The 56,030-nt window shown below is 64.0% G+C and carries 59 protein-coding genes and 1 pseudogene (2 of these 60 cut by a window edge); 27 read left to right on the forward strand and 33 right to left on the reverse strand.

Annotation, left to right across the window (positions count from 1 at the left end; translation table 11 throughout):
- Positions 1-678, forward strand: partial view of a replicative DNA helicase gene (locus tag IVB12_RS29335; RefSeq protein ID WP_247281630.1) — the 3' end only. The gene continues 828 nt to the left of window position 1, outside the view; the window shows 678 of its 1,506 coding nt (coding positions 829-1,506); the start codon falls outside the window, past its left edge; its stop codon occupies positions 676-678.
- Between the two features lie 56 nt (positions 679-734).
- Positions 735-2,012, forward strand: coding sequence for an alanine racemase (gene alr / locus IVB12_RS29340; protein ID WP_247304610.1), 1,278 nt, complete (start codon positions 735-737; stop codon positions 2,010-2,012).
- Between the two features lie 12 nt (positions 2,013-2,024).
- Here the strand turns inward: alr and IVB12_RS29345 are convergent, their stop codons facing one another.
- Positions 2,025-2,243, reverse strand: coding sequence for a cysteine rich repeat-containing protein (locus IVB12_RS29345; protein ID WP_212304524.1), 219 nt, complete (start codon positions 2,241-2,243; stop codon positions 2,025-2,027).
- A gap of 39 nt (positions 2,244-2,282) precedes the next feature.
- On the opposite strand from IVB12_RS29345, the gene IVB12_RS29350 reads away from it, so the two are divergent.
- The gene (locus IVB12_RS29350) at positions 2,283-3,053 is read left to right on the forward strand and encodes an exodeoxyribonuclease III (RefSeq protein WP_247304308.1); all 771 of its coding nucleotides are present in this window, start codon (positions 2,283-2,285) and stop codon (positions 3,051-3,053) included.
- A gap of 4 nt (positions 3,054-3,057) precedes the next feature.
- Here IVB12_RS29350 and IVB12_RS29355 read toward each other — a convergent pair.
- Positions 3,058-3,427: pseudogene (locus IVB12_RS29355) on the reverse strand (GFA family protein).
- Positions 3,428-3,699: 272 nt separating this feature from the next.
- Between IVB12_RS29355 and IVB12_RS29360 the strand changes: the two are divergent.
- The 14 genes from IVB12_RS29360 to IVB12_RS29425 all read left to right on the forward strand — a co-directional run bounded on the left by IVB12_RS29360 (position 3,700) and on the right by IVB12_RS29425 (position 17,186).
- Positions 3,700-4,440, forward strand: coding sequence for a FadR/GntR family transcriptional regulator (locus IVB12_RS29360; RefSeq protein WP_247304310.1), 741 nt, complete (start codon positions 3,700-3,702; stop codon positions 4,438-4,440).
- A 9-nt stretch (positions 4,441-4,449) separates the two neighbouring features.
- A complete protein-coding gene (locus IVB12_RS29365; protein WP_346657728.1) occupies positions 4,450-5,406 on the forward strand; it encodes an NAD(P)-dependent oxidoreductase in 957 nt (318 codons plus the stop codon).
- A gap of 10 nt (positions 5,407-5,416) precedes the next feature.
- Positions 5,417-6,100: an amino acid ABC transporter permease gene (locus tag IVB12_RS29370; RefSeq protein WP_247281635.1), complete on the forward strand. Its 684-nt coding sequence runs from the start codon at positions 5,417-5,419 to the stop codon at positions 6,098-6,100.
- Between the two features lie 7 nt (positions 6,101-6,107).
- On the forward strand, positions 6,108-6,776 hold the full coding sequence (locus IVB12_RS29375; RefSeq protein ID WP_247304314.1) for an amino acid ABC transporter permease: 669 nt from the start codon (positions 6,108-6,110) through the stop codon (positions 6,774-6,776).
- 1 nt (position 6,777) lies between these two features.
- Positions 6,778-7,536, forward strand: a complete 759-nt coding sequence (locus IVB12_RS29380; protein ID WP_247304316.1) for an amino acid ABC transporter ATP-binding protein — start codon at positions 6,778-6,780, stop codon at positions 7,534-7,536.
- A gap of 20 nt (positions 7,537-7,556) precedes the next feature.
- Entirely contained in the window at positions 7,557-8,348 is a 792-nt protein-coding gene (locus tag IVB12_RS29385) for a transporter substrate-binding domain-containing protein (protein ID WP_247304318.1), read from the forward strand.
- A gap of 68 nt (positions 8,349-8,416) precedes the next feature.
- Complete coding sequence (rpiB, locus tag IVB12_RS29390; protein WP_247304320.1) at positions 8,417-8,863, forward strand: ribose 5-phosphate isomerase B; 447 nt, start codon at positions 8,417-8,419, stop codon at positions 8,861-8,863.
- 262 nt (positions 8,864-9,125) lie between these two features.
- Positions 9,126-9,854, forward strand: coding sequence for a sulfite exporter TauE/SafE family protein (locus IVB12_RS29395; RefSeq protein ID WP_247304322.1), 729 nt, complete (start codon positions 9,126-9,128; stop codon positions 9,852-9,854).
- Between the two features lie 18 nt (positions 9,855-9,872).
- The gene (gene radA / locus IVB12_RS29400; RefSeq protein WP_247304324.1) at positions 9,873-11,318 is read left to right on the forward strand and encodes a DNA repair protein RadA; all 1,446 of its coding nucleotides are present in this window, start codon (positions 9,873-9,875) and stop codon (positions 11,316-11,318) included.
- A 168-nt stretch (positions 11,319-11,486) separates the two neighbouring features.
- Positions 11,487-12,116 (forward strand): CvpA family protein, encoded by a 630-nt coding sequence (locus IVB12_RS29405; RefSeq protein ID WP_018317599.1) that lies wholly within the window; start codon positions 11,487-11,489, stop codon positions 12,114-12,116.
- A 27-nt stretch (positions 12,117-12,143) separates the two neighbouring features.
- Positions 12,144-13,667, forward strand: a complete 1,524-nt coding sequence (gene purF / locus IVB12_RS29410) for an amidophosphoribosyltransferase (protein ID WP_247281643.1) — start codon at positions 12,144-12,146, stop codon at positions 13,665-13,667.
- Between the two features lie 155 nt (positions 13,668-13,822).
- Positions 13,823-14,563 carry an SDR family NAD(P)-dependent oxidoreductase gene (locus tag IVB12_RS29415; protein WP_247304327.1) on the forward strand — a complete coding sequence of 247 codons (741 nt, stop codon included), beginning with the start codon at positions 13,823-13,825 and terminating at the stop codon, positions 14,561-14,563.
- A gap of 79 nt (positions 14,564-14,642) precedes the next feature.
- Entirely contained in the window at positions 14,643-15,791 is a 1,149-nt protein-coding gene (locus IVB12_RS29420) for a hypothetical protein (RefSeq protein ID WP_247304329.1), read from the forward strand.
- Between the two features lie 168 nt (positions 15,792-15,959).
- Entirely contained in the window at positions 15,960-17,186 is a 1,227-nt protein-coding gene (locus IVB12_RS29425; protein ID WP_247304330.1) for an ABC transporter substrate-binding protein, read from the forward strand.
- Between the two features lie 200 nt (positions 17,187-17,386).
- On the opposite strand, the gene IVB12_RS29430 is transcribed toward IVB12_RS29425, so the two are convergent.
- From IVB12_RS29430 to IVB12_RS29465, 8 genes are all read right to left on the reverse strand, one after another.
- A complete protein-coding gene (locus IVB12_RS29430) occupies positions 17,387-18,643 on the reverse strand; it encodes a TCR/Tet family MFS transporter (protein WP_247304331.1) in 1,257 nt (418 codons plus the stop codon).
- On the reverse strand, positions 18,640-20,022 hold the full coding sequence (gene der, locus IVB12_RS29435) for a ribosome biogenesis GTPase Der (protein ID WP_247304332.1): 1,383 nt from the start codon (positions 20,020-20,022) through the stop codon (positions 18,640-18,642). The genes IVB12_RS29430 and der overlap by 4 nt, the downstream gene beginning before the upstream one ends.
- Positions 20,023-20,126: 104 nt before the next feature.
- Positions 20,127-20,669 carry a hypothetical protein gene (locus IVB12_RS29440; RefSeq protein ID WP_247304333.1) on the reverse strand — a complete coding sequence of 181 codons (543 nt, stop codon included), beginning with the start codon at positions 20,667-20,669 and terminating at the stop codon, positions 20,127-20,129.
- 31 nt (positions 20,670-20,700) lie between these two features.
- Positions 20,701-21,354, reverse strand: coding sequence for a tetratricopeptide repeat protein (locus tag IVB12_RS29445; protein WP_247304334.1), 654 nt, complete (start codon positions 21,352-21,354; stop codon positions 20,701-20,703).
- Positions 21,355-21,519: 165 nt separating this feature from the next.
- Entirely contained in the window at positions 21,520-23,112 is a 1,593-nt protein-coding gene (locus IVB12_RS29450) for a class I adenylate-forming enzyme family protein (RefSeq protein ID WP_247304335.1), read from the reverse strand.
- A 73-nt stretch (positions 23,113-23,185) separates the two neighbouring features.
- The gene (locus IVB12_RS29455) at positions 23,186-23,770 is read right to left on the reverse strand and encodes an NnrU family protein (protein WP_247304336.1); all 585 of its coding nucleotides are present in this window, start codon (positions 23,768-23,770) and stop codon (positions 23,186-23,188) included.
- Positions 23,771-23,965: 195 nt separating this feature from the next.
- Positions 23,966-24,544, reverse strand: a complete 579-nt coding sequence (locus tag IVB12_RS29460; protein WP_247304337.1) for a hypothetical protein — start codon at positions 24,542-24,544, stop codon at positions 23,966-23,968.
- 227 nt (positions 24,545-24,771) lie between these two features.
- A complete protein-coding gene (locus IVB12_RS29465) occupies positions 24,772-26,394 on the reverse strand; it encodes a peptide chain release factor 3 (protein WP_247304338.1) in 1,623 nt (540 codons plus the stop codon).
- Between the two features lie 158 nt (positions 26,395-26,552).
- On the opposite strand from IVB12_RS29465, the gene sugE reads away from it, so the two are divergent.
- The gene (gene sugE, locus IVB12_RS29470) at positions 26,553-26,867 is read left to right on the forward strand and encodes a quaternary ammonium compound efflux SMR transporter SugE (protein WP_247304340.1); all 315 of its coding nucleotides are present in this window, start codon (positions 26,553-26,555) and stop codon (positions 26,865-26,867) included.
- Here the strand turns inward: sugE and IVB12_RS29475 are convergent.
- The 7 genes from IVB12_RS29475 to IVB12_RS29505 all read right to left on the reverse strand — a co-directional run bounded on the left by IVB12_RS29475 (position 26,860) and on the right by IVB12_RS29505 (position 33,427).
- Complete coding sequence (locus tag IVB12_RS29475) at positions 26,860-27,867, reverse strand: inorganic phosphate transporter (RefSeq protein WP_247281655.1); 1,008 nt, start codon at positions 27,865-27,867, stop codon at positions 26,860-26,862. The genes sugE and IVB12_RS29475 overlap by 8 nt on opposite strands.
- Positions 27,868-27,963: 96 nt before the next feature.
- A complete protein-coding gene (locus IVB12_RS29480; protein ID WP_247281656.1) occupies positions 27,964-28,608 on the reverse strand; it encodes a DUF47 domain-containing protein in 645 nt (214 codons plus the stop codon).
- A 158-nt stretch (positions 28,609-28,766) separates the two neighbouring features.
- Complete coding sequence (locus tag IVB12_RS29485; RefSeq protein WP_247304342.1) at positions 28,767-29,735, reverse strand: branched-chain amino acid ABC transporter permease; 969 nt, start codon at positions 29,733-29,735, stop codon at positions 28,767-28,769.
- A 1-nt stretch (position 29,736) separates the two neighbouring features.
- Positions 29,737-30,600, reverse strand: coding sequence for a branched-chain amino acid ABC transporter permease (locus IVB12_RS29490; RefSeq protein ID WP_247281658.1), 864 nt, complete (start codon positions 30,598-30,600; stop codon positions 29,737-29,739).
- 73 nt (positions 30,601-30,673) lie between these two features.
- Entirely contained in the window at positions 30,674-31,897 is a 1,224-nt protein-coding gene (locus tag IVB12_RS29495) for an ABC transporter substrate-binding protein (RefSeq protein ID WP_247304344.1), read from the reverse strand.
- A gap of 35 nt (positions 31,898-31,932) precedes the next feature.
- Positions 31,933-32,679, reverse strand: a complete 747-nt coding sequence (locus IVB12_RS29500; protein WP_247281660.1) for an ABC transporter ATP-binding protein — start codon at positions 32,677-32,679, stop codon at positions 31,933-31,935.
- Entirely contained in the window at positions 32,672-33,427 is a 756-nt protein-coding gene (locus IVB12_RS29505; RefSeq protein ID WP_008551999.1) for an ABC transporter ATP-binding protein, read from the reverse strand. Before IVB12_RS29505 ends, IVB12_RS29500 begins: the two co-directional genes overlap by 8 nt.
- 350 nt (positions 33,428-33,777) lie before the next feature.
- Here IVB12_RS29505 and IVB12_RS29510 point away from each other — a divergent pair, with 350 nt between their 5' ends.
- Positions 33,778-34,425: a hypothetical protein gene (locus IVB12_RS29510; protein ID WP_247304347.1), complete on the forward strand. Its 648-nt coding sequence runs from the start codon at positions 33,778-33,780 to the stop codon at positions 34,423-34,425.
- Here the strand turns inward: IVB12_RS29510 and IVB12_RS29515 are convergent.
- The gene (locus tag IVB12_RS29515; protein ID WP_247304612.1) at positions 34,422-34,796 is read right to left on the reverse strand and encodes an ArsC family reductase; all 375 of its coding nucleotides are present in this window, start codon (positions 34,794-34,796) and stop codon (positions 34,422-34,424) included. The genes IVB12_RS29510 and IVB12_RS29515 overlap by 4 nt on opposite strands.
- Before the next feature lie 101 nt (positions 34,797-34,897).
- Between IVB12_RS29515 and IVB12_RS29520 the strand changes: the two genes are divergently transcribed.
- From IVB12_RS29520 to IVB12_RS29530, 3 genes are all read left to right on the forward strand, one after another.
- Positions 34,898-35,269 carry a tRNA-binding protein gene (locus IVB12_RS29520; RefSeq protein ID WP_247304349.1) on the forward strand — a complete coding sequence of 124 codons (372 nt, stop codon included), beginning with the start codon at positions 34,898-34,900 and terminating at the stop codon, positions 35,267-35,269.
- Positions 35,270-35,474: 205 nt separating this feature from the next.
- Positions 35,475-36,107, forward strand: a complete 633-nt coding sequence (locus tag IVB12_RS29525; RefSeq protein ID WP_247304351.1) for a TetR/AcrR family transcriptional regulator — start codon at positions 35,475-35,477, stop codon at positions 36,105-36,107.
- A gap of 3 nt (positions 36,108-36,110) precedes the next feature.
- Positions 36,111-36,893: a sulfite exporter TauE/SafE family protein gene (locus tag IVB12_RS29530; protein WP_247304353.1), complete on the forward strand. Its 783-nt coding sequence runs from the start codon at positions 36,111-36,113 to the stop codon at positions 36,891-36,893.
- A gap of 2 nt (positions 36,894-36,895) precedes the next feature.
- Here IVB12_RS29530 and IVB12_RS29535 read toward each other — a convergent pair whose 3' ends face one another.
- The 4 genes from IVB12_RS29535 to IVB12_RS29550 all read right to left on the reverse strand — a co-directional run bounded on the left by IVB12_RS29535 (position 36,896) and on the right by IVB12_RS29550 (position 38,886).
- The gene (locus IVB12_RS29535) at positions 36,896-37,600 is read right to left on the reverse strand and encodes a glutathione S-transferase N-terminal domain-containing protein (RefSeq protein WP_247304355.1); all 705 of its coding nucleotides are present in this window, start codon (positions 37,598-37,600) and stop codon (positions 36,896-36,898) included.
- Positions 37,601-37,689: 89 nt separating this feature from the next.
- The gene (locus IVB12_RS29540) at positions 37,690-37,836 is read right to left on the reverse strand and encodes a hypothetical protein (protein WP_247304357.1); all 147 of its coding nucleotides are present in this window, start codon (positions 37,834-37,836) and stop codon (positions 37,690-37,692) included.
- A gap of 77 nt (positions 37,837-37,913) precedes the next feature.
- A complete protein-coding gene (locus IVB12_RS29545) occupies positions 37,914-38,153 on the reverse strand; it encodes a hypothetical protein (RefSeq protein WP_247304359.1) in 240 nt (79 codons plus the stop codon).
- Positions 38,154-38,220: 67 nt separating this feature from the next.
- Complete coding sequence (locus IVB12_RS29550; protein ID WP_247304361.1) at positions 38,221-38,886, reverse strand: DUF429 domain-containing protein; 666 nt, start codon at positions 38,884-38,886, stop codon at positions 38,221-38,223.
- A 300-nt stretch (positions 38,887-39,186) separates the two neighbouring features.
- Between IVB12_RS29550 and IVB12_RS29555 the strand changes: the two genes are divergently transcribed.
- Entirely contained in the window at positions 39,187-40,527 is a 1,341-nt protein-coding gene (locus tag IVB12_RS29555; protein WP_247304363.1) for an RtcB family protein, read from the forward strand.
- 85 nt (positions 40,528-40,612) lie between these two features.
- Here the strand turns inward: IVB12_RS29555 and IVB12_RS29560 are convergent, their stop codons facing one another.
- The 6 genes from IVB12_RS29560 to IVB12_RS29585 all read right to left on the reverse strand — a co-directional run bounded on the left by IVB12_RS29560 (position 40,613) and on the right by IVB12_RS29585 (position 45,613).
- The gene (locus IVB12_RS29560) at positions 40,613-41,134 is read right to left on the reverse strand and encodes a sigma-70 family RNA polymerase sigma factor (RefSeq protein ID WP_247304365.1); all 522 of its coding nucleotides are present in this window, start codon (positions 41,132-41,134) and stop codon (positions 40,613-40,615) included.
- Positions 41,131-41,340: a DUF2892 domain-containing protein gene (locus IVB12_RS29565; RefSeq protein WP_247304366.1), complete on the reverse strand. Its 210-nt coding sequence runs from the start codon at positions 41,338-41,340 to the stop codon at positions 41,131-41,133. The genes IVB12_RS29560 and IVB12_RS29565 overlap by 4 nt, the downstream gene beginning before the upstream one ends.
- A gap of 95 nt (positions 41,341-41,435) precedes the next feature.
- Positions 41,436-42,620: a serine hydrolase domain-containing protein gene (locus IVB12_RS29570; RefSeq protein WP_247304368.1), complete on the reverse strand. Its 1,185-nt coding sequence runs from the start codon at positions 42,618-42,620 to the stop codon at positions 41,436-41,438.
- Between the two features lie 69 nt (positions 42,621-42,689).
- Entirely contained in the window at positions 42,690-43,382 is a 693-nt protein-coding gene (locus IVB12_RS29575) for a GNAT family N-acetyltransferase (protein ID WP_247304370.1), read from the reverse strand.
- A 4-nt stretch (positions 43,383-43,386) separates the two neighbouring features.
- Positions 43,387-43,734, reverse strand: a complete 348-nt coding sequence (locus tag IVB12_RS29580) for a Lin0512 family protein (protein WP_247304372.1) — start codon at positions 43,732-43,734, stop codon at positions 43,387-43,389.
- Between the two features lie 214 nt (positions 43,735-43,948).
- Positions 43,949-45,613, reverse strand: a complete 1,665-nt coding sequence (locus IVB12_RS29585) for an acetolactate synthase large subunit (protein ID WP_247304374.1) — start codon at positions 45,611-45,613, stop codon at positions 43,949-43,951.
- 380 nt (positions 45,614-45,993) lie between these two features.
- Here IVB12_RS29585 and IVB12_RS29590 point away from each other — a divergent pair, with 380 nt between their 5' ends.
- Positions 45,994-46,866 carry a bifunctional helix-turn-helix transcriptional regulator/GNAT family N-acetyltransferase gene (locus tag IVB12_RS29590; RefSeq protein ID WP_247304376.1) on the forward strand — a complete coding sequence of 291 codons (873 nt, stop codon included), beginning with the start codon at positions 45,994-45,996 and terminating at the stop codon, positions 46,864-46,866.
- 57 nt (positions 46,867-46,923) lie between these two features.
- Positions 46,924-47,310: an ester cyclase gene (locus tag IVB12_RS29595; RefSeq protein ID WP_247304378.1), complete on the forward strand. Its 387-nt coding sequence runs from the start codon at positions 46,924-46,926 to the stop codon at positions 47,308-47,310.
- A 21-nt stretch (positions 47,311-47,331) separates the two neighbouring features.
- On the opposite strand, the gene IVB12_RS29600 is transcribed toward IVB12_RS29595, so the two are convergent.
- On the reverse strand, positions 47,332-48,549 hold the full coding sequence (locus IVB12_RS29600) for an MFS transporter (protein ID WP_247304380.1): 1,218 nt from the start codon (positions 48,547-48,549) through the stop codon (positions 47,332-47,334).
- Positions 48,550-48,839: 290 nt separating this feature from the next.
- Complete coding sequence (locus tag IVB12_RS29605; protein ID WP_247304614.1) at positions 48,840-50,417, reverse strand: DEAD/DEAH box helicase; 1,578 nt, start codon at positions 50,415-50,417, stop codon at positions 48,840-48,842.
- On the opposite strand from IVB12_RS29605, the gene IVB12_RS29610 reads away from it, so the two are divergent.
- The gene (locus IVB12_RS29610; protein WP_247304382.1) at positions 50,394-50,975 is read left to right on the forward strand and encodes a hypothetical protein; all 582 of its coding nucleotides are present in this window, start codon (positions 50,394-50,396) and stop codon (positions 50,973-50,975) included. The genes IVB12_RS29605 and IVB12_RS29610 overlap by 24 nt on opposite strands.
- Here the strand turns inward: IVB12_RS29610 and IVB12_RS29615 are convergent.
- Positions 50,866-52,059: an SWIM zinc finger family protein gene (locus IVB12_RS29615; RefSeq protein ID WP_247304384.1), complete on the reverse strand. Its 1,194-nt coding sequence runs from the start codon at positions 52,057-52,059 to the stop codon at positions 50,866-50,868. The genes IVB12_RS29610 and IVB12_RS29615 overlap by 110 nt on opposite strands.
- 224 nt (positions 52,060-52,283) lie before the next feature.
- Here IVB12_RS29615 and IVB12_RS29620 point away from each other — a divergent pair, with 224 nt between their 5' ends.
- On the forward strand, positions 52,284-52,784 hold the full coding sequence (locus IVB12_RS29620) for a peptide deformylase (RefSeq protein WP_247304386.1): 501 nt from the start codon (positions 52,284-52,286) through the stop codon (positions 52,782-52,784).
- Positions 52,785-52,869: 85 nt separating this feature from the next.
- On the opposite strand, the gene IVB12_RS29625 is transcribed toward IVB12_RS29620, so the two are convergent.
- On the reverse strand, positions 52,870-54,123 hold the full coding sequence (locus tag IVB12_RS29625; RefSeq protein WP_247304388.1) for a serine hydrolase: 1,254 nt from the start codon (positions 54,121-54,123) through the stop codon (positions 52,870-52,872).
- A gap of 261 nt (positions 54,124-54,384) precedes the next feature.
- A protein-coding gene (locus IVB12_RS29630; RefSeq protein ID WP_247304390.1) for an ATP-dependent helicase crosses the window boundary here: on the reverse strand, positions 54,385-56,030 show its 3' portion. Its footprint extends 178 nt past the window's final position; 1,646 of the gene's 1,824 nt are visible here — the last part of the coding sequence; its start codon lies off the right edge, out of view; its stop codon occupies positions 54,385-54,387.

The following is a 56,030-nucleotide window of genomic DNA, read 5'->3' on the forward strand; positions in this document are numbered from 1 at the left end:
CTCGCCACGCGTATCGTGGCCGAGCGCACCGGCATCCCCTCCTCGCACATCCGCCGCGGCGGCATCACGGAAGCCGATTTCGAGAAGATCCGCCAGGTCTCGATCGAGCTGCAATCGCTGCCGTTCTATGTCGACGCCACCGGCGGCCTGTCGATCGCGCAGCTGATGGCGCGCGCCCGGCGGCTCAAGCGCCAGAAGGGCCTCGATCTCCTGGTGATCGACTACATCCAGCTGTTGTCCGGCTCGGGCAAGCGCGCCAGCGACAGCCGCGTGCAGGAAATCACGGAGATTACGACCAGCCTGAAGGCGCTGGCGAAGGAGCTCAACGTCCCCGTGATCGCGCTGTCTCAGCTCTCGCGTCAGGTGGAATCGCGTGACGACAAGCGGCCGCAGCTCTCGGACCTGCGCGAATCCGGCTCGATCGAGCAGGACGCCGACGTCGTGCTGTTCGTGTTCCGCGAGGAATATTACCTCGCCATGAAGGAGCCGCGTCCCGGCACTGAGGAGCACGCCAAATGGCAGGCCGACATGGAACGCACGGTCGGCCGGGCCGAAGTCATCATCGGCAAGCAGCGCCATGGCCCGACCGGCACGGTCGAGCTGCACTTCGACGCCTCGGTCACCCGCTTCGGCGACCTCGCCCATGACGGCCAATTGCCGGATCGCAGCGACTATTAGAAACTGTTCCCCGGGTTGAACCCCTCGGGTCTCTTGCGTAAAACGGCGCCATGACAATGGCGTCCGACCCGAAAACGATCCCCCAATCCGGTCTTCTCTCCGCGGAGGCCAGTCAGGCTGCCGCGCTCGCCGCCTATGGCGGCGTACTCACCGTCGATCTCGACGCCATCATCGCCAATTGGCGCAAGCTCGAGAAGACGGCGGTGCCGGCCGAGTGCTCGGCGGTTATCAAGGCCGACGCCTATGGCTGCGGCGCCGCCGAAGTCGCGCGTGCCCTGAGCAAGGCCGGCTGCAAGACCTTCTTCGTCGCCACCATAGAGGAAGCGCGCAAGGTGCGCGCGGCCGTGCCGGAGCCCACGATCTACGTGCTCAGCGGCTATTTCCAGAACACCGGCGAGCACTATGCGAAGATCAATTGCCGGCCGGTGATCGGCGACCTCAACGAGCTCGCCGAATGGGACGTGTTCTGCCGCCGCACCGGCTGGACCGGAGGCGCCGCTGTTCACATCGACACCGGCATGAACCGGCTCGGCCTGACGCTTGCGGAAGCGCAGGCCATCATCCCCCGAATCAATGCCGGCGATCACGGCATCACGCTGGTGATGAGCCATCTGGTCTCGGCCGAGCAGCTCAACAGCCCGGTGAATGCAAGACAACTCGCAGCCTTCCGCGGCATCGCCAGCGAGTTCTCAGGCGTGCCGGCGGCGCTCGCCAATTCCTCCGGTATCTTCCTCGGCGCGCCCTTCCAGTTCGACATGGTGCGGCCGGGGGCCGCACTCTACGGCGTCAATCCGACGCCGGAGGCCGACAATCCGATGCAGCAAGTCGTGGATCTCAAGGCGCGCATCGTGCAGATCCGCACGATCGAGCGCGGCGAGACTGTCGGCTATGGCGGCACCTGGACCGCACGGCGGCCGACCAAGCTCGCGATCATTGCGGTCGGCTATGCCGACGGCTATTTCCGCGCCGCCAGCTCCAATGACGGCACCCGCGGCGCCGAAGTCATCGTGGCCGGAAAACGTTGCCCGGTCGCGGGCCGCATCTCGATGGACCTGATCGCAATCGATATCACCGACCTGCCGCCGAACGCGGCGCGGCGCGGCCACATGGTGACGCTGCTCGGCGAGGGCATTACCGTCGACGAGCTCGCGCATCATTTCGGCACGATCGGCTATGAGGTGCTGACCAGCCTCGGCCGCCGCTATGCCCGCCTCTACAAGGGCGGCAATATCGTGGAGCCGCTGACAAAGCCAGCTGCCGCACAGGCGGGTGAGCAGCCGCCCTCCCCGCCGCCGGTGGAGCAGCCGGCAAGCCCGCCGCCGCTGCGGAGCTGAACAGCTCGTCGCTTACTTCTTTTTCCGGTTGTCCAGCGCCGCCTTGCAGGTCGCGCTGAGCTGATCGCGCTTGCCGTTGAGACAGGCGACGATGCCGCCGCCGGGCGCGATGCCGGCGCAGAATTTGTCATAGTCCGCCTTGCACGCACCGCGCGGATCGGACGATTGTGCCGATGCGCCTCCGGAGAACGCGATGACGAGTGCGATGGCAACAAAGCTCAACTTGGACATTGTGTCTCCGGAATCGGAAGGCAGAAGCGTCAGCCCTACATGAAGATTGCGACATTCAACATCAACAACGTCAATCGCCGCTTGCCCAATCTCTTGGCATGGCTGCGGATCGCGAAGCCCGATGTCGTCGCGCTTCAGGAGTTGAAGGCAAGTGATGGCGAATTTCCGGCGGCGACCATCGAAAAAGCCGGCTATGGCGCAGTCTGGCGTGGACAAAAGACCTGGAATGGCGTCGCCATCCTCGCCCGCAGCGCCGAGCCGGTGCTCACCCGCGATCGCTTGCCGGGGACGACCGACGATCACGAAGCCCGCTATATCGAAGCCGCCGTACGCGGCGTCATCGTCACCAGCATCTATCTGCCGAACGGCAACCCGCAGCCGGGGCCGAAATTCGATTACAAGCTGGACTGGTTCGCGCGGCTGAGGCGCCACGCCAAGAGCTTCATCAAGCAGGAGCTACCGGTGGTGCTCGCCGGCGACTACAACGTCGCGCCGACCGCGATCGACATCTATCCGACGCGCTCATGGGACAAGGATGCGCTGATCCAGCCGAAGAGCCGTGCGGCGTTTGCCTCACTGGTCGAACAAGGCTGGTGCGACGCGATCCGCGAACTGCATCCCCAAGAGCGCATCTACACGTTCTGGGACTACAAGCGAAACCGCTGGCCGCGCGATGCGGGCCTGCGGCTCGATCATCTGCTGCTCAGCCCTGCCCTCGCCCCGCGCCTGGTCAAAGCCGGCGTCGACAAGAAGATCCGCGGCGAGGATGGCGCGAGCGATCACGCGCCGGCGTGGATCGTGTTGCGGTGACTCCTCACCACAGATTCCTGCCGTCGATCACGTTCACGGGTAAGGCGTCCAGATCGAAATCGTCGAACAGGCGCGCATTCACGGCGACCTTGGGATTTTCGAAATCGGGCTTGCCCGTCGACCAGTCCGGCGATTCCGAATAGGTGCCGCAGCCGCAATTCGCGCAGAAGTGATGTTTGACAGAGCGGCTGCCCCAGAGATTAGGTCGCGACGTTGTCGGGGGGCGACAGCAGGCGGAACTGGGCCGGCGTGTAATAGGCCCATAGCGCGCCGCGCTTGGTGCAGAGCGTGCAGGTGCAGCGCGTCACGCTCGACGGCGCTTCCGTCACCTCGAACACCGTCTCACCGCAATGACAGCTTGCCTCGATCGGCATGACCTCTCTCCGTTTTGTCAGGACATGGTCGTAGCCGGCCGCTGCTGCCAACATGCTGTCAGCAGCCTCGCCAATGGATTTCAAACCCACACGGATGGCGGTCTTCCGGTCGCTCCAACACAAACATGGAAAACAACCCCATGCACAGTAGCCGACCCCTGTCCGCTCAATAGGTTACGCGCATTCCGAATTCGATTTGGTTCAAGAGCCTCTTGACCTCAGCGGTGCTGGTTATCATACTGGTCTGACCAAGATCAGACCAAGAGACCGGGATGGAGCTCAAGCGGGCGGCTGAAGGCGAAAAAGGGTTCGAGAAGGTGTTCGCCTTCTTGCGCGAGCGCCTGCTGGCGGGCTCGCTCAAGCCCGGCGACCGGCTGATTTCCGAACGCGAGCTGGCGACCCTGCTCGGGGTCAGCCGGCCGATTGTCCGCGAAGCGCTGCGGGCCCTGACCGTCCTCGGCATCGTCGAGATCCGCCACCGCATCGGCACCGTGGTGACGCGGCCGGACGTCTCCGTGTTGAATGATTTCTTCACCTTTGCGCTGGCCCAACAGGCGGACATGCTCGATGACGTCATGCAGGCCCGCGTAGCGATCGAATGCCAGGCGATCAGGCTGGCCTGCGAACGCGCCAACATAGCCGATTTCGAACGTCTCCAACGCGCGCTGGCAAAAATCGGAGAAACAATCGACGAGGCGGATGCCGGCGGCATGGCCGACTTCGACTTCCATCGCGCCATTGTCGTCGCCTCGCATTCGGAGACGTTGTCGGTTCTACACAGTTCGATGGGGGGCCTGCTGACGCATTCGCACCGCAGCCGCCGCGAGTTGGTCCAGGCCTTCCCGTCGATGAAGACGTATCTGATCGATGATCACCGGCGCATCTTCGAAGCGGTCATTGCACGTGATCCGGAGCGCGCAGATGCGACGCTGCGCAAGCATTTTGCCATCGGCGACGAATACCGGCGGCGCGCCGTTGCCGGCGACATCGACAAGGCCAGCGCCTCAGGCTGATCGCGGCCAATCGATCAAGAAGCCAATCAAGCAAGAAACCAATCAAGCAAGAAACGGACTGACACCATGGGACGGAACGACAAGGGCAATGTCGGCTTCATCGGCATCGGCACGATGGGACGCGAGATGGTGCGCAACCTGCTGGCGGCCGGCCACGCGGTTCGCGTCTTCGATCTGAACGAAGCCGCGCTGGCGGAAAGCCTCAAGGAAGGTGCGACCCGCACCGACAGCCCCGCCGAGGCCGCGCAAGGCGCCGACATCGTCATCACCATGCTGCCCGACACGCCCCATGTCGAGGCGACGATTTACGGCGACCACGGCCTCCTGGAGTCCCCTCCTCCCGGCAAGCTGATCGTCGACATGAGCACGATCTCGCCGGTCGCCGTCCGTCGTATCCATGCCGAGCTGCAAAAAGCCGGCGTCGGCTTCATCGACGCGCCGGTCTCGGGCGGGCCTGTGGGCGCCAAGAACGCTGCGCTCTCGATCATGGCCGGTGGCGATGCTGAAGCCTTTGCCAAAGCCGAGCCGTTCTTCCGTGCGATGGGCACGACCATCACGCATGTCGGAGCCTCCGGCGCTGGCCAGACCGTCAAACTCTGCAACCAGCTGATCTGCGGCATCAACATCCAGGCCATTTGCGAGGCGCTTGCGCTCGGGCGCGCCTCCGGGGTCGATCTCAACCTGCTGCGTCGGGTGCTGCTCGGCGGCTCGGCGGCCTCGTGGATGCTCGACAAGCTCGGCCCGTCCATGATCGAGGGCGACGTCGGCGCCGGCTTCCGCATCGACCTGATGCTGAAAGACCTGCGCCTGGTGCAGGAGCACGCGCAGGCGCTGAACGTGCCGCTGCCCGGCACTGCGCTCGTCACCAGTCAATATGTCGATGCGCGCGCGCATGGCGAAGGCAGCTACGGCAACCAGGCGCTGTTCCGTGTCTATGACCGCATGACCAACCAGGTGACGGGCTGAACTCGATACGATGACCCTCCAACTCGACTTTCCCGCAGTGCTGGAGCGCTGGCCAAGTTTTCTGGCCGGCGCCGCGCTCACGTTGGAGTTGGCATTCTTCGCGACCGTGCTCGGCGCCCTGCTCGGAACGCTTGCGGCGGTCGGGCGCGGCACGCACAACGCGCTGATCGCGGGCGCCTGCAAGGTCTATGTCGAGACCATCCGCAACACCCCACTGCTCGTGCAGATCTTCCTGGTTTATTTCGGCCTCGCCAGCCTTGGCCTAAAATACTCCGCCTTCACCGTGGCGGTGGCCGCGCTGACCATCAATGTCGGCGCCTATACCGCCGAGATCATGCGGGCCGGCTTTGAGGCGATCCCGCGCGGACAGATCGAGGCCGCCGAAGGGCTGGCACTGTCGCGCCTCCAGATCTACTGGCACATCATCCTGCTGCCCGCGATCGAGAAGGTCTATCCGGCGCTGACCAGCCAATTCGTGCTGCTGATGCTGGCCTCCTCGGTCTGCTCGCAGATCTCGGCCGAGGAGCTCACCGCAGTCGCGAACTACATCCAGTCGGACACCTATCGCGCCTTCGAGACCTACATCATCGTGGCCGTGCTCTACGTCATCCTGTCGTTGGTGATGCGCGCGGGCTTCTGGGGCCTCGGCCTCGTGCTGTTTCCGCGCCGGCGCCGGCTCGGCACGCCGTTGTGAGATGACCATGGGCGGACATCTCAACATCAATCATCTGATGTTCCTCGGCCAGGGCGCGCTGTGGACGATCGGATTGTCCATGATCGCGCTGATCGGCGGCGGCATCGTCGGCTTCGTGATTGCGCTGGCGCGGATCTCGCCGCTCAAATCGGTGCGGATCGCCAGTGCCGTCTATGTCCAGCTCGTCCAGGGCACGCCGCTGCTCGTCATTCTGTTCCTCGGCTATTTCGGCTTGGCCGCCATCGGCCTGAAGGTCTCGCCGCTCGCCGCGGCCGGCGCCTCGCTGACGCTCTATGTTGCCGCCTATCTCGGCGAGATCTGGCGCGGCTGCATCGAGTCCGTGCCGAAGCCGCAATGGGAAGCTGCCGAAGGCCTGGCGCTGAGCCGGACCCAGCGCATGATCAAGGTGATCCTGCCGCAGGCGATCCGCATCGCGACGCCTCCGACCGTCGGCTTCATGGTGCAGATCATCAAGAACACCTCGCTCGCCTCCGTCGTTGGCTTCGTCGAGCTGATGCGCTCGGGCCAGATCGTCAACAACTCGCTGTTCGAGCCGTTCGCCATCTACGCCATCATCGCCGCCACCTACTTCGCCATGTGCTATCCCCTGTCGCTGTTCAGCCAGAGGCTGGAACGGCGGATGGGGTATGGCAGGTCCAACCTCGCGCCGGCCTGACATGCAACAAAACGCCCTCTCCTCCGAGCCCATCGTGTCGCTCCGCGACGTCCAGAAAAGCTTTGGCCCGCTGCGGGTGCTCGACGGCGTCTCCTTTGCCGTCGAACGCGGCGAGGTGCTGGCGCTGATCGGGCGCTCCGGCTCTGGCAAGAGCACGGCGCTGCGCTGCATCGACCGCTTCGAGAAGGTGGACGGCGGCGAGATCGTCGTCTGCGGACACAGGGTCGACCGGCCGGACGTCGATCTGCGTGCGCTGCGCCAGGACGTCGGCATCGTGTTCCAGAGCTACAATCTGTTTCCGCACCTCACGATCGAGCAGAACATCACGCTCGCGCCGTGCGCCGTGAAGGGCCTGACCGCTTCGCAAGCCAAGGACCTCGCGCGAAAAGTGCTCGCACAGGTCGGGCTCGAGGAGAAACTGCATGCCTATCCCGAACAGCTCTCCGGCGGCCAGCAGCAGCGCGCCGCGATCGCCCGTTCGCTCGCGATGCAGCCGAAGGTGATGCTGTTCGACGAGGTCACCTCCGCGCTCGATCCGGAGCTCACCGGCGAAGTGCTGAAAGTGATCGAGCAGCTCGCGGCTGATGGCATGACCATGGTGATGGTCACCCACGAGATGGGCTTTGCCAAAGGCATCGCCGACCGGATCGTCTTCATGCATCGCGGCAAGGTCCACGAGACCGGGCCGGCCTCGATCCTGACGTCGCCGGCAACGCCCGAGCTCATGCAATTCGTGGGCACTGGAAACCTGAAATCATAACAGGAGAGGAGAACCAAAGGATGACAAACAGGACATTGCTGGGGGCGGCCGCGCTGTGCTGCCTCGTCATGATATCGGCCGCGCCGGCATCTGCCGATCTGCTCGACGACATCACGAAGGCGAAGAAAATCCGCATCTCGACGGACCTTGCCATCCCGCCGTCGGGCATGATGGATTCCACGATGAAGCCAACCGGCTCCGACGTCGAAGTCGCCCAGCTGCTCGCCAAGGATTGGGGGCTCGAGCTGGAATTCATCCAGACCACCGGCGCGACCCGCATCCCCAACGTCCTGACCGGCAAGGCCGACATCATCATCTCGACCCTGTCGGTGACGCCGGACCGCGCCAAGGTGATCGACTTCACCAAGCGCTATGCGACGCTGCAATCCGATATCGGCTGCCTGAAATCGTCGGCCGTCAAGGACTGGCCCGACCTGAAGGACAAGCCGATCGGCGTCTCGCGCGGCACCACGCAGGACACGACGCTGTCCAACATGAAGGACAAGGACCTCAAGATCGCCCGCTACGACGACGATGCCACGATGGTGACGGCGGCCGTCTCCGGCCAGGTCGACTGCGTCGCCTCGTCCGCGACGATCATCAACCAGATCGGGGTGAAGAACCCCTCGCGGGTGTTCGAGTCCAGGATTCCGCTGGCGACCTTCGACCTCGCCATCGGCCTGAAGAAGGGCGAGCAGCGCCTGATGGACAAGCTCAACGCCTGGATCACCGAGAACGTCAAGAACGGCAAGCTCAACGCGATCTACAAGAAATTCCACGGCGTCGAACTGCCGCCCGACATGCGCAGCTGAATCAAACGGACAATCGTGACAGCCGCATACGGCTGTCACGATCAATGCAAGATCAAGAAGGATATTACATGCGTCTCGTCATCGGATCCGACCACGCCGGCTGGCCGCTCAAGCGGACCGTCATCGATCACATCCGCAAGCTCGGCCACGACGTTATCGACGTCGGCTCCTATGACGACAAGCCGGTGGACTTCCCCGACATCGCGCGCGCCGTGGCGCAGAAGGTGACTTCGGGCGAAGCCGCGCGCGGCATCATGGTGTGCGGCACCGGCGTCGGCGCCTCGATCGCGGCCAACAAGATGAAGGGCATCCGCGCCGCGGTGTGCCATGACGTCCATTCCGCCCATCAGAGCGTCGAGCACGACGACGTCAACGTCATGTGCATCGGCGCGCAGATCGTCGGCGCCTGGCTCGCCGTGGATCTCGTGTCCTCCTACCTCTCGGCCGAATTCTCGACCGACGAGGATTTCCGCCGCCGCGTGGAGAAGCTGCGCGTCATGGACGAGCAAGGCTGACCGCCTCTCCATGACCCTGGTGTTCGGTCGTCGGCCGATACGAAGCGGTCGGCGATACCTTTGTCGGCGCATTCGCAGCCATGCTCAGGGAAAGCGTGTCGCTGCAGCGCGCTCGTGGTAAGCTGCGAAGCCGCGGCATTGAAATGTCTCAAAGCCGGCGGCCAGACCGGCATGTCGATGCGTAGCGCGATCGGTTCCCTCGCCTCACGGATCGCCCATATCGCTGGGCGCGGCTAAACTCTCCCGATTCGGGGAGCCCATTTTGGCCTTTCTCTTCGTCCTCAGCGTCGGCCTCATCGCCGGCACCATCTCCGGCGTCGTCGGCACCGGCTCGTCGATCATGCTGATGCCGGTGCTGGTCTATGCCTATGGGCCGAAGGAAGCCGTGCCGATCATGGCGGTGGCCTCCGTGATGGCGAACTTTGCGCGGATTTTGGCGTGGTGGCGCGAGGTCGACTGGCGGGCTTGCGCGGCCTATTCGGTGACGGGCATTCCGGCGGCAGCGCTCGGCGCACGGACGCTGCTGGCGCTGCCCGCGCACGCGGTCGATCTCACCATCGGCATCTTCCTGATCGCGATGGTTCCGGTGCGGCACTGGTTGGCGCGGCACGACCTGAAGGCCAATCTGTGGCATCTCGCGATCGGCGGTGCCGTCATCGGCTATCTCACCGGCATCGTGGTCTCGACTGGCCCGCTCAGCGTGCCCTTGTTTCTGTTTTACGGGCTCAGCAAGGGCGCGTTCCTCGCGACTGAAGCCGCCTCGTCGCTTGGCCTCTATTTCGCGAAATCCGTGACGTTCGAGCGCTTCGGCGCCCTGACCGGCGAGGTCTTTGTCAAGGGCCTGATCGCGGGCGCCTCGCTGATGTCGGGCGCCTTCGTCGCGAAGCGTTTCGTGCTGCACCTGAAGCCGGAGATGTTTCGCCTGCTGATGGACGCGATCATGGTCGCGGCCGGGCTCTCCATGCTATGGAACGCGACTCAATCTCCTTGAGCACGAATCGCTATCTCCATGGCCAAGACCACCCTCTCTTTCGTCTGCCAGAACTGCGGCGCGGCCTATAATCGCTGGCAGGGCAAGTGCGAGTCCTGCGGCGAGTGGAACACGCTGGCCGAGGAGGACACCAGCGGCAGCGTGCCGGTGTCGATCCGCTCCAAACGCAAGGGACGGACGTTTGCGCTGGAGAGCCTTGCCGGAAGAAGCCCGGATGCGCCGCGTCTGTCGTCAGGGATGACCGAGCTCGACCGCGTCACCGGCGGCGGGTTCGTCCGCGGCTCGGTGCTGCTGGTCGGCGGCGATCCCGGCATCGGCAAATCCACCCTGCTGACGCAGGCGACCAGCCTGCTGGCGCGCGCCGGCCACCGCGTCGTCTACATCTCCGGCGAAGAGGCGGTCGCGCAGGTGCGCCTGCGCGCAGAGCGGCTTGGGCTGTCGGATGCGCCGGTGCAGCTCGCCGCCGAGACTTCGGTGGAGGACATCGTCTCGACGCTGTCGGAGGGCGCGGTGCCCCGGCTGATCGTGATCGACTCGATCCAGACGATGTGGACCGATACGGTGGAATCCGCGCCCGGCACCGTGACCCAGGTCCGTGCCTCGGCGCAGGCGCTGATCCGCTTTGCCAAGAAGACCGGTGCCGCCATCATCCTGGTCGGCCACGTCACCAAGGACGGCCAGATCGCCGGCCCCCGTGTGGTCGAGCACATGGTCGATGGCGTGATGTCGTTCGAGGGCGAAGGCTCGCAGCAGTTCCGCATCCTGCGGGCGGTGAAGAACCGGTTCGGGCCGACCGACGAGATCGGCGTATTCGAGATGACAGGCCTCGGCCTGCGCGAGGTCACCAACCCCTCCGAGCTGTTCCTGTCCGAGCGCGATCTCGGCACGCCCGGCACCGCCGTGTTCGCAGGAATCGAGGGCACAAGGCCCGTCCTGGTCGAATTGCAGGCACTCGTGGCCCCGACCTCGCTCGGCACCCCGCGCCGGGCCGTCGTCGGCTGGGACCCGAGCCGGCTCTCGATGGTGCTGGCGGTGCTGGAAGCCCATTGCGGGGTCAAGCTGTCCGGCCATGACGTCTATCTCAACGTCGCCGGCGGCTTGCGCATCAACGAGCCGGCGGCGGATCTGGCGGCTGCGGCAGCACTGGTGTCGTCGCTGGTTAATGCGCAGTTACCGACCGATGCCGTCTATTTCGGTGAGATCTCGCTGTCCGGCGTCGTCCGCCCCGTCGCGCAGACCCCAGCCCGGCTGAAGGAAGCGGCAAAACTCGGCTTCCAGCGCGCCGTGCTGCCCGAATCGGCCCGGGGTGAGACCAGCGGCGATGCCGGGTTGTCGCTGAACGCGGTCAACAGCCTGACGACATTGGTGGCCGAAATCGCCGCCCGCGGCTCGCGCCGGGGCGAATCGAACGGGCCGGCCGAGAAAAATGCCACACCGGCAAGATTCCGCCGTGGAGATGGTTAGCCGGAGGTGACGTCGGAGGCCCCCGCCGCTATACAGCCGTCACAAAAGCAGCATGGGATTGCGTGGTTGCGGCCTTGCCGGGAACGCCGTCTGCCCGTCTTTTAGGGCGGCGGCCAAACACCGATTCGCTAGAGCACCTTTGAGAGTACGAGCGGACCAGACCAGCCGATGCCAGTAACACTCCTCGACCTGATCCTGCTCGGTGTGATGCTGATTTCGGGCCTGCTCGCCATGGTCCGCGGCTTCATGCGCGAAATCCTGTCGATCGCAGCCTGGGGCGCTGCCGCGATCGTCACGCTGTACTCCTTCTCGAAGCTGCTGCCGACCGCCAAGACCTATTTCAACAACGACACTGTGGCGAGCGTGGTCGTGGTCGCCGGCGTATTCGTGGGCACCCTGGTCGTGGTCTCCGTGATCACGGTCCGAATCTCGGACATGATCCTGGATTCGCGCATCGGCGCGCTGGACCGCACGCTCGGCTTCCTGTTCGGCCTGGCTCGCGGGCTTTTGATCGTCGTGGTCGCCTTCCTGTTCTTCACCTGGCTGGTTCCAGACAAGCAGCGTCCGGACTGGGTTACAGGGGCGAAATCCCGCGTGGTGCTCCAGGGAACCGGGGATTGGCTGATGGCCCTCTTGCCCGACGACCCCGAGAACACCATCTTGAAGAGATTCAAGAAAAACAAACCAGATGATGATCAAGCTGAATCCGAGCAGCAGCCTTCGGGCAGTGGCGACGGATACAGTAAACCGGCTCGTGACAGCCTGAAAAAGCTGATCGAGAAACCTGCGGCGCGTTGATTGGCCCTAAAGAAAGGCGCGGACGAGATGCGACACCCTGACCAGGACGCCCAGCTTGATCTCGATCCAAGGGCCGGTTTGGGCCCGGCCGCTCTGGAGGTCCAGGACGATCTGGAGGGGGATACGCTGCGAGAGGAATGCGGCGTGTTCGGCATCTACGGCCACCCCGATGCCGCCGCCATCACCGCGCTCGGTCTCCACGCTCTTCAGCACCGCGGCCAGGAAGCCGCCGGCATCGTCTCCTACGACGGCAGCCGCTTTCACTCAGAACGCCGCCTCGGCCTGGTCGGCGACACCTTCTCCCGTCGCGAGGTGATCGACCGCCTGCCCGGCAATGTCGCGGTCGGCCATGTCCGCTATTCCACCACCGGCGCCACCATCCTGCGCAACGTGCAGCCGCTGTTCGCCGAGCTCAACGCCGGCGGCCTTGCGGTCGCGCATAACGGCAACCTCACCAACGGCCTGACACTGCGCCGCGAGCTCGTGAAGAACGGTGCGATGATGCAATCGACCACCGACACCGAGGTGATCCTGCATTTGGTTGCGCGCTCCAAGCGCAGCCGTTTCATCGAGCGCTATGTCGACGCGCTGCGCGAGATCGAAGGTGCCTATGCGCTGGTCTCGCTGACCAACAAGAAGCTGGTCGGCGCGCGCGATCCGCGCGGCATTCGTCCGCTCGTGCTCGGCGAGCTCGACGGCTGTCCGATCCTGACCTCGGAGACCTGCGCCCTCGACATCATCGGCGCGCGCTTCGTGCGCGACATCGAGCCCGGCGAAGTCATCGTGTTCGACGAGAACGGCCAGGACATCCACAAGCCGTTCCCGCCGATGGCACCGCGCCCCTGCATCTTCGAGTATATCTACTTCTCCCGTCCGGATTCCATCGTCCACGGCCGTTCGGTCTACGAGGTGCGCAAGAACTTCGGTGCGCAGCTCGCGCGCGAGAGCCACGTCCCGGTCGACGTCGTGGTGCCGGTGCCGGATTCCGGCGTGCCCGCGGCGGTCGGCTACAGCCAGTTCTCCGGCGTGCCGTTCGAGCTCGGCATCATCCGCAACCATTATGTCGGCCGTACCTTCATCCAGCCGACGCAGGCGATCCGCGAATCCGGCGTGCGCATGAAGCACTCGGCCAACCGCGCTGCGATCGAAGGCAAGCGCATCATCCTGATCGACGACTCGCTGGTGCGCGGCACCACCTCGAAGAAGATCGTGCGCATGATGCGCGATGCGGGTGCGACCGAAGTGCACTTCCGCCTCGCTTCGCCGCCGATCCTCTATCCCGATTATTACGGCATCGACCTGCCCGACCGCGGCGGCCTGCTCGCGGCGACGCATTCGCTGGAGGAAATGCGCGAGATCATCGGCGCCGACTCGCTCGCCTTCCTGTCGATCGACGGCATGTACCGCGCCATGGGCGAGCCGGGCCGCGACCCCGCCAATCCGAAATTCTCGGACCACTGCTTCACCGGGGCGTATCCGACCCATCTCACCGACCAGACCCAGACCGAGCCGCAGCCGCGGCAGCTCTCGCTGCTTGCCGAGGCGAGCTGACCTCCTGCTGTCATTCCGGGGCGCGCGCAGCGCGAACTATGGTGCGCAATTGCGCACCTGAGACTCGAGATTCCGGGTTCGATGCTTCGCATCGCCCCGGAATGACGACCATGCGGGGGGCTTGTCCCGGCCATCCACGCCTGTAAAACCCCGCCATGACCAAACCCCTCACCGACCGCATCGCTCTCGTCACCGGCGCCTCGCGCGGCATCGGCTATGCCACGGCACGCGCGCTGGCCAGGGCCGGCGCGCATATCGTGGCGGTGGCGCGCACGCAGGGCGGGCTGGAGGAGCTCGACGACGAGATCCGGAAAGACGGCGGCAGCGCCACCTTGGTGCCGCTCAACCTCACCGATTCCGACGGCATCGCGCGGCTGGGCGCCGGTCTGCACGAGCGCTACGGCAAGCTCGACATCCTGGTGGGCAATGCCGGCGTGCTCGGCCCGTCCTCGCCGGTCGGCCATATCGAGCTGAAGGCCTTCAACGACGTGATGGCGGTGAACGTCTCCGCGAACTTCCAGCTGATCCGCTGCATGGAGCCGCTGCTGAAGCAGTCCGATGCCGGCCGCGCCGTGTTCATCACCTCGGGTGCGGCCAACAAGGCTACCGCCTATGTGAGCCCCTACGCGGCGTCCAAGGCCGCACTGGAAACGCTGGCCCGCGCCTGGGCGCAGGAGACCGCGAACACGAAACTGCGCGTCAACCTGTTCAACCCCGGCCCGGTCCGCACCCGCATGCGCGCCACCCTGATGCCGGGTGAGGATCCGGCGACGCTCGACACGCCCGAGCAGGTGGCCGAATTGATCGTGCCGATGTGCACGCCCGACTGGACCGAGACCGGCAAGTTTTACGATTACAAGACGCGCAGACTGATGAGCTTCCGCGCGCCGGCCTGATTGACTCGGATGCCTCCCCGCGATTGACTGCCGCCGCTCAAACGGCAGCAAGCCGCAAAGCCAAAAAAGGGAGGTTGCCATGGCGCCATGGCATGATCGCGCAGGCTCTGCGCGTGCGCTCGCAAATGTCTCTCGAGCTTTCTTCGTTCTGATCGCAGCAAGCGCACTCGCGCTTCCCGTTGCCGCAACCGCCGGCGACGTCCCGACCTTCGCGGTCGATGCCTCCTGGCCAAAGCAGTTGCCGAACAATTGGATCCTCGGCCAGGTCGGCGGCATCACCGTCGACTGGCAGGGCCACATCTGGGTAATCCATCGCCCGCGCTCGCTGACCGACGACGAGAAAGGCGCGAGCCTCAATCCGCCGCGCTCGAAATGCTGCGTGTCGGCACCGCCCGTGCTCGAATTCGACAGCGATGGCAATCTGCTGCGGTCCTGGGGCGGTCCGGGCCAGGATTATGAATGGGTCGGCCGCGAGCACGGGATCGAGGTCGACGAGCGCGGCTTCGTCTGGGTCGGCGGCAATGCCGACAACGACAACGCGATCCTGAAGTTCACGCTCGATGGCAAGTTCGTCGCCCAGATCGGCAAATTCGCGCCGAGCCTCGGCAGCAACGACACCACGCAGCTTGGCAAACCCGCCGAGACTGCGATCGACAAGGAGGCAAACGAGATCTACGTCGCCGACGGCTACGGCAACCGCCGCGTCATCGTGTTCGACGCGACGACGCTCGCCTATAAGCGGCACTGGGGCGCCTATGGCAACAAGCCTGATGACGCCAAGCAGGCGCCCTACGATCCCAAGGCGCCGGTGGCCCAGCAATTCGGCAACCCGGTCCATTGCGTGAAGCTCGCCAATGACGGACTGGTTTACGTCTGCGACCGCATCAACAACCGTATCCAGGTGTTCCGGAAGGACGGCAGCTTCGTGAAGGAGTTCTTCTACGAGAAGAACACGCTCGGCAACGGCGCCGTCTGGGACATCGCGATCTGGCCTGATCCGAAGCAGAGCTATTTGCTCACTGCCGATGGCGAGAACAACGAGATCAGGGTGATCAAGCGCGAGGACGGCAGCGTGGTCGGCAGCTTCGGCCATAACGGCCGCAATGCCGGCCAATTCCACTGGGTGCACGCCATGGCGATCGACGCCAAGGGTAACGTGTATACCGCCGAGGTTGATACCGGAAAGCGCATTCAGAAATTCAGGCTGACATCGGACGCGCTCAAATAGCGTCTTGACGCATTTTTCCCAAAAGTTAACCGATGGATGACGCTACGACGCAGCGTCATCCGGCTTTAGGCGCATTGCCGCCGGCCATCGGACAGGCTAGAGCCAACAGCCGGAAACAAGGCTCCGCAAGAGGGCCGTCCGCATATTTGACAATGGAGGGAACCTTTCATGACCACGACATTCGCACGCCACTCGGCGGCGCTTCTGGCCTGTGCCGCTTTCGGTTTTGCCACATCCGCCTACGCCCAGGACAAGACCGTCAAGATCGGCGTGCTCAACGACATGTCGAGCCTCTATGCCGACATCGGCGGCCCGAACTCCGTGGTCGCAATCAAGATGGCGGTTGAGGATTCCGGCCTGCTCAAGAAGGGCTGGAAGATCGACGTCGTCAGCGGCGATCATCAGAACAAGCCTGACGTCGGGGTCAACATCGCCCGGCAATGGATCGATACCGAGAAGGTCGACGCCATCGCCGACACCCCGAATTCCGGTGTGGCGCTCGCGGTCAGCAATGTCGTCAAGGAGAAGAACGCGGTGCTGCTCAATTCGGGCGCGGCCACTGCTGACCTGACGGGCAAGGCTTGCACGCCGAACACGATCTCGTTCACTTACGACACCTACATGCTCGCCAACGGCACCGGCAAGGCGCTCACGAAAGCGGGCGGCGACACCTGGTTCTTCCTGACCGCCGATTATGCATTTGGTCATGCGCTCGAGCGCGACACCAGCGCGGTCGTGACCGCCAACGGGGGCAAGGTGCTCGGTGGGGTCAAGCATCCGCTGAACACGGCCGACTTTTCGTCCTTCCTGTTGCAGGCGCAATCCTCCAAGGCCAAGGTGATTGGGCTCGCCAATGCCGGCGGCGACACCACCAACGCGATCAAGCAGGCCGCCGAGTTCGGTATCGTTCAGGGTGGCCAGAAGCTCGCCGCGCTGCTGCTCTTCATCAACGACGTGCACTCGCTCGGTCTGAAGACGGCGCAGGGACTGACTTTCACCGAGTCCTTCTACTGGGACCTGAACGATCAGACCCGCGCCTGGTCGAAGCGCTTCTCGGCGCAGGCCAACAAGAACGCGATGCCTTCGATGACCCAGGCCGGCAATTACGCCATGGTGCTGCACTATCTCAAGGCGATGGAAGCGCTCGGCGGCAATCCGCATGACGGCGCCAAGGTCGTCGCCAAGATGAAGGAGCTGCCGACCGACGACCCGCTGTTCGGCAAGGGCCCGCTGCGCGAGGACGGACGCCGCCTGATCCCCGCCTACCTGTTCGAGGTGAAGAAGCCCGAGGAATCGAAGGGTCCGTGGGACTATTACAAGCAGATCGCCACGATCGCGGCGGAAGACGCGGCCAAGCCGCTCAAGGACAGCGATTGCCCGCTGGTGAAGAAGTGACCGCATAGCGGTCATCCCGGGGCGATGCGCTCGCATCGAACCCGGGATCTCGCGCGGCCACCCGGGCTGGGCCATTCCTCACGGAACGGCTCAACATAACCGATCAGGCTAATACAAGGGTGGGCAAAGCGAAGCGTGCCTACGAGTTCTTGCTTATAATGAACAGACGGTGGGCACGGCGCTTGCGCGCCTTTGCCATCCTACGAGACTGTCTTGGTCGCACCCAGCGACTGCACGGCGATCGCCACGCAGACCACCATCAGCACCGCCGCAAGCAGGAATGGCGCGCCGGGCAGATGCAGCGGCGCGCTGGCCCCGATGAAATAGGAAAATGTCAGCGTGAACAGGAACGGGCCGACGAGTTGCGACACGCTCTGCACGCTCGCGGTCGCGCCCTGCAACTGGCCCTGCTGATCGGGTGCAACCAGCCGCGTCATCAGCGATTGCGAGGCGGCGCCGGAGATCCCCCACAGCGCCAAAACGGGTATGCCGAGCCAGGATAGCGGTCCGGTCGGCGCAGCGCCCAAGACCACAAAGCCGATCGCGCCACAGCACAGGCCCAGCAGCAGCGCGTTCCGCTCGCCGAGCGCGCGCACAATCGGGCCGATGGCGAGTCCCTGCACCACCATGGCACAGATGCCGACCATGGCGAGCGTCAACCCCACGGTCTTGGAATCCCAGCCGTAGCGATATGTCGCATAGAGCACGAAGGTCGAGGGCAACACGACATGCGCGACCTGCGCAATGAAATTGACGACCGACAAGGCGGCCAGCACCGCGTTGGACCGCAGAAGGTGCAGCGCGCCGATCGGATTGGCACTCCTCCAGCGGAACGGCGCGCGCCTATCGGGCGAAAGCGATTCCGGCAGGACGAAGAGCCCGTAGAGCGCATTGGCGAAGCTCAAGGCCGCCGAGGCCCAGAACGGCAGGCGTGGATCGATGTCGCCAAGCAGGCCGCCGAGCGCCGGGCCCAGGATGAAGCCGGCACCGAAGGCCGCGCCGATCCTGCCGAAGACCGCCGCGCGCCGCTCCGGCGGCGTGATGTCCGAGATGTAGGCGAAGGCAGTCGAGATGCTTGCCGAGGTGATGCCAGAGATCACGCGGCCGATGAACAGCCAGACCAGCGAGGGCGCCAGCGCCATCAGCACGTAGTCGGCCGCGAGCCCGAAATTCGACAGCAGCACCACCGGCCGCCGCCCGAAGCGATCCGACAGCGCGCCCAGCAGTGGCGAGAACACGAACTGCATCAGCGCCCAGGCGGTACCGAACACGCCGAAGATGCGGGCCGCGTGCGCAGTGTCGTTGGCGACGAAGCTTTCGATCAGCTTCGGCAGGATCGGCATGATCACGCCGAGTGCTAGCATGTCGAGCAGGATGGTGACGAAGATGAAGGCGACGGCACCACGCCGGACCGGCGCGGCGCTCTGCGCCATCGCCTCGCCCCTCTCCCCGCTCACGACGGCCGCTTGCGCTTATGCGCGAAGGGATTCGCCTTCTCGCGCAAGGTGATGCGCACCGGAGTACCCGGCAACTCGAAAGTCTCGCGCATGGAATTGGTGAGGTAGCGCAAGTAGGACTGCGGCACCGCATCGGCACGCGAGCAGAACAGCACGAAGCTTGGCGGGCGCGCTTTCGTCTGGGTGATGTAGTTCAGCTTCAGCCTGCGGCCGGACACCGCCGGCGGCGGATTGGCCTGGATCGCCTGCTCGAACCAGCGATTGAGCGCGGCCGTCGATACGCGACGATTCCAGATCGCGTAGGCGTCCTGGATCGCCTGCATCAGGCGGTCGATGCCCTCGCCCATCAGGCCTGATACGGCGACGATTGGCACGCCCTTGAGCTGTGGCAGCCAATGGTCGGCATCACGGCGCAGGCCCGAGATCGCGCCGCCGCCCTTGGTCTCCATCAGATCCCATTTGTTGACGGCGAGCACGACCGCCCTTCCCTCGCGTTCGATCAGATCGGCGATGCGCAGATCCTGCTCCTCGAAGCGGTTCTGCGTGTCCATCATCAGCACGACGACTTCGGCAAAGCGCACCGCACGCAGCGCGTCGGCCACCGAGAGCTTTTCCAGCTTCTCCTCGATGCGCGAGCGACGGCGCAGCCCCGCGGTGTCGAACACGCGGAAATCGCGGCCCTTCCAGTTGATCTCCACTGCAATAGAATCGCGTGTGGTGCCGGCTTCCGGGCTGGTCAGCAGGCGCTCCTCGCCGAGCAGATGGTTGATCAGCGTCGACTTGCCGGCATTGGGCCGGCCGACGATAGCGACCCGGATCGGGCGCGTCGCCGCCTCTTCTTCGGAAAGCTGTTCGTCGTCCTCGTCTTCATCGTCGTTAACGGGCTCGGGCATCAGCTTAGCTAAGGCATCGTAAAGCTCGCCCATGCCCTCGCCATGCTCTGCCGAGATCTGGATGGGGTCGCCGAGGCCAAGGGCAAAGGCCTCCATTGCCCCTGCATCGCCATGCTTGCCTTCGCTCTTGTTGGCGACCAGCAGCACCGGCTTATTGGCCTTGCGGGCGAAATCGGCGAAAGCGCGATCGGTGGGCGTGAGGCCGATGCGGGCATCGATCACGAAGAACAGCGCGTCGGCCTGCGCGATCGCGGTCTCGGTCTGCTCCTGCATGCGCGCCGTCAGCGAGCCCTTGGCGCCCTCGTCGAGACCGGCGGTATCGATGATGGTGAATTCGAGATCGCCGAGCCTCGCCTCGCCCTCGCGGCGGTCGCGGGTGACGCCCGGGAGGTCATCGACGAGCGCCAGCTTCTGTCCGACCAGGCGGTTGAACAGCGTCGATTTGCCGACATTGGGCCGGCCGATGATGGCGATCGTGAAGGGCATCAGTCATTCGTGCGCTGCCGGAGCCGCGTCTGTCAATGCAGTGAAAGTAATTGTTTGAGCATGATCTTTTCGGAAAACCGCTTCACACTTTTCCGGATCATGCTCTAGCGCGAGAAGCTGCCACTCGGCAGCGGCGCCGGGAAAGCACCCTGCGATTGCTGCTGCGTGGTCTGGGTCGGTTGCGCCTGCTGGGCAGGCTGATCCGGCGGCGGCGCGGTGGTGCGCTTGCGGACGATCTTATGCTTGGGCGACGGAGCGGCGGTAGTCGGCGCAGCCTCTGGCTGGGCCTCGCCATCGACCTCGGCGCCAGCGGGCGCGGCGGCCGTTGCGGCTGGCTGCCTGGACTTCGTCGCCTTGGCCCCCTTCGCAGGCTTGGCCGGCTCGGGCGGCGGCTCCGCCGGCAGAGCCGCGACGGCAGGCGCGTTTGGATCGGGTTGCTGCTGCGCACCCTTGTACATCTCCTTCGGCACGCCCTGCTCGAGGCCCGGCACCCCCTCCGGGAAGACCGGCTTGCGGTCGCCTGGCAGCTTCTTCTTGGTGTCGAGGAAGTCGAGCATGTCGCTTGGATCGAAACTGGAGCAGCCGCCCAGGACGCCCGTGAAGGCGATCAGGACGGCGGCTGCGATCAAACGTAGCGTGCGGCGCATCTTGTGTCTCGTTTGCGTCAGAGGGCCGTCGTCAGCTCTTGGCGGCGGGCGGCAGCAGAGCCTGGAGCGCCTCGGCGCGCGAGCGCAGGCCGGGCGGTGTTTCGCCGTCCTCGGCAATCGCGTCGAGCCATTTGCGGGCCGCGGTCATGTCGTTGTTGCGCCAGGCCGACAAGGCCAGCATCTCGCGGGCGCTGTGGCGGAAGGTCGATTTGGGCGCGGCGGAGGCTTCCAGCCGTTGCTGCATGTCCGCGTAGCTGGCGCTGTCGAGGAGCAAGCCGGCACCGCGGATCTTGGCCAGATCCTGCCACTCGCCGCCGACGCCGCGGTCGGCGGCAATGTCGTCATACATCTTCGCGGCGGCCTTGGGATCGCGGGCAGCGGCCTCTGCCGCAGCGCGCAGCCGCGCCAGGGTGCGATAGCCGGACGGGGCCTTGGCGGCGAGCTCGGTGAAGGCCTTCTCGGCGTCGGCATGCTTGTCCTGCTCGGACAGCTCGACGGCCTTCTCGAAGGCGGCGCCAGCCTCGGCGGCCTTCTTGGCCTCCAGATATTGGTAGCCACGCCAGCCAGCGACGGCGGCCACGATCAGCACCATCAGGGCGATGAAGTAGATCGAATACTTGTCCCACAGCTTCTTGAGCTGTTCGCGACGTACTTCCTCATCGACTTCGTCAAATAATTCAGACACTTATGCTAATCCCATGCCCGTCCGGGTGCGCGCGCCAAAGCATTCGCGTCAGGAATCCCGTCCCCGTGTGGCGGCGAGGTACCCTAACGATATGGCGGTGGCAAGGCAAAGCCAGCCCGATCAAGGCGTTAACCACTCCGGGACAGCCCGGAGCGGCCTGTCTGCTCAGCTTCCGAGCAGCTCCCGCAACCGACGCTTCAGCACCTTGCCATTGGCATTCCGCGGCAATGGCTCGGCGCTGATCGCCACGGTCTCGGGGACCTTGTAGTCGGACAGCCGCTCCGCGCACCAGGCCCGCAGGGCCTCGCTGGCAACCGGGCTGCGCGTCACCACCACTGCATGGACGCGTTCGCCCAGCACCGGGCAGGCCCTGGCGATGATCGCGCTCTCGACCACCGCGGGATGGCCGGCGAGCACGGATTCGACCTCGGCCGAATAGATCTTCATGCCGCCGCGATTGATCATGTCCTTCTGCCGGTCGAACACGCGGACAAACCCTTCCGCGTCGACCGAGCCGAGATCGCCGGAGTGCCAGAAGCCGCCTGTGAAGCTTTCGGCCGTGGCCTTCGGGTTGTTCCAATAGCCCTTGATGACGGAGGCACTCTGGATCCAGAGCTCGCCGATCTCCCCGGGCGGCAGTTCGCGCCCGCCGGTGTCCATCGCGACGATGCGCGCGCCCGGGCACGGCAGGCCGACGCTGTCGATATGGCTCTGCGTCAGCTCGCCCGGCATGATCGTCGAGGGCGAGGTCGTCTCGGTCGCGCCGTAGCAATTCATCAGCTTCAGCCCGGGGATCTTCGCCTTGAGCTTCTCGATGGTCGCGACCGGCATCGGTGCGCCGCCAAAGCCGCCGATGCGCCAGCTCAACAGGTCGTAGTTGTCGAAATCTGGTTGCAGCAGGCAAAGATTGTACATCGCCGGCACCATCACGGTGTAGGTGACGCGCTCGCACGCAGCGAGCTTGAGATAGTCGGCCGCCTTGAACTCCGGCATGATGATCAGCGCGCCTGCGCAGCGGATCATCGTCGTGACGTTGGCAACAACGCCGGTGACGTGGCCGAGCGGCACCGCGGCGATCGAGCGATCCGCCGCCGTCAATTGCAGGCAGGACACGAACACCATCGAGGAATGGGTGATGTTGCAATGGGCCAGCATCGCGCCCTTCGGCTTGCCCGTCGTACCCGAGGTGTAGAGGATCATCGCGGTGTCCTCCTCATTCACCTCGACCGGCGCAGGCGCCGGTGCATTGTCAGCGAGAGCGGAGAAGCGCGACCGGGCCGGATCGTCGTCAATGGCGATGCGGTGGATCACATCGGGCACATCCTGCGCATCGGGCAGCCGCTCGGCGAGGGCCGCCTCGTGGATCAGGACCTTCGCGCCGCAATCCGTGAGCACATAGGCGATCTCCGGCTTCTGCTGGCGCGTGCTGAGCAGCACCGTGACCAGCCCCTCATGCGCGGCGGCGAACAGCAGCAGCGGAAATTCGATGCGGTTGCCAAGCAGGATGGCAACGCGGTCGCCGCGTTGCAGGCCGAGCTCGCGAAAGCCGGCCGCGATCCGCGCGGACTGCTCGACGGCTTGTCGCCAGCTCAGGCGGACGTCGCCGCAAATCAGCGCCTCGCCATCACCATTGCGCGCGCGGGCTTCCGCGATCATGGCCCACAGGCTCGACGGCCGATCGCAAAATGCCGGCACCACCCGATCGCCAAAGCGCGACTCGAACCGCATCGGCGGAATCTGAGATTGCGACCAATCCATCGAAGGGCCCTCGGCTTATTGCTCTTGCCAGCTATCGCCCATGGACGTCCAGGCTTCGTCTTGTGCTAACCGGCTAGACGCCGATGACGGGAACACCGATCACGACTGGATGGAACGCGAAGGCCAGCGCGAGATACGCGACAATTCCGACCGCGACCGCGATCAAATCGTTGGTGACACCGCCCACCGGGATCGGCGGACCGCCGGCATCGGTGCGGTGCTTGAGCGTGATACGATCATACACAGCCCAGCCCAGGAACGAGCCGAACAGGATGATGGAGCCGAGATCGCCATTGGCGAGCAGATGCGCGGCCGCCCACAGCTTGATGCCGGTCAGCATCGGATGCTTCAGTGTCGCATAGATGCGGCCGCGCAGGTACGAGGCCACCACCAGGATGACGGCCGGCAGCATCAAGGCGAGCGTGATGTGCTTCAGCACCTTCGGCGGGTACCAGACGTCGATCCAGCCGGAGCTGCGATAATGGGCAAAGCCCCAGATGATCAGCGCGAGCCCCGCGAGCGAGACGAGCGAATAGAGAATCTTGTAGGTCCCCTCGCCCAGCCTCGCGATCGCCTCTGCGCGCGCCTTTCGTTTCGTCGTGAAAACATGGGCCGCGAAAAACAGCACCAGCCCCAGGATCATGACCAGCAGACCCACGACATCCTCCCCCTCAAGCAGCCCCCACATCTGAGGTATCATCGATTGGCCGCCGCTCGCAACTCCCTCCCCTCATGGTGAGGAGGCGCGAAAGCGCCGTCTCGAACAACAGAGGCCCCCTCTGTCACAGCCCGGCCTTCATCCTTCGAGACGCGCGTGAAGAACGTGCTCCTCAGGATGAGGAGATAGCCTGCGCTATTTGGCAAGCTCGCGATTGTCGACATAGCGGATCGCGATCGGCCTGCCCGCCAGCGCGCCGCCAAGGCCGCTGGTGAATTTCAGCGGCAGGCATGCATTCAGCGATGCGTTGATGGCATTGAGATAGGTGGTGCGGGTGCCGGCCGGCACGCCCGCGGTCGCATATGTGAGGCGCGGCGGGCCGATCAGGCCACCCGCCCTGTTGAAGCTGAAGCGCACCGACATCTGCATGCCGGCGCGCGAATTGTCCGACGGCGGCGACCAGCAGCTGCGCAGCGCGGCGAAGAGGTCGCCGATCGTGTCGAGATCGTGATCCGGCCTCTGATATTTGGCACGATCGGCCTCGGACGGCACGCTCTCGATCGTAAGCTGGAGGTTCTGCCCGTAAGGATAGTCGATCTCGGGAATGCAGGGGCCCTCATCGAGCACGCTGCAATAGGACGGCGTGCAGGGCCCGCCGTCCAGCACGCTGCACGGCTCGTGCGAGAACGGGATCGGATTGATCTGCCGGGGCCGCGCTGCGGCGGCACTTACCGCCAAGAAGGTCAGCAGCAGAACCAGGAATGCGCGCAGCATTGAGAAGCACCGCGATGAGCGACCATCCACCATCATGTTGGGGAGATCTTGCCGCGGCTTCAAGCCCACCTCGTGTTCACATGCGCGCGTTCAAACGCGGTTTCGTCGCCGGGCCGAACCCGCTCACTATTCCAGGGGGATCATTGTTGAGCCGAGAGGCGTGCTGGATGCTCCGCCTTCGCGGGCACGACAGCGGAGGGGTGGCTGCACAGCGGGGGATAGCCGCCCTACCCCTTCTTCTTGACGTCTTTGACGTTGGTGAACTCGATGCCCTCGGCGCGCTCGCGGGTGTAGCCGAGATAGAACTCGTTCCGCGCCAGATACACGGGATCGCCATCGACATCGTCGGCGATGCTCGAGGTGTTGGCGGCAATGAAGGTGTCGAGCTTCTTGCGGTCCTCCGAGGAGACCCAGCGTGCCAGCTGGAACTCGCTGACCTCGAACTCGACCGGCAGTGAATATTCCGCCTCCAGCCGCGCTTTGAGCACATCGAGCTGGAGCGCGCCGACGACGCCGACCAGCGCGGGCGCGCCGTCGCGAGGGCGGAACACCTGCACCACGCCCTCCTCCGACATCTGCTGTAGAGCTTCCTTCAGCTTCTTCGCCTTCATCGCATCGGTGAGACGGACGCGGCGGACGATTTCCGGCGCAAAGCTCGGCACGCCGACGAAGTTGAAATCCTCGCCCTCCGTCAGCGTATCGCCGATGCGCAGCGTGCCGTGGTTGGGAATGCCGACGACATCGCCGGCAAAGGCCTCATCCGCAACCGAACGATCCTGCGCGAAGAAGAATTGCGGGCTCGACAGCGGCATGCTCTTGCCGGTGCGCACCAGCTTGGCCTTCATGCCGCGGCTGAGCTTGCCCGAGCAGAGCCGCGCAAACGCGATGCGGTCACGATGGTTCGGATCCATGTTGGCCTGGATCTTGAACACAAAGGCGCTCATGCGCGGATCGGTGGCCTCGACCTTGCGCTGGTCGCTGTCCTGCGCGCGCGGCTCGGGCGCGAACTTGCCGAGACCTTCCAGGAGGTCGCCGACGCCGAAATTGCGCAGCGCGCTGCCGAAATAAACCGGCGTCAGATGTCCCTCGCGGAACGCTTCGAGCTCGAACGGTTTTGACGCTTCGGTGACGAGATCGAGCTCGTCCTTCACCGCGGACACGTCCAGATTGGCATTGAGCTTGGCGAGCTCTTCGATCTCGATCTGCTGCGCCGCACCGGTCTTGGCACCGCCGCCTTCGAGCAGGCGCACGCCGCCATTGACGACGTCATAAGTGCCGAGGAAGTCACGGCCGCGGCCGACCGGCCAGGTCATCGGCGTGGTGTCGAGCGCCAGCGTCTTCTCGATCTCGTCCAGCAGCTCGAAGACGTCGCGGCTCTCGCGGTCCATCTTGTTGATGAAGGTGATGATCGGGATATCCCGGAGACGACATACCTCGAACAGCTTTCGGGTGCGCGCTTCGATGCCTTTGGCGGCGTCGATCACCATCACGGCGGAATCGACCGCCGTGAGCGTCCGGTAGGTGTCTTCCGAAAAGTCCTCGTGGCCCGGAGTATCCAGCAGGTTGAAGACGAGGCCTTCGAACTCGAAGGTCATCACCGAGGTCACGACCGAAATGCCGCGCTCGCGCTCGATCTTCATCCAGTCGGAACGCGTGTTGCGCCGCTCGCCCTTGGCCTTGACCTGACCGGCGAGGTTGATGGCGCCACCGAACAGCAGCAGCTTCTCGGTCAGCGTGGTCTTGCCGGCGTCGGGGTGGGAGATGATCGCAAAGGTCCGCCGCCGTGCCACTTCAGCGGCAAGCGGAGAACGGGCCGGCGATTCGGCTGCGGTGGTGACGATGTCGGACATGGCGGGAGCGTTTGGCAGGGAAACTGGGCCTGATCAAGCCTCATTTGGTGATTGCGTGGCCCTCCGGCCAGCCCCATATCGGCATTTCGGGAAGGACGGCCTTCCCGTTCTCAGCACCTCAGCCGCGGGGACGACCCTGCCTAGAATGGAGGGTCGTCATGGCCTGGAGCATCCTGTTGATCGCTGGGCTTCTCGAGATCACCTGGGCGATCGGCCTGAAATACACCGAGGGCTTTACCAGGCCTGTTCCGTCCGTCGTCACGCTCGCGGCCATGGCCGGCAGCGTCATCTTGCTCGGACTTGCTCTCAAATCACTGCCCGTCGGAACCGCCTACGCTGTCTGGACCGGAATCGGCGCGGTCGGCACCGCGACGCTCGGCATCATCCTGTTCGGCGAGCCGGCCACGGCGTTCCGCCTCGCCAGCATCGGGCTCATCGTCGCCGGAATTGCCGGCCTAAAGTTCGTTACTTGACGAAGATCTTGACCACCCACCAGGTCAGCGCGGCGACGATGGCCGAGGCCGGGATCGTGATCACCCAGGCATAAACGATCGAGCTAGCGACGTTCCAGCGCACCGCCGAGACGCGGCGGGCGGCGCCGACGCCGACGATGGCGCCGGTGATGGTGTGGGTGGTCGAGACGGGAACGCCGAGGAAGGTCGCCATGAACAGGGTCGCAGCGCCCCCGGTCTCCGCGCAAAAGCCCTGCATGGGCGTCAATTTGGTGATGCGCAGGCCCATAGTGCGGACGATGCGCCAGCCGCCCATCAGCGTGCCCAGCGCCATCGCAGCCTGGCAGGACAGCACGACCCAGAACGGCACCGAGAATTCGCTGCCGAGATGACCCTGCGAATACAGCAGCACCGCGATGATGCCCATGGTCTTCTGGGCGTCGTTGCCGCCATGGCCGAGCGAATAGAGCGAGGCGGAGGCGAATTGCAGGATGCGGAAGGCGCGATCGACCGCAAAGGGCGTCGAGCGCACCGAGGCCCAGGACACGATCGCCACCAGCATCATTGCGAGCAGGAAGCCGACCAGGGGCGACAGCACGATCGCCAGCACCGTCTTCGACAATCCGCTCCACACTGCCGCCGAAATGCCCGCTTTGGCCATGCCGCCGCCGACGAGTCCGCCGATCAGCGCATGCGAGGACGATGACGGGATGCCGAGCGCCCAGGTCACGAGGTTCCAGACGATGGCCCCGACCAAGGCCGCAAAGATCACTTGGGCGTCGACGATGGAGGGATCGATGATGCCGGTACCGATGGTCTGGGCGACGTGCAACCCGAACACCATGAAGGCGACGAAATTGAAGAACGCGGCCCAGAATACCGCAAATTGCGGCCGCAGCACGCGGGTCGAGACGATGGTCGCGATCGAATTGGCGGCGTCATGGAGTCCGTTCAAGAAATCGAACAGCAGCGCGACGGCGATCAAGCCGACCAGGACGGGAAGAGCCAACGCAGCATCCACAGCGGCCCTGCCTCAATTTTTTCGCATGATCTCCGCGCAAACGCGTTCAGCGTTTGTCGCGAAGGAAAACCGCGGCACATTTTTCCGGATCATGCGTTACACTTGCTCGATGACGATGCTGTTGATCTCGTTGGCGACGTCGTCGAAACGGTCGGCCACCTTCTCGAGATGGTCGTAGATCTCTGCGCCGACGATGAAATCCATCGCGTTGCCCGCGCGATGCTTGAGGAACAGCTCCTTCAGCCCGATGTCATGGAGGTCGTCGACGCGGCCTTCCAGCTTGCCCAGCTCTTCGGTGATCGCGGTCAGCATGGCGACGTTCGGGCCGATCGACTGCATCAGCGGCAGCGCGCGCCCGACCAGATTGGCGCATTCGATCAGAAGCCCGCCGATCTCGCGCATCGGCGGCTCGAAGGCGCGGACTTCGAACAGCATCACGGCCTTCGCCGTCTGCTGCATCTGGTCGATGGCGTCGTCCATCGAGGTAATCAGGTTCTTGATGTCGCCGCGGTCGAACGGAGTGATAAAGGTGCGGCGCACCGCCGTCAGCACTTCGCGGGTGATGTTGTCGGCGTCGTTCTCGAACTGGTTGACGCGCTGGCAATAGACCGGCGTTTCCTCGCCGCCGTTGAGCATGCTCTGGAGCGCGATCGAGCCCTGGATCACGGTCTGGGCATGACGGTCGAACAGGTCGAAGAACCGTTCCTCCTTGGGCAGGAAAGCACGAAACCATCGCATCATGGGGATAGGCTACCGGTTGGAAAAATGGCCTGGCCCGAAGGGGCCGTCATGAAACTGTCATAGACCATTTTCGATCCACGCGCGTGTCATCTCACGCCCGCGGTGCAGGGTCATCCACCGCTTTCGAGCGACCGGTAAACCGATTTTATATCAGCTACTTAGAGCGATCGCCGGAAGTAATGCGCGATTTCGCCGATGACCCCGCGGCGGAAGGTGAGCACGCAGATCACGAAGATCGCGCCTTGGATCACCGTCACCCATTGGCCGAAGCCCGCCAGATATTGCTGCATGGCGATGATCACGAAGGCGCCGATCACGGGACCGAAGATGGTTCCGAGACCGCCGACCAGCGTCATCAGGACGACCTCGCCCGACATCGACCAGTGCACGTCGGTGAGCGAGGCGTTCTGCGCCACGAAGACTTTCAGCGCACCGGCAAAGCCGGCCAGCGTGCCCGACAGGATGAAGGCCAGGAACTTGTACTGGTCTGTACGGTAGCCGAGCGAGATCGCCCGCGGCTCATTCTCGCGGATCGCCTTCAGGACCTCGCCGAACGGCGAGTTGATGATGCGGAAGATCAAGAGGAAGCCGGCGAGGAAGCCGATCAGCACGACATAGTAGAGCACGGTCGGCTTGGACAGATCGAGCACGCCGAACATGTACCCTTGTGGAATGCCCTGGATGCCATCCTCGCCATGGGTGAACGGCGCCTGCAGGTAGATGAAATAAAGAAGCTGCGACAGCGCCAGCGTGATCATCGAGAAATAGATGCCCTGGCGACGGATCGAGATGTAGCCGGTCACGATCGACAGCACGAACGCGGCGGCGACGCCGACGAGGATGCCGAGCTCGGGCGGAAGCGCCCACACCTTCAGCGCATGTGCGCTGCAATAGCCGGCAGTCCCCAGGAACATTGCGTGCCCGAACGACAGCAGGCCGCCATAGCCGACCAGCAGATTGAAGGCGCAGGCGAGCAGCGCAAAGCACAACGCCTGCATCACGAAGAACGGATAGACTCCCGTGAATGGCACCGACGCCAAGAGCAGCGCCATCACCACGAACACGATCATCTCGTCGCGCACCGTGCGCGGGGTCACCGGCAGCGTGTCGTCCGTCAAGGCTGTCATATCAGGCCGCCCTTCCCGTCAATCCCGTTGGCTTCACCAAGAGCACCAGCACCATCAGCACGAACACGACGGTGTTGGAGGCCTCGGGGTAGAAATATTTGGTCAGGCCCTCGATCACACCGAGCGCAAAGCCGGTGATGATCGAGCCCATGATCGATCCCATGCCGCCGATCACGACCACCGCGAACACGACGATGATGAGGTCGGCGCCCATCAGCGGCCGCACCTGATTGATCGGCGCGGAGAGCACGCCGGCGAGCGCGGCAAGGCCGACGCCGAGACCATAGGTCAGCGTGATCATGCGCGGCACGTTGACGCCGAAGGCGCGCACCAGCGTCGGGTTCTCGGTGGCGGCACGCAGGTAAGCACCGAGCCGCGTCTTCTCGATCAGGAACCAGGTCGCAAGGCACACCACCAGCGAGAACACGACTACCCAGCCGCGATAGACGGGCAGGAACATGAAGCCGAGGTTCATGCCGCCCTTGAGCTGGTCCGGAATGGCGTAAGGCAGACCGGAGGAGCCGAAATAATTCTGGAACACGCCCTGCACGATCAGCGCGATGCCGAAGGTCAGGAGCAGGCCGTAGAGGTGATCGAGCCCGGTCAGCCATTGCAGCATGGTCCGCTCGAGGATCATGCCGAAAATGCCGACGATGATGGGCGCCAGCAGCAACGCCCACCAATAATTGATGCCGCCGAGGTTGAGCAGGAAATAGGCGACGAAGGCGCCCATCATGTAGAGCGCGCCGTGGGCGAAATTGATGATGTTGAGCATGCCGAAGATCACGGCAAGCCCGAGACTGAGCAGCGCGTAGAACGAGCCGTTGATCAGTCCCACCAGTAGCTGAGCGTAAAGAGCCTGCATCGATCCCGCACCCGGTCCCTTCGGCGTTCCCTTAAAAGTCGCCCGCAAGCCTGATGGCCTGCCGGCCGTCATCTTACTTCTTCAAGAGCGCGCACTTGCTCTCGGACAGCGGCGTGAAGGCCTGATCGCCCGGCACCGTGCCGACCAGCTTGTAGAAGTCCCACGGTCCCTTGGATTCCGAGGGCTTCTTCACCTCGAAGAGATAGGCGTTGTGAATGGTGCGGCCGTTGGGCTGGATCTCGCCCTTGCCGAACAGATCGTCCTCGGTCGGCATCGACTTCATCTTCTCGACGATCTTGATGCCGTCATGCGGATTGCCGCCGAGCGCTTCGAGGGCCTTGAGATAGTGCCGTACGCCCGCATAGACGCCGGCCTGCACCATGGTCGGCGGCGCATTGTTCTTCATCTTCTCGGCGAAGCGCTTGGAGAACGCCCGGGTCTGGTCGTTCATGTCCCAGTAGAACGTCTCGGTGAAGTTGAGGCCCTGCGCCGTCTCGAGGCCGATCGCCTTGACGTCGGTGAGGAAGAGCAGCAGCGCCGCCAGCTTCTGACCGCCCTTGACGATGCCGAACTCGGCCGCCTGCTTGATGGTGTTGGTGGTATCGCCGCCGGCATTGGCAAGGCCGATGATCTTGGCCTTGGAGGCCTGCGCCTGAAGCAGGAACGAGGAGAAGTCCGGCGTGTTCAGCGGATGCTTGACGCCGCCGACCACCTTGCCGCCGTTGGCGGTGATGACCGCCGTGGTGTCGCGCTCGAGCGCCGCGCCGAAGGCGTAATCCGCGGTCAGGAAAAACCAGGTGTCGCCGCCGGCCTTGACTAGCGCCTGGCCGGTGGTGTGGGCCAGCATGTAAGTGTCGTAGGTCCAGTGCACGGTATTGGGCGAGCACTGCGCATTGGAGAGGTCCGAGGTCGCCGCACCGGAATTGATGTAGACGCCGTTCTTTTCCTTGATGACGTTGTTGACGGCGAGCGCGACGCCCGAGTTCGGCACGTCGACAATGACGTCGACCTTGTCCACGTCGAACCATTGCCGCGCGATGGCGGTGCCGATGTCGGGCTTGTTCTGGTGATCGCCCGAGATGATGTCGATCTTCCAGCCCTTCGCCGCAAGGCCAGAATCCTCAACGGCCATCTGCGCGGCAAGCGTCGAACCCGGCCCGCCGAGGTCGGCGTAGAGGCCGGACTGATCGGACAGCGCGCCGATCTTGACGATCTTGTCCTGCGCGGACGCGACGCCTGCTGCGGCGAAGGTGAGCGCGGTGGTCAGCAGCAATGACGCAATCGACCTGGTCTTCATGCAACTTTCCTTTTTGAATTTTTTCGTTGGCAGTTCTAGACACCCAAATAGGTGTGGAGCTTGTCCATGTTGGCGGCAAGCTCCGCATTGGAAAATCCGTCGATGATCTTGCCGTGCTCGACCACGTAGTAGCGGTCCGCGACAGTGGATGCGAAACGGAAGTTCTGCTCGACGAGAAGGATGGTGAAGCCTTCCTTCTTGAGCCGCGCAATGGTGTGGCCGATCTGCTGGATGATGACGGGCGCAAGGCCCTCGGTCGGCTCGTCCAGCATGAGGAAGCTCGCGCCCGTGCGCAGGATGCGCGCGATCGCCAGCATCTGCTGCTCACCGCCCGAAAGCTTGGTGCCCTGGCTGTTGAGCCGCTCCTTCAGGTTCGGGAACAGGTCGAAGATCTGATCGAGCGGCAGCCCGCCTTCACGGACCACCGGGGGCAGCAGCAAATTCTCCCGCACGTCGAGACTGGAGAATATCCCCCGCTCCTCGGGGCAGAAGGCGATACCCATGCGCGCGATCTTGTCGGAGGTCGCGCGGATGATGTCCTGATTGTTGAACTTCACCGAGCCGGTTCGTTTGCCGATGATGCCCATGATGGATTTCAACGTGGTCGTTTTGCCGGCGCCGTTGCGCCCGAGCAGGGTGACGACCTCGCCCGCATTCACGTCGAAGTTGATCCCGTGCAGGATGTGGGACTCGCCGTACCAGGCTTCCAGGTTGCGGACTTGAAGGATGTTTCCGCCGGTCGCGGCCTTTGCCGGAGCCTCGGCGATCGCAGTGTCAGGCATGACCGGCTCCCAGATAGGCTTCCTTGACGCGCTCGTCCTTGGTGAGCTCGGAGTAATGGCCCTGCGCGAGCACCTGCCCGCGCGTCAGCACGGTGATGATGTCGGAGAGATTGGCCACGACGCTCAAATTATGCTCGACCATCAGGATGGTATATTTCGCGGAGATGCGCTTGATCAGCGCCGCGATCTTGTCGATGTCCTCGTGACCCATGCCGGCCATGGGCTCGTCCAGCAGCATCATCTCAGGGTCGAGCGCGAGCGTGGTTGCGATCTCCAGTGCGCGCTTGCGTCCGTAGGGCATCTCGACCGCCGGCGTATTGGCAAACTCGCTGAGGCCAACATCGTTCAACAGCTCGCGCGCGCGATCGTTGAAGCGGTTGAGCACGGATTTGGAGCGCCAAAAGTCGAACGAAGAGCCGTGCTGGCGCTGAAGCGCGACACGGACGTTCTCCAGCGCGGTGAGATGCGGAAAAACCGCCGAAATCTGGAACGAGCGAACCAGGCCCATGCGCGCCACGTCGGCCGGCGCCATCGCAGTGATGTCCTGTCCCTTGTACAGGATCTTTCCGGCAGACGGTTTGAGGAACTTGGTCAAAAGATTGAAGCACGTCGTCTTGCCGGCCCCGTTCGGACCGATCAACGCATGAATGCTCCCACGGCGAACCTTGAGCGCAACGTCGCGGACGGCGAAGAAGCCCGCGAACTCCTTGGTCAAGCCTTCCGTTTCGAGAATGAACTCATCGGCCAAACAGATTTCCCCCTCCCCGCGCGACGCGCTGGCCGCGCGTGGCTGTCCTTGTTGCTTCGGCTTTCCGGAGGCCTTGGAGCCCTCCGGAACGCCGCCTCCGGGCGCGGAATATGCCGGAGGTGACGGGGGTTAGGCAAGGCGGAAAGCTGAGCAGATCAGGCCTCCGGCCGGGATACAAATGCTCCCTTAGTCGGAGATGTTTTGATCTCGTGCCTGCCCGGCCTCCCGGTTCGCAAGGCACCGGTCGTCAAGCCGTCGTTAACGGTCTTTCGTCTCCCGCGCCAGCCTTCATAGAAAATTTTCCCGCGGCATGGATCATGTGCGGGTTTTGACATGCCGGGAATATTGTTTTGGATTTCGCAAGCGCCGCGCCCTCCATCGTCAAGTCGATCAGGCAGCGTGATCTCCTGAACACGTGGCTGCGACTTTATGCGCGCCAGCAGGTCGCACCGGCGATCTGGGAATACCAGCCCGCGCGACTCGAGGAAGAGCTGTCCGATCTCATCTATTACACGGTGGACAATTCGACGCCGACGCCGCACCTGATCATCCAAAGCGAAGGCACGCGCATCTCGCGCGCCTATGGCCACAGCGGCAAGGGCATCCTGCTGCACGACTATGTCGGACCGCGGCTCGCGCCCTTCGTGATGCCCATCTATCACGAATGCGTTGCGCGCGGGCTTCCGATCTACAGCGTTGCCGACATTGACGACATCTACGGTCGCATCGTCGCCTATGAACGGCTGTTGCTGCCGTTCTTGACCGAGGACAAGGTCAGCCACATCATCGCGTCGGTGAAGACCTTCTGCGAGGACGGCAGCTTCGAGATCAAGAATCTGATGCGCGGAAATCACGCGTCGCCGCGTCCGAGACTGCGCGTCGTGATCGACCGCGACCTCTTTCATCGCGCGCCTGGTCGCATCGCAGCAGCCGACGTGGTCGAGATCGCCGACCAGTCCGGCCCAAGCGTCACCGCCGAGACCATCGAACTGAACTAGCGCGCCTTGGCTTCAGCGTTCTTGGCGCCGACTTCCTTGGCATAGACATCGGGCTTGAATCCGACCAGCAGCTTGCCGCCGATTTCCAGCACCGGCCGCTTGATCATCGATGGTTGCGCTAGCATCAACGCCAGCGCCTTCTTCTCGCCGAGGCCTTCCTTGTCGGAATCGGGGAGCTTTTTGAAAGTCGTGCCGGCGCGATTGAGTAACGCCTCCCAGCCGACCTTGTCGCTCCATTGCTTGAGCTTGTCCTTCTCGACTCCCGCCGTCTTGTAGTCGTGAAACTCGTAAGGCACGCCATGGCTGTCGAGCCAGGTGCGCGCCTTTTTCATGGTGTCGCAGTTCTTGATGCCGTAGATGATGTTGGGCAAGTCGTCCTCGCGCATGCGTCGCATGGTACGCGCAGCGTTGTACGAAACTCCGGTTCGCGCGACAATATTGCGAACGACGCCACTTTCCGAACGGATGGACCATGCACGTCACTCACGACCCCGTGGCCGCCGCCGCGCCGGCCATCGACTTCAACAGCTTCCTCGCGGTCGATATCCGCGTCGGCACCATCGTCGACGCCAAGCCGTTTCCGGAGGCGCGCAAGCCGGCTTTTCGGCTATGGATCGACTTCGGCCCTGCGATCGGCGTCCGCAAGAGCTCGGCGCAGATCACCGAAAATCATCCGCTCGAGACGCTGGTGGGGCTGCAGGTCGCGGCCGTCGTCAATTTCCCGCCGCGCCAGATCGGCCCGGTCGTATCCGAGGTGTTGACCCTCGGTTTCCCCGATGCTGCCGGCAAGGTCGTGCTGGTGCAGCCGAGCAAGCCCGTGCCCAACGGCGGACGGCTGTTCTAGCGGCACACGAGCCAAGAGCCGCCCCGCCGCTGGCAGGGCGCGTCAGCCACTTGTCTCCGGTCCGGCGCCGGCAGGTCTTGACCTCGCTGCCGCTCCCCCTTGAAAATGACTGATCGATCGTTTTTTATGTACATCGCCGGGAATTTGTCCGCGGCTGACAAACTTCCAAAGCGATCAATCTGTCAGTTATTTATGGACTGAGCCGATGCCCAAGATCAGCGACAAGAAGCGCGAAGGCCGGCGGCAGCAGATCCTCGAAGCGGCCCTCGCCTGCTTTGCCGAGAACGGTTTTCACCAGACCGGCATGGCCGATATCGTCAAGCGATCGGGCTTGAGCCACGGCGCGGTCTATCTCTATTTCCAGAGCAAGGACGATCTGATCGAAGCGCTCGCGGAGGACCGGCATCGCCGTGAGGCCGTGCTCAACTCGGTCGCTCAAGGATCGGGCGATCCGATCGAAAGGTTGCACGCGCTGGTCCGCGTCTACGCGCAATGGCTTACCGATCCCGCCGGCGAGCCCCGCCGCCGTGTCGGCATCCATGGCTGGGCCGAAGCGCTGCGCAACCGCCGCGTCCGCAGCAGCGTCGTCGAAGGCATCGACGTGCCGCGCGCGCTGATCGTGGCGCTGGTCGAGCGCGGCCAGCATGACGGACTCATCAAGCGCGACCTCGGCGCCGAAGCGATCGCGCGCGTGCTGATCGCGATTTTCCAGGGTTTTGTACTGCAACAATGCTGGGGCGAGGATTTTGACCTCGACGCCTGCATGATGGCCGTTGACAGCGTGGTCGACGGCCTGCGCACGACCAAGGCGGACGTCAAGCGACGAACCAGGACATGAACGATGACCTGGATATATGAACTCCTCGCCGGCGCCGGCGTCGGTCTGGTCGCGGGATTGGCATCGGGCTTCTCGGGTACGAGCCCCGGCGGAGGCCTCGTCATCTTCTCCGTGCTGTTGCTCGGCGCCGAGCAGCACGTCGCCCAGGGCACATCTTTGATCGCACAAGTGCCGCCGACGGGCCTTGCGGGCGTACGCCGCTACTGGCAGAGCGGCAACCGCAGCCCGCTGCAATGGATCGTCTGGATCGGCATCGGATTTCTCATCGGCGGCGCCAGCGGTAGTTGTGTTGCGGCCGCCACGCCCGACACAGTGCTGCAATGGACCTACGTCATCTATCTTGTCGCGCTGATCGCGGCGCTGGCGCTACGCCGCGACCGCAAGGACGGCGAGAGCAAGGCCGGCGATCCTGCCGAATTGCCGTGGCTCCCTCTGCTGCTTATCGGCGTGCTCGCGGGCTTTTCGTCCGGCTTCATGGGCATCGGCGGCGGCCTCGCGATCACCGTCGGCCTCGCCGCGGGCCTGCGCGTACCGCAGCATCAGGCACAACTCGTCAGCCTCATCTTCTCGGTGATCCCGACCAACAGTCTGGCGGCCTGGATTTACTGGAGCAAGGGACTGATGGTCAGCTGGCCGGCCATTATCGGCATTCTGGCCGGCCTCTGGATCGGCACCGATCTCGGCGCACGCATGGCCAATGGCGTCAGCAAATCGGTGCTGCGCCGGACCATGATCGCCCTCGTCGCGCTGATGGCGCTCTACATGACGTACAAGGCGCTGGGCTAGCCTCACGGCCGTTTCGGAATGTTCAGCCCGCGCTGCACCGCCGGACGCGCGAGGCCTCGTTCAAGCCAAGCGCCGACCGATTTCAACTGGCTGAACTCGACGAGATCGCCTGCGCCGTAAAAGCCGATGAGATTGCGCACCCAGCCGAGCATCGAGATGTCGGCGATGGTGTAATCGTCATTCATGAACCAGTGCCGGCCGGCGAGATGAGTCTCCATCACGCCGAGCAAGCGCTTGGACTCGCTCACGTAGCGCTCGAGTGGCCGCTTGTCCTCGAAGTCCTTGCCGGCGAATTTGTGGAAGAAGCCGACCTGGCCGAACATCGGCCCGATGCCGCCCATCTGGAAATGCACCCATTGGATGGTCTGATAGCGGCGTGCGGCGTCCTCCGGCAGAAGCTTGCCGGTCTTCTCGGCGAGGTATTGCAGGATCGCCGCGGATTCGAACAGCGGCAGCGGCCTGCCGCCGGGGCCGTTCGGATCGAGGATCGCCGGGATCTTGCCATTCGGATTGAGCGAGAGGAATTCGGTCGTCTTCTGGTCGTCCTTGCCGAAATCGACGAGGTGAACTTCGTAAGGCAATCCAATCTCCTCCAGCATGATCGAGACCTTGACGCCGTTCGGCGTCGGCAAGGAATAGAGCTGAAGCAGTTCGGGATGTTTCGCCGGCCAACGCTTGGTGATGGGAAAGGCGGATAGATCGGACATCGAGACCTGCGGTGCATGGACTGAGGCGTGCACAATCTAAGCAGGACGCTGTCCGGCGCAAGTCACGATTCGTCCCGGCGAACCCGCGCTTATCGCGGCAGCGTTGCGATCGCCACGATCGGAATCATTGCTTCATGTTGCAATCGGTACTCGATGAACCGTTGGCCCGTGATCAACAGCAGGGCCGTAAAGGCAACCGCGAGCATCGCGGTCGCCAATTGGCAGGCATCATACATGGTTACCTTGTCCCTCAGCAGCCTTTGGCCTCAACGTCGGCTCAGGAACCATGTTCCTAGCCCGCTTGAAAATATTGCTACTTTTTCCCGATCATCGAGGCAGCTCTTGCGCTGTTCCAACCGCCTGCGCAGGGACCATTGAGCCTTCCAAGCGTTATCGCCAGATGAGCATCGAGAAGCGCGCCTTGCTCGACCATGCTGAGCGGTGCCGCCGCGTCGCCGGCGATCTCGCGCATAGCGAAGCCGCGCAGCGGCTGCAGTCCATGGCCGAGGAGTACGAACAGAGAGCAGCAAGGCTGGACGACGATGGCTTTCATCTGAAGCAGAGTTATCCTCGCCGCAGCTACACGGGAGACGGAAGCGATCGCGAGGGCTAAGGAGGGCTCAATAGTTGATCTCCATTCTCAGGCCTCGCGGATCGATCTCGTCGTCGCCGACACGTTGCGTGCTGTCGCGCGCCGCGACCGCGCAGGCGCAGGCATCGATGAGATCGTCACGGCCGATGGCGGTGCGATAGCGAAGCGTCAGCCATGTCTCGATCTTGGTGAAGCCCCGGTCTCTCAGCAGAGCAATACGCTGCGCTTGACCACGCGACGACGTCTTCGGCTCAAGCCGAACTCGTCCGGCCAGATTCCAGAAGATCAATTCAGGATGGGCCTCGCCGATCGTCGGTTGCCGCGCCGGCGCCATGGCATCGTCGACCTCCTTGAGCTTGCCTCTGATGTTCCAGAGCTGCGCCGATACGCCCCTGCCCTTGCCCTCCTGCTCCCAGTAATAGCGATTGGCCGCAGCCATATCCGGGAACGTCCAAAGGTCGCGGCGCGCGCCGAGGAACACGGCAGGGCCGATCAATTCGCGCGCCCGCAGATCGCAAGCGCGATAGCCGCTTGGATTCAAGCCGATCGGCATGTCGATCATCGCACGGGCATGCGGCATCGCGAGCAGGCGCGTCAGGCCCGGTGAGTAATCGAAGCCATGATCGCCGCGCTCATTGATCCAGGCAGCGACCCAGCCGAAGCGAAATCCATCGAGACCGAGATAGGTTGGCACTCACTCGTCCATGTCTTGCGTCCATATCTTGCAATTTCACACGCGCGTTTGCTTGACAACCGCAGGCAGTCCGCTTCTCACGGACCCTCCCGAGCCTGCCGCTCCGGAGGGTTTTTTGTTGCCCGCGGCGCTTCTCCGAAGCCTTGGTAGCGTGGATCGCTACCTCGAAGACGGCGTTGAATTGATGCGCAACGACAACGAATCCGGACGCGGGACTGCGCCGGGAACCAGCGAAATCTCCGACGGGAGCCGCGCGTCCACTCTGTGGTGCGCGCAGGAAGTGAAGCAGGAATCAAGGCCATGCGACGATCCGATCCCTACATGGAACGCGCCCGCGAGCTCTGCCTCGCCGCCGGTATCGATCCCGACTCGCGCGTCGGCGAAGGACGCGGCCAGCCGGCCTGGTGCTCGTACCGCGACGCTGCGCGCAAGGAGCATCTCGCCCGCGAGGCCAATACCGCCGCGAGCGAGATCGCAAAGCTGCGTCCGCAGGATGCCCGCTTCCAGAATGCGCCGCTGAAGATCTTCGGTCCGCATGAGGAGGCGACCGTGGCGCAGATGCGCAACTGCATGGCGGTCGGCAATGTCGTATCCGGCGTGATCTGCGCCGACGGCCATCTCGGGTATGCCCAGCCGGTCGGCGGCGTCATCGCCTATGAGAAGCAGATCAGCATCTCCGGCGTCGGCTTCGACATCGGCTGCGGCAACATGGCCGCAAAGCTCGACACCCGGTTCGACGACATAGCCGACATCGTGCCCACGATCATCCGCGACGTCGCCAAGACGATCTCGTTCGGTGTCGGCCGCGCCAATGCCGAGCGGGCCGAGCACGCGCTGTTCGACGACGGCGATGCCTGGCGCGAGAGCGACATGGAAGCCTACCGTCAGAAGGCGGTGAGCCAGCTCGGCACGGTCGGATCGGGCAACCACTATGTCGACCTCATGCGCGACGAGGAAGGCTTTGTTTGGGTCGGTGTCCACTTCGGAAGCCGCGGCCTCGGGCACACCTCCGCGACGCGATATCTCAAGGCCGCCGGCGGCAAGGATGGCATGAACGTGCCGCCTGCCGTGGTCGACGAGGAGTCCGAGCTCGGCCGCCGCTACATCGCGGCGATGCAGCTCGCCGGACGTTACGCCTATGCCGGCCGCGAGTGGGTCGTCGAGCGCGTCCGCCGGATCATCGGCGGCAGCGTGACCGAGAGCGTGCACAACCACCACAACTACGCCTGGCGCGAGACCCACGACGGCCGTGATTTGTGGGTGGTTCGCAAGGGCGCGACGCCGGCGTTTCCGGGCCAGAAGGGATTCGTCGGCGGTTCGATGGGTGATGACGCCGTCATCCTCGAGGGCGTCGACAGCCCCGAAGCCAAGGCCTCGCTGTACTCGACCGTGCACGGCGCCGGCCGCCTGTTCGGACGAAGGGAGGCGAAGCGGCGCTTCTCGCGCGCGGAGATGGACCGATGGCTGAGCGAGCGCGGAGTCACCCTTGTTGGTGCCGACCTCGATGAGAGCCCGATGGCCTATCGCCGCCTGCCGGACGTGCTGGCGCAGCACGCCGGCACCGTGCGGGTGCTGCACACGCTGCGGCCGTTCGCCGTCGCCATGGCCGGCGAAGGCGAGTTCGATCCGTGGAAGGACTGACGCAAACCGCGAGTGGGGGTAGGCCCCCACTCGCAACCCTTTTGCACCCTGTCCGGTGCGGTGCGAACAGGCTTTGCGCCGTGTCTCATCTCGTCAAATATTCGCGCATCAGGGCGCGGGCGCGATGCAGGCGGGCCTTCACGGTCTGCCTGGAGGCCCTGAGCGCGGCGGCGATCTCGTCGATGGTCATCTCCTTGATGTCGCGCATCAGCGCGACGTCGCGATAATGCGGCGGCAGCGCCTCGAAGGCGGCGGCCACATCAAGCCTCAGATCGGCTTCCGGGCGGGCCAGAAGTGCCGCCTCCATCTCGCTGTCGTCCACCGCTGGGGCAAGGCCTGTCTTGCGTGCAAGTCGCAGGCATTCGCGGCGGACCACGCTGAACAGCCAAGCCGAAAACGCCAGCAGCGAGCGGATCGTCCCGACGTGCCGGAACAGGATCCACATCGCTTCCTGCGCTGCATCCTCAGCATCCGCCGAGCTGCGGCAGGTCGCCCGCGCATAGCGGCGGATGTCGGGCTGTGCCCTCTCCAGCAAAGAGGCGATCGCCTGGGGATCGCCGAGCCGTGCGGCCTCGAACAAATTTGGCGAGATCGTAGCCGCGCTCACGACACCCCTCCCTTGCCGATACCAGCCATCGCGCACATCGGGCAGTAGCCGACGAGGCCGGTCACTGCAAAGCCCGCTCCGCCGAGCGCGACCAGCCACGCCGCGGTGCCAGCGAGATAGACCAGCGCTGCGACCGCGATCGCGAGGCCCAAGACGACCCGCACCGCCTGATGCGGACCGCCGATGTTCTTCCTATAAAATCCCATCACATCCTCCGATATGGACCGAGACTGATCGTCTCGACCATCAAGAGGGCGCGATCCCCAAAAAGGATTCGCAGGGTCGGAAGATTTTTTCGGGATCAGCCTCCGGCCGCCTGATACGCCAGGCGCTTGAACTCGAAGAAGAAGGGATTCCAGAACCCCATGTAACGCTGGGCCATCAGCACGCCGGCGGTGTTGGCGTCAGGGCAGATCCACCAATGGGTGCCTGCAAGGCCGCCCCACTGGAATTCACCGGTCGAGTTCGGGGGATCGAACGGCGTCGGCGCGAAGGTGACGGCGCCACCGAGGCCGAACCCCTTGCCGGGGATGGGCCCGAGATTGGCGAAGCGGATGGTCTGGCCAGCGGGCAACTGGTTCGTCGTCATCTGCCGCAGCGTCTCCGGCTTCAGCAGCGCATCAGAACCGGGCAGCAACGCGCGCACCAGCGCCAGCATGTCGGGCAAGGTCGAGACCAGACCGCCGCCGCCGGACAGCCGCGGCAACGGCCGCCGATAGGCCTGCGGATAAGGCAGATGGTCGGCCCGCGTGAGGCCGGGCTTCATGGGATCGAGCACATCAGCGCCGTTATAGAGTGCAACCAGCCTGCCCTGCTGCGCTTCCGGCACATAGAAGCCGGTATCGGTCATGCCGAGCGGATCGAAGATGCGCGCTTTGAGGAAAGCGTCGAGCTGCTGGCGGGAGACCACCTCGACGACGCGGCCGAGCACGTCGGTCGCCACCGAATATTCCCAGCCGGTGCCGGGATGATAGGACAAGGGCAGATCGGCAAGCCGGTCGATCATGTCGGCGAGCGGCGTCAGCGGATTGAGCACGCGCGCCTCGTTGTAGCCTTTGAACAGCACCGTGCCCGGATCGAAGATGCCGTAGCTGAGCCCGGACGTGTGGGTCAGCAGCTGTCGGATCGTGATCGGGCCCCTCGCCGGCTCGACATCGGCAAGGCTCGCAGCCCCCGGCTTCAACACCGTGCGATGGCCGAGCTGCGGCAGAAATTTCTCGACGGGATCATCGAGCCCGACGCGGCCTTCCTCGACCAGCAGCATGATGGCGCAGGTGACGAAGATCTTTGTGTTGGAGAATGCACGAAAAATGTGGTCGGGCCGAAGCGCGGTGTTGGCCTCGCGGTCGGCAAAGCCGACGCATTGCTGGTCGACGACATCGCGCCCCCGCAGCACCGCCCAGGATGCACCGGGGATGATCTCCTGATCGACGTAGCGCTGCATCGCCGTCCGCGCGGCGGAAAAATCAGGTGTCCTGGCGTCCATGTGTTTCCCCAAATTATGGTTGGGAACGATATAGCGCGAATTCGCCGGATATGAAGCCCGCGGCGCAGCTCATTCCTGCTTCATCAGCGCCGTCACGTGCAGGCGACGGCGAATCCGCATGCCCTGCCGCCGATAGAGCGCGATGGCGGACGCGTTGTTCGAAAATACATGCAGGAAAGGAATTTCGCCGCGCGCCTCGATCTGCCGCGCGACCGCCGCGAGCAGCGCCTGCGCATAGCGTCGGCCGCGATGATCAGGATGCACGCACACGGCCGTGATTTCCGTGAAATTGCCTGGCTTCATCCGCTCGCCGGCCATGGCAACCAGCTCGCCGCCGGCACGGATGCCGAAGAACGTTCCGAGTTCGAGCGTGCGCAGCGCGAATGGGCCCGGCTTGGTCAGCTCTGTCAGCGCCATCATGGCGGGCACGTCGGTGGGTCCCAGCGTGACGATCTCGGCATCGCGGAGCGGGCTGTCGGCGGGCGATCCGATCATCTGCTCGCCGGTCTCGGCGAGCACGACCTTGAAGCCGGCGGGCACGTCGACCGGCTCCGGCGTAAACAGCGCAGCGACTTGCGATCCCGTCATGAGATCACCGAGCGCAGCAAAGCTTGCCGCGGACAGGTCGATCATGTCGGCAAATGGCGTCATGTCCACGGGATAGCGCAGCGCCCGCGGGCCGCCTTCGGCCAGATGCTTCTGACGCGTCGTCAGAGCGCTCCAGATCGGACGATCGAGTAGCGCCATATCGCTGTCGGACACCGGCCTAGTCCTTGTCGAAGCTGACGATCACGGCCGCATTGGCGATGAGGATGGGGTCGTTGGCCACTTCCGTGGCCGAGGGAATCTCCATCCCGCCATTGACTGCATTGACGGTCACCGTGCCGTAAGGCAGCTCCTTGGCGACGGCTTCCTTGTCGACGGCTTCCGGATTGGGCACAGCGATCGTGACGTCGACAAACATGTCGTTCGCGGTCTTCCCGATCATCCGGAAAAAGCCGAGGCTCGAATGCCTGATCGCGTCCGACACCGCACGTTTCGCCGCCTTGGTGGCGTCCCTGCCGTGGACATCGACGCCCATGCCCATCTCGGTGACACAACGAACGCGGGTCATTTCATATTCCTGTGGTTGGTTGGATGATGTTGCCGCAAGTTGTTATCGCATTCGGGCTGGTCGGCATACCCCGTCATTGCGAGGAGAAGCGACGAAGCAATCAGACTGCCTCTGCGGAACGGCTCTGGATTGCTTCGCGGAGCCTGTCATCGGGCCGCGCTTCGCGCGGACCCGTTGGCTCGCAATGACGGGTGTGGCGAAGTGTCGAACACACTTACGCCTTCGATTTTTCATGCGCCCGCAGCTCGTCGACCAGCACCCGCACGTTCTCCGAATAATCGATCGGAATCGAGACGAGGTGCACGCCGCCCTCCTTGAAGGCCGCCTCCAGCGTCGGGCCGAAGCTGTCGATGCTCGCGATGCGATGTCCCTTAGCGCCGTAGGCGTTGGCATAGACGACAAAGTCCGGGTTTCCAAAGGTCATGCCGTAATCGGCGAAATGATCGACCGCCTGCTTCCAGCGGATCATGCCGTAGGCGTTGTCCTCGAGCACCAGCACGACGATATTGAGCTTGAGACGGACGGCAGTCTCCAGCTCCTGGCTGTTCATCATGAAGCCGCCATCGCCGGCGACCGCGAGCACACGGCGGTCCGGATGGAGCATCGCGGCCATCATCGCCGACGGCAGGCCCGCACCCATCGTCGCCAGCGCATTGTCGAGCAGCAGCGTGTTGGCAACGCGGGTGCGGTAGTTGCGCGCGAACCAGATCTTGTACATGCCGTTATCGAGCGCGACGATGCCGTTCTCCGGGATCACCTGGCGGATGTCGTGCACGATCCGCTGCGGTGTCGGCGGCCAGCGCGGCTCGGTGGCGCGATCGGCGATGTGCCTGAGAATCTCTTCGCGCAGCGGCAAAAGCGCCGCCGCCTGCGGCAGCTTGCCTTCGAGCCGATCGGCGAGCAGCTCCAGGCTCGGGCCGACGTCGCCGACGACCTCGGCGTCGGGAAAATAGACCAGCTCCACGCTCGCCGGTGTATAGCTCACGTGAATCACCTTCGGCCCCGCCGGCCCCATGATGAAGGGTGGCTTCTCGATGGGGTCGTGGCCGATCGCGACGATCAGGTCGGCGGCATCGATCGCGTCATGAACGTAGTCGCGTTCGGACAGCGCGGCGGTCCCCATATAGAGGTTGGTGCCGCCGGGCACGGTGCCCTTGCCCATCTGCGTGGTGAAGAAGGGAATGCCGGTCCGCCGCACGAAGCTTGCGATGCCATGCGTCGACCGCGGCCGGCTGGTCGCAGCGCCCATCATCACCAGCGGACGCTTTGCAGCCAGGATCATCTTGGCGGCACGGTCGAGCGCGGCACGATGCGCGACCGGAATTTCGATCGGATGGACAGGGATCACCGGGACGGCGGATACTTCGTCGCCCGCGATATCTTCTGGCAATTCGAGATGAACCGGCCCGGGCCGTTCTTCCATCGCGACGCGAAAGGCGTCGCGCACCACGGTCGGGATGCTGGAGGCGCTGACGATCTGTCGCGACAGCTTCGTCAGCGGCTTCATGGTCGCGACCACGTCGACGATCTGGAAGCGCGCCTGCCGGCTGCTCATGATCGGCTTCTGACCGGTGATCAGGATCATCGGCATCGCACCGAGATGCGCATAGGCCGCGCCGGTGGATAGATTGAGTGCGCCGGGTCCAAGCGTCGACAGACACACGCCGGGCCTGCCGGTCAGCCGCCCATGCGTGGCAGCCATGAAGGCGGCGGCCTGCTCGTGGCGCGTCAGGATCAGCTCGATCCTTGAGGTGCGGAGCGATTCGACGAGATCGAGATTCTCCTCACCGGGGACACCGAAGATGCGGTCGACGCCCTCGTTTTCCAGCGCGGCGACAAACAAGTCCGATCCTTTGACTTTGTGGTCCTGGCCGCTCATGTGGTCTCCGCTTCCTGTACGTCCCACGCTCCGGGAGCGGCCGCATGGTAGCGGCTCACGGCACGGGCACAACTCACAAAGAGGCGCGCGAGAGCTCCAGTCTCGTCATTGCGCGCAGCGAAGCAAGCCGGAGTCTTTCCCGGATCCATTTCTGCACTGCTTCGCTGCGCTCGCACTGAGAGCGTGTGGAGCGACAGCCTCAACCTCTCGCGTGTCCCGGCCGCGGTGTGGCACGCGTGACCGGCGGCTCGCGCGGCATCGCCGCGGCGATCTCCCGTCGGCTGGCGCAACGGAAGCGGTTGCGATCTGCGCCATGCGAGGACCTCTTGACCTGCCCAAAGCGATTGACAGCAGGAGATACCTGACTAAAGTCAGACATCATGCTCGACCCCGTCTCCCGCGTCCGCCGCTTCAACCGCGCCGTCACATCCGCTGTCGGTGCGCTGGATACCTCGTTCCTGGGCCGCGGCCGGCCGCTTGGCGCGGCGCGGGTGCTCAACGCGATCGGCCACGGCCGCTCGGACGTGGCGGAGATCCGCGACTATCTCGGTCTTGATTCCGGGCTGATGAGCCGGCTGCTTCGCAGCCTCGAGGACGAAGGGCTGATCGAGACCAACGCACGCGAGGACGATGCGCGCCGGCGCATGGCAAAGCTCACGCGCGCGGGCCGGCGCGAGTTCGCAGCCTATGAGGCGCTGTCGAACGCGCAGGCGGGCGGCATCCTCGCGCAACACTCGCAAGCCGAGGCGCTGCTGGCAGCGATGGACCTGATCGCCTCCGCGCTGACGCGCGAGCGTGTCAGGCTGGACGAGATGGACCCGCAAAGCGCGGAGGCCCGCTATTGCCTCGGCGAGTATTATGCCGAGCTCGGCCGGCGCTTCAAGCAGGGCTTCGACGTGTCGCGCTCGCGTGATCCCGATGCCAAGGACATGCGCCGGCCGCGCGGCACATTCATCGTTGCGATCTCGGACACGCTGCCGATTGGCTGCGTCGGGCTGAAGGGCACCGATCACGGCTATGCCGAGATCAAGCGGCTGTGGGTTGCGCCCGCCGCGCGTGGATTGCGGCTCGGCCGCCGCCTGATGGATGCGACCGAGGATGCTGCGCGCGAGCTCGGCATCACGCTGCTGCGGCTGGACACCAACAGCGCGCTGCCCGAGGCCGGCCAGCTCTACCGCAGCACCGGCTGGCGCGAGATTCCTCGCTTCAACGACGATCCCTATCCCGATCTGTTCTTTGAAAAGCGGCTGTGACGCCGCGAGGCGAATTCGCCTCCTGCTGCGTTATCGTTGCAGCATGGGAGCTTCACGATGAACAGCGCCGACCTCGCCGACCGCTATCGCAACTACATCGCCTGCCTGAACCGGCAGGACTGGCCGGGCCTCGGCCAGTTCGTGCATGACGATGTCGTCCACAATGGCCGCCCGCTCGGCCTATCTGGCTATCGTGCGATGTTGGAGCAGGACTTTCGCGATATCCCGGATCTGCGTTTCAACATCGCGCTGCTCACCTCAGATCCACCCACCATCGCCTGCCGGCTGGCATTCGACTGCACGCCGGTCGGACAATTCCTGGGGCTCGAGGTGAACGGCAGGCGCGTGTCCTTTTGCGAGCACGTCTTCTACACGTTTCACAATGGAAAGATCCGGCAGGTCTGGTCGGTGATCGACAAGGCGGCGATCGAGGCGCAGCTCTGATGCTGCGCCTCGATCACGAACTTATGCCGGCGCCGCTGCCACCTCGCCTTGCGGCTTTGCGAACGGGCGGAACGTCATTGCCATCAGGAACGCCCCGAGACCCATCGCCCAGGAGGCGATATAGAGCCAGGCATAGCTCGAGAACGCGTCGTAGATCAGGCCGCCGGCGAGCGGACCGGTTGCCATGCCGAGGCTGCCGGCCATCGCCGTGCCGCCGATCACCGTGCCCATCATCTTGAGCGGAAAGTTCTCGCGGATGAGGACGGCGTAGAGCGGCATGGTGCCGGCATAGATGAAGCCGAAGACGGCGCCGACCGCGTAGAACGTCGTGAGCTGATGCGCGAAGACGTAGGCGAGCGCACCGAACGCCTGGAGCAGGAGGCCCGAGACCAGCACGCGCTTGGCGCCAAAGCGGTCGCCGAGCACGCCGAAGGCGATGCGGCCGCCCAGGCCGGCAAAACCTTCGATGCTGTAGATCGTCACTGCCGCGACCAGCGGAATGCCGCAGCTCACGGCATAGCTGACGGTGTGGATGATCGGACCGGAGTGGGTGGCGCAGCAGAAGAAGTTGGTGGCGAGCAGGATCAAAAATTGCGGCGAGCGCAATGCCTCGCCCATCGACATCTCGCCCTGCCCGGCCGCGCCCGTTGGTGCGGCGGCCGCGTGCGCGAGCGCCGGCGGACGGCGCACCAGGAACGAGACCGGGATCATGATGGCGCCGACCACCAGGGCGACAATCTGCATCGAGGTCCGCCAATCATGGCCGGAAACGAGCCAGGCCGCGAACGGCGCCATCGTCATCGGCGCCATGCCCATGCCGGCGGACACCAGCGACACGGCGAGGCTGCGATGGGTCTCGAACCAGCCGGTCACGGTCGCCATCATCGGCGCGAAGATCGCCGCGCAGGCCGCCCCGACCAGAAGGCCGAACACGAACTGGAAAACGATCAGGGAGGTCGCATGGCTCGCGGCGAACAGGCTCAGCGCCAGCACGGTCGATCCCGTCAGCACCACCGGCCGCGGCCCGAATCGATCCGTCAGCGTGCCCCAGGCCATGCTGGTGAAGGCCATGGCCAGAAAGCCGATCGTCATCGCGCTGGAGATGCCGGTCACCGACCAGCCGGTGTCCTTGGCGATCGGCTGCAGGAACACCGGCAGCGAAAACATGCCGCCGATCGCAACGCAGCCGAGCAGGCCGCCGGCGGCGACGATCACCCAGCGATAGGGGGATTGGGTCATTTTGGTCTCCTGTTCAGGTCTGTCTCGCGTGGAAGACGATTGGGAACAGCGCCGACCGACAGTGCCACGTCATTTTTGCCGCACGTTTTTGCAACCTGCCAATAAATTGCGAAAACAACCCCATGCACAGTAGCCGGGTGCTGCAAGATCAATGACTTACGGCAATTGCGACGGCGGTTTGACTCAGTCAGGCAAAACACCGGCACAATGGCCCCCTGCGCCGGTTCGCCAGAGGCCATGCCAACCTGCCTGCCGGAGCGCCGTGCGCGGTCAAGCCTCGAACAGGGCCTTCACGTCGTCTCGGTGAGCGCCGAAGCAATCTGTCCATCGCGCTCGAATAGACTGCCGGCCAGCGCCCGTTTTCTGGCCTTGAGCTCGTCCATCTTCTCCTCGATGGTGCCGGCGGCCACGAGTCTGTAAACAAACACTGCCTTGTGTTGTCCGATCCGATGGGCACGATCGATCGCCTGTTCCTCGACCGCAGGATTCCACCAGGGATCGAAGATGATCACCGTGTCCGCCGTGGTCAGATTGAGGCCCACCCCACCCGCCTTCAGGCTGATCAGGAAAAGCTCCGCCGAACCGTTCTGGAAGGTTTCGATCGCCGCCTTGCGGTCCTTGGTGTCACCAGTAAGAAGGCTGTATCGCAGGCCATTGGCATCGAGGCGCCGCCGGATCAGATCGAGCATGGAGGTGAACTGAGAGAAGACGATGATCTTCCGGCCCTCGCTCAACAGCTCCGATACCATCTCCATCAGACGTTCGAGTTTGGCCGACGGCCGCTCCACGCCATCCCGCAACTTCAGCAGCGCCGGATCGCAACATGCCTGCCGCATTCTCAGCAAGGCTTCCAGAACGACGATGTGGCTCTTCGCGAAACCACGGGCCGCGATGGCCTCGCGGACCTTGCGCGACATCGACAACCTTATGGAATCATAGAGATCGCGCTGCGGACCTTCGAGCACGATCGTTTCCAATATCTCGCTCTTGGCCGGCAGTTCCGTGGCGACTTCGGCCTTGGTCCGACGCAGCAGGAAGGGCTTAACCCGCTGCGCTAACGCTTCAGTGCGGACCTTGTCACCCCGTTTCTCGATCGGCGAGCGCCATTGGCGCGAGAACGCCGCCTTGTCCCCGAGATAGCCTGGATTTGCGAAACTCATGATCGACCAGAGTTCGCCGAGATGATTTTCCATCGGCGTGCCCGTCAAACAGAAGCGGTGCGCTGCCTTGACATCCCGCAACCAGCGAGTGGTGGCGGCGTCTGGATTCTTGACGGTCTGGGCTTCATCCAGCACGGCGATGTGCCATTCCCGCGCCAGAAGCACCTCCCGGTCTCGCGCGATCAAGGGATACGTGGTCAGCACGAGATCATGCTCGCCAATCGCCGGGAACTTCTCCTTGCGCTCTGGCCCCTGAAGGACGAGGACCTTCACGTCCGGGGCGAACTTCTGCGCTTCGGCTGACCAATTGGTCATCAGGCTCGTCGGCGCGACAACCAGCACAGGATTGGTGAGCCGTCCCCGCTGCTTTTCCAGCGCGATCAACGCCAGGATCTGAATTGTCTTGCCAAGCCCCATGTCATCGGCGAGGACGCCGCCCAAGCCGCTCTCGCGAAGCAGGTCGAGCCAGGCCACACCCTGGGCTTGATAGGGTCGAAGCGTCGCCCGAAAGGTCGGCGGAAGGTCGGGCGCAGTCAGCCCTCGCGTCTGAAGCAGGCCAGCGAGACGACGGAGATTGTCGGCCCCGCGAAAAACAAAATTCTCGTTCTCCAGGCCCAGCAGCGGAACGACGTCGGCCTGCGACAGCCTGATCTTCTTCGACCCATCGGCGAGAGTGCCGTTCATGTGCAGGCTGTGCAGCGCCAGCACCAAAGGCAAAAAGCGATCGGCGGCCAGCGCCAGTTGGCGGCCGTCGGCGAGCGGGAGATAAAACCGGTCGCGCTTTTCTGCGAGTTGCCGCAACCGTTCTGGCCTGAAGTCGGGCGCCGATACCAGCGCGGCGACGTGCGGGGCAAGATCGTGGCGCTCGCCGTCGATGTCGATGCCGAGCGCCAGTTCGAACCAGTCGATACCGCTCGATTCCAGCGCGGCATCGAAGTCGCCGGAGGAGTCCGCGAGCCGAAACGGAAAGTCCTCGTCGACCAGAATCTCGAAGCCTTCGGAGCGCAATCGCTCGGCATGCTGGGCGAGAAAATCGAACCAGCCGCCCTGGTTGCTCAGCGTGAGATCGTTGGCATGACGGAAGTCGAGCGCCGGCAGTGCCGTCCTCGCGTCACGAAGACCAATATCCGCCAGACGCTTGCGCGCTTGCTTCTCCTTACTTTGTCGCCGCGTGATCGAAAACAGCTTGCCGGCCTGAAACAGCTCCACCCGGCTCGCTCGCTGGTGGATCAATATCGAAGCCGCCATAGCGGAATCCGAGGGTAGCGACCGCCGCCGGCCCGTGCTCCTGGTTCCCGCCGCGGGAGTAGGAATAGTAGCTCGCGACGTGACCCAGCCGCAGCCGCAGCACCGGATGAGGATCCTCTTCGATTGACACAGCGACGGTCGGCGGCGCAGGCAAGAGGCCGTGGTGAGATTCAGGCAGCTTCTGACTGAGGCGGCGCGAGACCTCCTCCACCTGCGCGCGCGGAATGGCGGGAGCCGAGAGGATTTTGAAGGCCAACCGTGGGGGCAGGCCCGATTGTACCGGCCCGATCAGGCCGGCGGCCTCGTCAACGTACACCGGCGGCTCGGCGTTGAGCGCGACCGCCCCGGGGACAAGGAGATGAGGCGTGAGACCGCTCTTTCCCGTCGATCGCCACTCGATCCGGCCCGAGCGCGCGTCTGCCCACGTCAGCGGGCTCCGCTTGTGGTCAAGCCAAAAGGCCCTGCCAGTCGCGACAATCCGCTTCAGCAGTTCCTCCGAATAGGGTCCCTGCTCGTAATAGCTGCGGGTGCCGGTCGCCACTTGCGTCATGATGTCGATGTCGACATCGCGGAAGTATTTCGGCGCCCGCTCAGCCTTGAACTCGTAGAGGCTGGGGCTGGTATAATTGTCAGCGAAGCCGCCGCCCTTCAGCACACGGACGGACCGCAGGGACAATTCAAGCCGCGGCATCGCGTGGTCCGATGGCTCCAGGCAGTACAGCAGGCACTGATTCTGATCCGCGCCAGCCCCGTCACCCCGCACCGTCCGGCCAACGCTGTCGATCCAGCTGGTGAGCTCGGACGAAAGAACCGGAGGCGCCATGGGTGCGTTGCTGGCAGCCTGCGTGCCCGCTGCCGGGACCTCCCTCCCACTCAGCACCTCCAGCAGCGTTGCAGCGACATGCTTGCAATTGTACTCCATCGGACAACTGCAATCGCCATCGAGGTCGACAAGTTCGTCACCGCTGAACACCAAGACGATATCGACCTCATACCTGTTTGCTCCGCTGCCGCGCACCTGCGCGCTGACATGTTTCAGGTCATCGCTGACCTTGAGGTTCGAGACACGGCCCTGCGCCTGATAGGAAACCGCCTTCTCCATCGCCGATCGGCTGAAGTAACTGTAGATCGACTTGCGCTTGAGAACGTCCGAGAGCACTTGCAGAAATTCCGTGGTCTTTGAGCTTTCAGGATAGCCCCTCCGCCCCGATCGTTGTAGCCGACTCCTCCCGCTTGCGAACAGGAACCTGACGCCTCGGGCCCTGACCGATCGAGGCGGCGCAACAACGGAGTGCTTCAACCATGCATGAATGGTAAGAACCCGGCATGACCATCCGTTCCATCGTCCGCTACCCCGACCGCCGGCTCGCGATGCCTGCACGAGCCGTCAGCGCATTCGACGACGGCTTGCGCAAACTGGCGGCGGACCTGTTGGAGACGATGCGGGCGGCACCCGGGATCGGCATCACCGCGCCGCATGTCGGTGTGCCCTTGCGGCTCGTCGTGCTCGAGCTCGACGCCAGGGACGGTCCCCTCACCTACGTCAATCCGGTCGTTGAATGGGCCTCACCCGAGATGATCCTGCACCGCGAGGGCAGCGTCTCGATGCCTGGGGTCAACGACGAGGTGCAACGCCACGCGCGGGTGCGGATCAGCTATCAGGATCTCGACGGCAACATGCATAGCGAAGAATCGGACGGCCTGCGGGCCGTCTGCCACCAGCATGAGATCGACCAGCTCGACGGCGTGTTCTGGATCCAGCGGCTGTCGCGGCTGAAGCGGGAGCGGCTGGTGAAAAAGTACGAGAAGACGTTGCGGGGTCCGTGATGCATTCACTCCCGCTTGTGTAGGGCCACTGCGGTCAAGCCGCGGCATGACAGCGCGTGCGGGGCGCGAGCGTGCGACGCGCGGCCTACCCGACCGCCATCAGCTCCTTCGCCAGCGCCATGTAGGCCGGCAGTGTCACGGGATCGTTGGCGGCGTTGCCCGCCATGGGATGCGAGGCATAGCGGGCGATCACCATCTCGGCTTTGGGATCGATGTAGATGCCCTGGCCGTGGACGCCGCGCGCCATATAGGCGCCGTGGGCATTGTGGCTGACCCACCATTGATTGCGGTAGGACGCGCCCGGCAGCGTGGTGTAGCCGGCCGGCTTGAATTTGTGGGGATCGCCGCCGCGCGCGATGTCCTCGACCACAGACGAAGGCACGATCTGGCGGCCGTTGAAGCGGCCGTGATTGCGCATGGTCTCACCGAAGCGGGCGAGATCGCGCAGTGTCGTGGAGAGACCGCCACCGCCGCTCTCGGTGCCGATGCGGTCAACGTGATAATGCGCGTCCTCCTCTGCACCCATCGGCTGCCAGATGCGTTCGGAGAGAAGATCGGACAGGGTCATGCCGCTGACGCGGCGGCAAATCCAGGCCAGCACGTCGGTGTTGACGGTCTTGTAGGCAAAGGCCTTGCCGTGCTCGCCCTGCTTCTTCTGCGCGATGAGGAAATCGAAGATCGTGGTCGCGCCGTCATAGCCCGGCGGGATCGGGGCCATGCCGTTCGCACGTCGCAATCCCCACACATCCGAATTCTTGTCGGTGTAGACTTCGGTGTATGCGAGCCCCGTGGTCATATCCATGACCTCGTGCACGCGCGCGTCCCCAAACGCGCTCGCCTTCAGCTCCGGCACATAATCCGTGACGGGCGCCTGCGGATCGATCCTGCCCTCGGCGACCAGCATGCCTGCGAGCACCCCGGTGAACGACTTCGTCACCGACATCGCGAGATGCGGCTTGTGCGGCTTCAAGGCGCCGAAATAGCGCTCATAGATCAGCTTGCCCCGATGCAGCACCGCGATGCCGTCGGTGTAGGTCTCCTCCAGCATTTTTGCGAACGTCATCGGGCGACCGTCCATCGTGGTCGAGGCGACCGCGCCGATGTCATGCTCCTCCCGCGGCAGCACCGACGCCGGCCCCGCCCCGCGCCAGACGTTCACCGTCGGCACCAACTGGCGGATGTTGCTCCAGGCCCAGCGCAGTTCGGGGAAGCTGCGGAACGAGCCGTCCTGGAAGGTGATGATGCGGTCGGCTGACGGCGGGAAGCCGCGCATCCAGCCTAACTGTTCGGGATCGGTCTCCGTGGCGGCGGCGAGAGATTGAGGGGCGACGATAGACATGAACGTAAGCTCCGGGGCTGGCAACGCCGGAATCGTATCATGAGCACGCTAGACGTACACCCAACGCCAGCGCTGGGGTGGTCGGCGGCGGAAGCTGGGCGCCCATTCGTAGAATAAATAGAGCGATCGATATCCGACTCCCGAACCAAAACACACTCCAGGTCACAACGACGGGGCAACGCCGATCATGCGATCGAGCATTTATGGGCCGATGCCTATTTGCGGAAAATTCAATGCCGTGCGAACGGAGCGATCAACTCGCTACGGAGTTGGCTTCAACAAGACGCAAACATCGTCACTTGGCGTCATGATTGTCGTCCGCACTTTCGCTCGGGTGATGCTGACACGGAAGTTTTGACGCGCTTGCGTCATCGATCCATCGTGAAAATTGCCGGACACAATTCGATCAGGATTAGCTACGATCTCGCGTTTCACCCGCTTTGGCCAGCCTTCGAAAATGATGACCTCGTCGAACTGTTTCCCCTTCGCCTTGTGCATGTTCATCACGACGACACCCGCTTCCGGCTTGTGTGCTGTCGCGAAATGCTCATGAACGAAGGCTTGGCGGGTGATCTCAAGGGCATTCCGATATCCGCCCCCATCGCGCCAGTCCTGCGCTAATCCCTGGCGAAGCAGGGTCCCTCGCTCAAGAAGTCGGACATTGCGCACCTCCCTCGCGACATGGTTCAATCGCGGGCAAGCTCCGGCGCCCAGCACAGCCCGCATTGCCACCCAATCTGCGTCGGGGTCCCCCGTGAGCGCCAGAGCCGCTGAAGCTTGGTGAGCGGCAAACGTGCCTTTTAATACACTGTTGCCCGGCATCGGGCGGCCTTTTGCAACGCACTCATTCCATTTCGCCAACGCCGCTCGAAATCGCTTAGCCTCATCCATGTCGCCCTTAGTGGGCGTCGCACCGCCGCGGCCGTGAAAATAGCTGCAAAGTAGCTCGACAAGTTTGTCAAAGCATCCGGCATGGCCGCGCTGCTGCAACAAGAAGGCGACAATCTCAGCGGCGAGGATCGGCCCCTCCATATCGACAGCTGCCGTGTGCGCAATAGGCGGGACGTTTCCGAACGGTTCGCGCAGCACGTCAGATACGAGGCGAGTCATCCTTTTGGTCGGCACGAGTACCGCAAGCGACCAGTCCCGTCGACCCGCTTCAATCAAACGCTTGCGGGCTTGCAGGACCTGTCCAACGAGTGACGTGTAGGCTTGATTGGGGTTGGATTCGAAGGGCGCGTAGGCGATTCCTTTGTATTCGTTCTGACGGAATTTTCCGGTCAGAATGTCGTTGCCAAACAATGTGATATCAGTGCCTTTGCTTCTATGATTGTCCGCGGCGAGATCGTGGACTGATGGTGCGAAAGCGGCTGTGAAGTGGTTAAGCCTCTCCGGATCAGCCCCGATGAAATCGAAGATTCGCTGCTCTGGGTCGGCTAGAGCTATCAGCGTGCTACTCACGCCTAAGGCCTGTACCGCTCGCCATTGGTCGGCGCTCGTGTCCTGAAATTCATCGAGAATGATGTAGGGGTACATCGTCGAGATAAGCGACCGGATCTTGTTAGAGCCGTGAAGCAAGATTGCCACGCGGTCTGCGAACAGCTCGAAGCAAACCTTTCCCTCTTCGGTTGCGAGTCGAGCCCGCTCTGCGTCCTCACGTGCGCGCTTCTGCGCTTTCTCCTCATTCGACAGTTTCGAAGCCGCTTTATAGCCACTCCGTACGGCGGACAGAGCGATTGCCTCGTTTGATGGCGTTAGGATCGTTATCCGCCGCGGAAAGCCGATCAGGTAACCGTGGGCTTTCAGAATGCGCCAGAAGAACGAATGATAGGTATCGACCTCGATCCTCCGTCGCTCCTCACGTGCGATCGCAGCCTCCTCGTCGATCGCCTCCAGCACGCGCGAAA

The organism is Bradyrhizobium sp. 179 (assembly GCF_023073535.1).
GTDB lineage: Bacteria > Pseudomonadota > Alphaproteobacteria > Rhizobiales > Xanthobacteraceae > Bradyrhizobium.

What these genes read in the sequence shown, in the direction of transcription:
- alr (WP_247304610.1), top strand. Translation starts at nt 735, where the DNA reads ATGGCGTCCGACCCGAAAACGATCCCCCAATCCGGTCTTCTCTCCGCG.
- IVB12_RS29345 (WP_212304524.1), bottom strand. Translation starts at nt 2,243, where the DNA reads ATGTCCAAGTTGAGCTTTGTTGCCATCGCACTCGTCATCGCGTTCTCC.
- IVB12_RS29350 (WP_247304308.1), top strand. Translation starts at nt 2,283, where the DNA reads ATGAAGATTGCGACATTCAACATCAACAACGTCAATCGCCGCTTGCCC.
- IVB12_RS29360 (WP_247304310.1), top strand. Translation starts at nt 3,700, where the DNA reads ATGGAGCTCAAGCGGGCGGCTGAAGGCGAAAAAGGGTTCGAGAAGGTG.
- IVB12_RS29370 (WP_247281635.1), top strand. Translation starts at nt 5,417, where the DNA reads ATGACCCTCCAACTCGACTTTCCCGCAGTGCTGGAGCGCTGGCCAAGT.
- IVB12_RS29375 (WP_247304314.1), top strand. Translation starts at nt 6,108, where the DNA reads ATGGGCGGACATCTCAACATCAATCATCTGATGTTCCTCGGCCAGGGC.
- IVB12_RS29380 (WP_247304316.1), top strand. Translation starts at nt 6,778, where the DNA reads ATGCAACAAAACGCCCTCTCCTCCGAGCCCATCGTGTCGCTCCGCGAC.
- IVB12_RS29385 (WP_247304318.1), top strand. Translation starts at nt 7,557, where the DNA reads ATGACAAACAGGACATTGCTGGGGGCGGCCGCGCTGTGCTGCCTCGTC.
- rpiB (WP_247304320.1), top strand. Translation starts at nt 8,417, where the DNA reads ATGCGTCTCGTCATCGGATCCGACCACGCCGGCTGGCCGCTCAAGCGG.
- radA (WP_247304324.1), top strand. Translation starts at nt 9,873, where the DNA reads ATGGCCAAGACCACCCTCTCTTTCGTCTGCCAGAACTGCGGCGCGGCC.
- IVB12_RS29405 (WP_018317599.1), top strand. Translation starts at nt 11,487, where the DNA reads ATGCCAGTAACACTCCTCGACCTGATCCTGCTCGGTGTGATGCTGATT.
- purF (WP_247281643.1), top strand. Translation starts at nt 12,144, where the DNA reads ATGCGACACCCTGACCAGGACGCCCAGCTTGATCTCGATCCAAGGGCC.
- IVB12_RS29415 (WP_247304327.1), top strand. Translation starts at nt 13,823, where the DNA reads ATGACCAAACCCCTCACCGACCGCATCGCTCTCGTCACCGGCGCCTCG.
- IVB12_RS29420 (WP_247304329.1), top strand. Translation starts at nt 14,643, where the DNA reads ATGGCGCCATGGCATGATCGCGCAGGCTCTGCGCGTGCGCTCGCAAAT.
- IVB12_RS29425 (WP_247304330.1), top strand. Translation starts at nt 15,960, where the DNA reads ATGACCACGACATTCGCACGCCACTCGGCGGCGCTTCTGGCCTGTGCC.
- der (WP_247304332.1), bottom strand. Translation starts at nt 20,022, where the DNA reads ATGCCCTTCACGATCGCCATCATCGGCCGGCCCAATGTCGGCAAATCG.
- IVB12_RS29440 (WP_247304333.1), bottom strand. Translation starts at nt 20,669, where the DNA reads ATGCGCCGCACGCTACGTTTGATCGCAGCCGCCGTCCTGATCGCCTTC.
- IVB12_RS29450 (WP_247304335.1), bottom strand. Translation starts at nt 23,112, where the DNA reads ATGGATTGGTCGCAATCTCAGATTCCGCCGATGCGGTTCGAGTCGCGC.
- IVB12_RS29460 (WP_247304337.1), bottom strand. Translation starts at nt 24,544, where the DNA reads ATGCTGCGCGCATTCCTGGTTCTGCTGCTGACCTTCTTGGCGGTAAGT.
- IVB12_RS29465 (WP_247304338.1), bottom strand. Translation starts at nt 26,394, where the DNA reads ATGTCCGACATCGTCACCACCGCAGCCGAATCGCCGGCCCGTTCTCCG.
- sugE (WP_247304340.1), top strand. Translation starts at nt 26,553, where the DNA reads ATGGCCTGGAGCATCCTGTTGATCGCTGGGCTTCTCGAGATCACCTGG.
- IVB12_RS29480 (WP_247281656.1), bottom strand. Translation starts at nt 28,608, where the DNA reads ATGATGCGATGGTTTCGTGCTTTCCTGCCCAAGGAGGAACGGTTCTTC.
- IVB12_RS29485 (WP_247304342.1), bottom strand. Translation starts at nt 29,735, where the DNA reads ATGACAGCCTTGACGGACGACACGCTGCCGGTGACCCCGCGCACGGTG.
- IVB12_RS29490 (WP_247281658.1), bottom strand. Translation starts at nt 30,600, where the DNA reads ATGCAGGCTCTTTACGCTCAGCTACTGGTGGGACTGATCAACGGCTCG.
- IVB12_RS29495 (WP_247304344.1), bottom strand. Translation starts at nt 31,897, where the DNA reads ATGAAGACCAGGTCGATTGCGTCATTGCTGCTGACCACCGCGCTCACC.
- IVB12_RS29500 (WP_247281660.1), bottom strand. Translation starts at nt 32,679, where the DNA reads ATGCCTGACACTGCGATCGCCGAGGCTCCGGCAAAGGCCGCGACCGGC.
- IVB12_RS29520 (WP_247304349.1), top strand. Translation starts at nt 34,898, where the DNA reads ATGCACGTCACTCACGACCCCGTGGCCGCCGCCGCGCCGGCCATCGAC.
- IVB12_RS29525 (WP_247304351.1), top strand. Translation starts at nt 35,475, where the DNA reads ATGCCCAAGATCAGCGACAAGAAGCGCGAAGGCCGGCGGCAGCAGATC.
- IVB12_RS29530 (WP_247304353.1), top strand. Translation starts at nt 36,111, where the DNA reads ATGACCTGGATATATGAACTCCTCGCCGGCGCCGGCGTCGGTCTGGTC.
- IVB12_RS29535 (WP_247304355.1), bottom strand. Translation starts at nt 37,600, where the DNA reads ATGTCCGATCTATCCGCCTTTCCCATCACCAAGCGTTGGCCGGCGAAA.
- IVB12_RS29540 (WP_247304357.1), bottom strand. Translation starts at nt 37,836, where the DNA reads ATGTATGATGCCTGCCAATTGGCGACCGCGATGCTCGCGGTTGCCTTT.
- IVB12_RS29545 (WP_247304359.1), bottom strand. Translation starts at nt 38,153, where the DNA reads ATGAAAGCCATCGTCGTCCAGCCTTGCTGCTCTCTGTTCGTACTCCTC.
- IVB12_RS29555 (WP_247304363.1), top strand. Translation starts at nt 39,187, where the DNA reads ATGCGACGATCCGATCCCTACATGGAACGCGCCCGCGAGCTCTGCCTC.
- IVB12_RS29565 (WP_247304366.1), bottom strand. Translation starts at nt 41,340, where the DNA reads ATGGGATTTTATAGGAAGAACATCGGCGGTCCGCATCAGGCGGTGCGG.
- IVB12_RS29570 (WP_247304368.1), bottom strand. Translation starts at nt 42,620, where the DNA reads ATGGACGCCAGGACACCTGATTTTTCCGCCGCGCGGACGGCGATGCAG.
- IVB12_RS29580 (WP_247304372.1), bottom strand. Translation starts at nt 43,734, where the DNA reads ATGACCCGCGTTCGTTGTGTCACCGAGATGGGCATGGGCGTCGATGTC.
- IVB12_RS29585 (WP_247304374.1), bottom strand. Translation starts at nt 45,613, where the DNA reads ATGAGCGGCCAGGACCACAAAGTCAAAGGATCGGACTTGTTTGTCGCC.
- IVB12_RS29590 (WP_247304376.1), top strand. Translation starts at nt 45,994, where the DNA reads ATGCTCGACCCCGTCTCCCGCGTCCGCCGCTTCAACCGCGCCGTCACA.
- IVB12_RS29595 (WP_247304378.1), top strand. Translation starts at nt 46,924, where the DNA reads ATGAACAGCGCCGACCTCGCCGACCGCTATCGCAACTACATCGCCTGC.
- IVB12_RS29600 (WP_247304380.1), bottom strand. Translation starts at nt 48,549, where the DNA reads ATGACCCAATCCCCCTATCGCTGGGTGATCGTCGCCGCCGGCGGCCTG.
- IVB12_RS29615 (WP_247304384.1), bottom strand. Translation starts at nt 52,059, where the DNA reads ATGGAGAAGGCGGTTTCCTATCAGGCGCAGGGCCGTGTCTCGAACCTC.
- IVB12_RS29620 (WP_247304386.1), top strand. Translation starts at nt 52,284, where the DNA reads ATGACCATCCGTTCCATCGTCCGCTACCCCGACCGCCGGCTCGCGATG.
- IVB12_RS29625 (WP_247304388.1), bottom strand. Translation starts at nt 54,123, where the DNA reads ATGTCTATCGTCGCCCCTCAATCTCTCGCCGCCGCCACGGAGACCGAT.